At 69.9% G+C, this 54913-nt stretch carries 54 protein-coding genes and 3 pseudogenes (2 of these 57 only partly in view); 20 read left to right on the top strand and 37 right to left on the bottom strand.

Going from position 1 to position 54913, the window contains the following annotated elements; translation table 11 throughout:
- The 8 genes from IPG65_RS01760 to IPG65_RS01725 all read right to left on the bottom strand — a co-directional run.
- Positions 1-8 carry the start of an OsmC family protein gene (locus IPG65_RS01760; protein ID WP_293187582.1) on the bottom strand. It extends 445 nt beyond the left edge of the window, so the window shows 8 of its 453 coding nt (coding positions 1-8); its start codon is at positions 6-8; the stop codon falls past the left edge of the window.
- A gap of 285 nt (positions 9-293) precedes the next feature.
- Entirely contained in the window at positions 294-1214 is a 921-nt protein-coding gene (locus IPG65_RS01755) for a bestrophin family protein (protein ID WP_293187581.1), read from the bottom strand.
- Positions 1215-1283: 69 nt separating this feature from the next.
- Entirely contained in the window at positions 1284-2867 is a 1584-nt protein-coding gene (locus tag IPG65_RS01750) for a wax ester/triacylglycerol synthase family O-acyltransferase (RefSeq protein WP_293187580.1), read from the bottom strand.
- A gap of 34 nt (positions 2868-2901) precedes the next feature.
- Positions 2902-4908 carry an acyl CoA:acetate/3-ketoacid CoA transferase gene (locus IPG65_RS01745; protein ID WP_293187579.1) on the bottom strand — a complete coding sequence of 669 codons (2007 nt, stop codon included), beginning with the start codon at positions 4906-4908 and terminating at the stop codon, positions 2902-2904.
- Between the two features lie 183 nt (positions 4909-5091).
- Positions 5092-6393, bottom strand: coding sequence for an NAD(P)/FAD-dependent oxidoreductase (locus IPG65_RS01740; protein WP_293187931.1), 1302 nt, complete (start codon positions 6391-6393; stop codon positions 5092-5094).
- A 136-nt stretch (positions 6394-6529) separates the two neighbouring features.
- On the bottom strand, positions 6530-7708 hold the full coding sequence (locus IPG65_RS01735; RefSeq protein ID WP_293187578.1) for an acetyl-CoA C-acyltransferase: 1179 nt from the start codon (positions 7706-7708) through the stop codon (positions 6530-6532).
- A 23-nt stretch (positions 7709-7731) separates the two neighbouring features.
- Positions 7732-9822 (bottom strand): 3-hydroxyacyl-CoA dehydrogenase NAD-binding domain-containing protein, encoded by a 2091-nt coding sequence (locus IPG65_RS01730; protein ID WP_293187577.1) that lies wholly within the window; start codon positions 9820-9822, stop codon positions 7732-7734.
- A 60-nt stretch (positions 9823-9882) separates the two neighbouring features.
- Positions 9883-11886, bottom strand: coding sequence for an acyl CoA:acetate/3-ketoacid CoA transferase (locus IPG65_RS01725; RefSeq protein WP_293187576.1), 2004 nt, complete (start codon positions 11884-11886; stop codon positions 9883-9885).
- A 280-nt stretch (positions 11887-12166) separates the two neighbouring features.
- Here IPG65_RS01725 and IPG65_RS01720 point away from each other — a divergent pair, with 280 nt between their 5' ends.
- Positions 12167-13225 (top strand): AraC family transcriptional regulator, encoded by a 1059-nt coding sequence (locus IPG65_RS01720; protein WP_293187930.1) that lies wholly within the window; start codon positions 12167-12169, stop codon positions 13223-13225.
- A gap of 71 nt (positions 13226-13296) precedes the next feature.
- Positions 13297-14874 (top strand): threonine ammonia-lyase, biosynthetic, encoded by a 1578-nt coding sequence (gene ilvA, locus IPG65_RS01715; RefSeq protein WP_293187575.1) that lies wholly within the window; start codon positions 13297-13299, stop codon positions 14872-14874.
- A 177-nt stretch (positions 14875-15051) separates the two neighbouring features.
- Here ilvA and IPG65_RS01710 read toward each other — a convergent pair whose 3' ends face one another.
- Complete coding sequence (locus IPG65_RS01710; protein WP_293187574.1) at positions 15052-15612, bottom strand: general secretion pathway protein C; 561 nt, start codon at positions 15610-15612, stop codon at positions 15052-15054.
- A 22-nt stretch (positions 15613-15634) separates the two neighbouring features.
- On the opposite strand from IPG65_RS01710, the gene gspG reads away from it, so the two are divergent.
- The 10 genes from gspG (at position 15635) to IPG65_RS01660 (ending at position 25561) form a co-directional block, all read left to right on the top strand.
- Positions 15635-16078, top strand: a complete 444-nt coding sequence (gene gspG / locus IPG65_RS01705) for a type II secretion system major pseudopilin GspG (protein WP_293187573.1) — start codon at positions 15635-15637, stop codon at positions 16076-16078.
- Between the two features lie 87 nt (positions 16079-16165).
- Positions 16166-16594 carry a prepilin-type N-terminal cleavage/methylation domain-containing protein gene (locus IPG65_RS01700; protein ID WP_293187572.1) on the top strand — a complete coding sequence of 143 codons (429 nt, stop codon included), beginning with the start codon at positions 16166-16168 and terminating at the stop codon, positions 16592-16594.
- The gene (gene gspI / locus IPG65_RS01695; RefSeq protein ID WP_293187571.1) at positions 16591-16950 is read left to right on the top strand and encodes a type II secretion system minor pseudopilin GspI; all 360 of its coding nucleotides are present in this window, start codon (positions 16591-16593) and stop codon (positions 16948-16950) included. Before IPG65_RS01700 ends, gspI begins: the two co-directional genes overlap by 4 nt.
- Before the next feature lie 206 nt (positions 16951-17156).
- The gene (locus IPG65_RS01690) at positions 17157-17822 is read left to right on the top strand and encodes a type II secretion system protein J (RefSeq protein WP_293187570.1); all 666 of its coding nucleotides are present in this window, start codon (positions 17157-17159) and stop codon (positions 17820-17822) included.
- Complete coding sequence (gene gspK, locus IPG65_RS01685; RefSeq protein ID WP_293187569.1) at positions 17819-18790, top strand: type II secretion system minor pseudopilin GspK; 972 nt, start codon at positions 17819-17821, stop codon at positions 18788-18790. Before IPG65_RS01690 ends, gspK begins: the two co-directional genes overlap by 4 nt.
- Before the next feature lie 113 nt (positions 18791-18903).
- Positions 18904-20139, top strand: a complete 1236-nt coding sequence (gspL, locus tag IPG65_RS01680; protein WP_293187568.1) for a type II secretion system protein GspL — start codon at positions 18904-18906, stop codon at positions 20137-20139.
- A 55-nt stretch (positions 20140-20194) separates the two neighbouring features.
- Positions 20195-20704 carry a type II secretion system protein GspM gene (gene gspM, locus IPG65_RS01675; protein WP_293187567.1) on the top strand — a complete coding sequence of 170 codons (510 nt, stop codon included), beginning with the start codon at positions 20195-20197 and terminating at the stop codon, positions 20702-20704.
- 247 nt (positions 20705-20951) lie between these two features.
- Complete coding sequence (gene gspN / locus IPG65_RS01670; protein ID WP_293187566.1) at positions 20952-21767, top strand: type II secretion system protein N; 816 nt, start codon at positions 20952-20954, stop codon at positions 21765-21767.
- Between the two features lie 95 nt (positions 21768-21862).
- On the top strand, positions 21863-24151 hold the full coding sequence (gene gspD / locus IPG65_RS01665) for a type II secretion system secretin GspD (protein WP_293187565.1): 2289 nt from the start codon (positions 21863-21865) through the stop codon (positions 24149-24151).
- A gap of 9 nt (positions 24152-24160) precedes the next feature.
- Positions 24161-25561 (top strand): ATPase, T2SS/T4P/T4SS family, encoded by a 1401-nt coding sequence (locus IPG65_RS01660; RefSeq protein ID WP_293187564.1) that lies wholly within the window; start codon positions 24161-24163, stop codon positions 25559-25561.
- Positions 25562-25666: 105 nt separating this feature from the next.
- Here the strand turns inward: IPG65_RS01660 and IPG65_RS01655 are convergent.
- The 3 genes and pseudogenes from IPG65_RS01655 to IPG65_RS01645 all read right to left on the bottom strand — a co-directional run.
- Positions 25667-25813: pseudogene (locus IPG65_RS01655) on the bottom strand (type II toxin-antitoxin system YafQ family toxin); the annotation flags it as partial.
- Between the two features lie 16 nt (positions 25814-25829).
- A complete protein-coding gene (locus IPG65_RS01650) occupies positions 25830-27371 on the bottom strand; it encodes a transposase (RefSeq protein WP_293187563.1) in 1542 nt (513 codons plus the stop codon).
- A 17-nt stretch (positions 27372-27388) separates the two neighbouring features.
- Positions 27389-27703 carry a hypothetical protein gene (locus IPG65_RS01645; RefSeq protein WP_293187951.1) on the bottom strand — a complete coding sequence of 105 codons (315 nt, stop codon included), beginning with the start codon at positions 27701-27703 and terminating at the stop codon, positions 27389-27391.
- Here IPG65_RS01645 and IPG65_RS01640 point away from each other — a divergent pair.
- The 3 genes and pseudogenes from IPG65_RS01640 to IPG65_RS01630 all read left to right on the top strand — a co-directional run.
- Positions 27603-28101 (top strand): annotated as a pseudogene (locus IPG65_RS01640) (IS30 family transposase); the annotation flags it as partial. The gene IPG65_RS01645 and the pseudogene IPG65_RS01640 sit on opposite strands and share 101 nt — an antisense overlap.
- A 130-nt stretch (positions 28102-28231) precedes the next feature.
- The gene (locus IPG65_RS01635; protein ID WP_293187562.1) at positions 28232-28510 is read left to right on the top strand and encodes a BrnT family toxin; all 279 of its coding nucleotides are present in this window, start codon (positions 28232-28234) and stop codon (positions 28508-28510) included.
- Position 28511: 1 nt separating this feature from the next.
- Positions 28512-28736, top strand: a complete 225-nt coding sequence (locus tag IPG65_RS01630; protein ID WP_293187561.1) for a BrnA antitoxin family protein — start codon at positions 28512-28514, stop codon at positions 28734-28736.
- Between the two features lie 122 nt (positions 28737-28858).
- Here IPG65_RS01630 and soxB read toward each other — a convergent pair whose 3' ends face one another.
- From soxB to IPG65_RS01560, 14 genes are all read right to left on the bottom strand, one after another.
- Positions 28859-30595 carry a thiosulfohydrolase SoxB gene (gene soxB / locus IPG65_RS01625; protein ID WP_293187560.1) on the bottom strand — a complete coding sequence of 579 codons (1737 nt, stop codon included), beginning with the start codon at positions 30593-30595 and terminating at the stop codon, positions 28859-28861.
- Between the two features lie 61 nt (positions 30596-30656).
- Positions 30657-31334 carry a sulfur oxidation c-type cytochrome SoxX gene (soxX, locus tag IPG65_RS01620; RefSeq protein ID WP_293187559.1) on the bottom strand — a complete coding sequence of 226 codons (678 nt, stop codon included), beginning with the start codon at positions 31332-31334 and terminating at the stop codon, positions 30657-30659.
- Positions 31335-31350: 16 nt separating this feature from the next.
- Positions 31351-32154 (bottom strand): sulfur oxidation c-type cytochrome SoxA, encoded by an 804-nt coding sequence (soxA, locus tag IPG65_RS01615; protein ID WP_293187928.1) that lies wholly within the window; start codon positions 32152-32154, stop codon positions 31351-31353.
- A 46-nt stretch (positions 32155-32200) separates the two neighbouring features.
- Positions 32201-32512, bottom strand: coding sequence for a thiosulfate oxidation carrier complex protein SoxZ (gene soxZ / locus IPG65_RS01610; RefSeq protein WP_293187558.1), 312 nt, complete (start codon positions 32510-32512; stop codon positions 32201-32203).
- Positions 32513-32557: 45 nt separating this feature from the next.
- The gene (gene soxY, locus IPG65_RS01605; protein WP_293187557.1) at positions 32558-33016 is read right to left on the bottom strand and encodes a thiosulfate oxidation carrier protein SoxY; all 459 of its coding nucleotides are present in this window, start codon (positions 33014-33016) and stop codon (positions 32558-32560) included.
- Positions 33017-33107: 91 nt separating this feature from the next.
- A complete protein-coding gene (locus IPG65_RS01600; RefSeq protein WP_293187556.1) occupies positions 33108-34181 on the bottom strand; it encodes a c-type cytochrome in 1074 nt (357 codons plus the stop codon).
- On the bottom strand, positions 34165-35559 hold the full coding sequence (gene soxC / locus IPG65_RS01595; RefSeq protein ID WP_293187555.1) for a sulfite dehydrogenase: 1395 nt from the start codon (positions 35557-35559) through the stop codon (positions 34165-34167). The genes IPG65_RS01600 and soxC overlap by 17 nt, the downstream gene beginning before the upstream one ends.
- Positions 35560-35643: 84 nt before the next feature.
- Positions 35644-35967, bottom strand: a complete 324-nt coding sequence (locus tag IPG65_RS01590) for a hypothetical protein (RefSeq protein ID WP_293187554.1) — start codon at positions 35965-35967, stop codon at positions 35644-35646.
- Between the two features lie 103 nt (positions 35968-36070).
- Complete coding sequence (locus tag IPG65_RS01585; RefSeq protein ID WP_293187553.1) at positions 36071-36547, bottom strand: hypothetical protein; 477 nt, start codon at positions 36545-36547, stop codon at positions 36071-36073.
- The gene (locus IPG65_RS01580) at positions 36544-37407 is read right to left on the bottom strand and encodes an MBL fold metallo-hydrolase (protein WP_293187927.1); all 864 of its coding nucleotides are present in this window, start codon (positions 37405-37407) and stop codon (positions 36544-36546) included. The genes IPG65_RS01585 and IPG65_RS01580 overlap by 4 nt, the downstream gene beginning before the upstream one ends.
- 296 nt (positions 37408-37703) lie before the next feature.
- The gene (locus tag IPG65_RS01575; RefSeq protein WP_293187552.1) at positions 37704-38993 is read right to left on the bottom strand and encodes an NAD(P)/FAD-dependent oxidoreductase; all 1290 of its coding nucleotides are present in this window, start codon (positions 38991-38993) and stop codon (positions 37704-37706) included.
- A gap of 14 nt (positions 38994-39007) precedes the next feature.
- Positions 39008-39319 carry a c-type cytochrome gene (locus IPG65_RS01570; RefSeq protein WP_293187926.1) on the bottom strand — a complete coding sequence of 104 codons (312 nt, stop codon included), beginning with the start codon at positions 39317-39319 and terminating at the stop codon, positions 39008-39010.
- Between the two features lie 219 nt (positions 39320-39538).
- Positions 39539-39883, bottom strand: a complete 345-nt coding sequence (locus tag IPG65_RS01565; protein ID WP_293187551.1) for a metalloregulator ArsR/SmtB family transcription factor — start codon at positions 39881-39883, stop codon at positions 39539-39541.
- A 27-nt stretch (positions 39884-39910) separates the two neighbouring features.
- The gene (locus IPG65_RS01560; protein WP_293187925.1) at positions 39911-41566 is read right to left on the bottom strand and encodes an iron ABC transporter permease; all 1656 of its coding nucleotides are present in this window, start codon (positions 41564-41566) and stop codon (positions 39911-39913) included.
- Positions 41567-41645: 79 nt separating this feature from the next.
- Here IPG65_RS01560 and IPG65_RS01555 point away from each other — a divergent pair, with 79 nt between their 5' ends.
- Complete coding sequence (locus IPG65_RS01555; protein WP_293187550.1) at positions 41646-42722, top strand: ABC transporter ATP-binding protein; 1077 nt, start codon at positions 41646-41648, stop codon at positions 42720-42722.
- A 111-nt stretch (positions 42723-42833) separates the two neighbouring features.
- On the opposite strand, the gene IPG65_RS01550 is transcribed toward IPG65_RS01555, so the two are convergent.
- From IPG65_RS01550 to IPG65_RS01515, 8 genes and pseudogenes are all read right to left on the bottom strand, one after another.
- The gene (locus tag IPG65_RS01550; protein WP_293187549.1) at positions 42834-43586 is read right to left on the bottom strand and encodes a 1-acyl-sn-glycerol-3-phosphate acyltransferase; all 753 of its coding nucleotides are present in this window, start codon (positions 43584-43586) and stop codon (positions 42834-42836) included.
- 13 nt (positions 43587-43599) lie between these two features.
- Positions 43600-44913: a dihydroorotase gene (locus IPG65_RS01545; protein WP_293187548.1), complete on the bottom strand. Its 1314-nt coding sequence runs from the start codon at positions 44911-44913 to the stop codon at positions 43600-43602.
- Positions 44914-44926: 13 nt separating this feature from the next.
- On the bottom strand, positions 44927-46012 hold the full coding sequence (gene hisC, locus IPG65_RS01540; RefSeq protein WP_293187547.1) for a histidinol-phosphate transaminase: 1086 nt from the start codon (positions 46010-46012) through the stop codon (positions 44927-44929).
- A pseudogene (locus IPG65_RS01535) lies at positions 46009-46962 on the bottom strand (aspartate carbamoyltransferase catalytic subunit); the annotation flags it as partial. The pseudogene IPG65_RS01535 and the gene hisC, both read right to left, overlap by 4 nt.
- An 11-nt stretch (positions 46963-46973) precedes the next feature.
- Positions 46974-47474: a bifunctional pyr operon transcriptional regulator/uracil phosphoribosyltransferase PyrR gene (gene pyrR, locus IPG65_RS01530; protein ID WP_293187545.1), complete on the bottom strand. Its 501-nt coding sequence runs from the start codon at positions 47472-47474 to the stop codon at positions 46974-46976.
- The gene (ruvX, locus tag IPG65_RS01525; protein ID WP_293187544.1) at positions 47471-47899 is read right to left on the bottom strand and encodes a Holliday junction resolvase RuvX; all 429 of its coding nucleotides are present in this window, start codon (positions 47897-47899) and stop codon (positions 47471-47473) included. The genes pyrR and ruvX overlap by 4 nt, the downstream gene beginning before the upstream one ends.
- On the bottom strand, positions 47896-48495 hold the full coding sequence (locus IPG65_RS01520) for a YqgE/AlgH family protein (protein WP_293187543.1): 600 nt from the start codon (positions 48493-48495) through the stop codon (positions 47896-47898). The genes ruvX and IPG65_RS01520 overlap by 4 nt, the downstream gene beginning before the upstream one ends.
- A 194-nt stretch (positions 48496-48689) precedes the next feature.
- A complete protein-coding gene (locus tag IPG65_RS01515) occupies positions 48690-48860 on the bottom strand; it encodes a rubredoxin (RefSeq protein WP_293187542.1) in 171 nt (56 codons plus the stop codon).
- A gap of 99 nt (positions 48861-48959) precedes the next feature.
- Here IPG65_RS01515 and IPG65_RS01510 point away from each other — a divergent pair, with 99 nt between their 5' ends.
- The 3 genes from IPG65_RS01510 to IPG65_RS01500 all read left to right on the top strand — a co-directional run bounded on the left by IPG65_RS01510 (position 48960) and on the right by IPG65_RS01500 (position 51543).
- Positions 48960-49904, top strand: a complete 945-nt coding sequence (locus IPG65_RS01510) for a bifunctional hydroxymethylpyrimidine kinase/phosphomethylpyrimidine kinase (protein WP_293187541.1) — start codon at positions 48960-48962, stop codon at positions 49902-49904.
- The gene (gene hemL / locus IPG65_RS01505; RefSeq protein WP_293187540.1) at positions 49888-51204 is read left to right on the top strand and encodes a glutamate-1-semialdehyde 2,1-aminomutase; all 1317 of its coding nucleotides are present in this window, start codon (positions 49888-49890) and stop codon (positions 51202-51204) included. Before IPG65_RS01510 ends, hemL begins: the two co-directional genes overlap by 17 nt.
- A gap of 66 nt (positions 51205-51270) precedes the next feature.
- The gene (locus tag IPG65_RS01500; protein ID WP_293187539.1) at positions 51271-51543 is read left to right on the top strand and encodes a hypothetical protein; all 273 of its coding nucleotides are present in this window, start codon (positions 51271-51273) and stop codon (positions 51541-51543) included.
- A gap of 44 nt (positions 51544-51587) precedes the next feature.
- Here IPG65_RS01500 and purH read toward each other — a convergent pair whose 3' ends face one another.
- The 3 genes from purH to dusB all read right to left on the bottom strand — a co-directional run bounded on the left by purH (position 51588) and on the right by dusB (position 54567).
- Positions 51588-53192 (bottom strand): bifunctional phosphoribosylaminoimidazolecarboxamide formyltransferase/IMP cyclohydrolase, encoded by a 1605-nt coding sequence (gene purH, locus IPG65_RS01495; RefSeq protein ID WP_293187538.1) that lies wholly within the window; start codon positions 53190-53192, stop codon positions 51588-51590.
- A gap of 74 nt (positions 53193-53266) precedes the next feature.
- Positions 53267-53518 (bottom strand): Fis family transcriptional regulator, encoded by a 252-nt coding sequence (locus IPG65_RS01490; RefSeq protein ID WP_293187537.1) that lies wholly within the window; start codon positions 53516-53518, stop codon positions 53267-53269.
- A complete protein-coding gene (gene dusB, locus IPG65_RS01485; protein ID WP_293187536.1) occupies positions 53515-54567 on the bottom strand; it encodes a tRNA dihydrouridine synthase DusB in 1053 nt (350 codons plus the stop codon). The genes IPG65_RS01490 and dusB overlap by 4 nt, the downstream gene beginning before the upstream one ends.
- A 116-nt stretch (positions 54568-54683) precedes the next feature.
- Here dusB and IPG65_RS01480 point away from each other — a divergent pair, with 116 nt between their 5' ends.
- Positions 54684-54913 carry the 5' portion of a VTT domain-containing protein gene (locus IPG65_RS01480; RefSeq protein WP_293187924.1) on the top strand. It continues 265 nt past the right edge of the window, so only the first 230 of its 495 coding nucleotides appear in the window; its start codon is at positions 54684-54686; its stop codon lies off the right edge, out of view.

The following is a 54913-nucleotide window of genomic DNA, read 5'->3' as shown; positions in this document are numbered from 1 at the left end:
CATTCCATGATGTGCCTGTTCCCTTTTGACTGTGCCGCGGCGCCTAGCGTAGCGGATTCGGCGCCCCATCCCCTCCGAATGAGGATAAAAGTCTCACCCGGCCGCGCTATCTGTGTTGCATTGCAGCAAATATATTGCGAACGACCGTGCTTTTCGTGTACGCTACGTTCCATGCAAGTGAGAAATCACCTGCGCCGGTTGTCTCCTCCACCCCTTCCATAGGTGGATTCAAGCCCTGAACCGCGAGGTTCGGGGCTTTTTTTTGGTTCTTGACCCGATGGAAGGCTGCGGCGCTAAGTGAGGACGAAGTTCGTCGGCTTCAGCGGTTCGGGCAGCGTCTGCTCGCCCAGCGATTCGAGCACGTTGATCTCCACCACGCGCGCGGTGGCGTCGAGCGGCATGGTGTTCGAGGAGTCGCCGAAGGGCGATGCCAACTCGTCGCCGATCGCGTCGAGCCCGAAGAAGGTGTAGGCGACGATCGCGGCGACCAGGGGGGTCCAGTAGCCGCTGGAATCGGCCAGCCCGAACGGCAGCAGGAAGCAGAACAGGTACGCCGTGCGATGGATGAGCAGCGTGTAGACGAAGGGCATCGGCGTCACCTTCGTGCGCTCGACGGAAGCGAACGCCGCGGCCATGCTCTGGACCCGCTCCTCCATCGTCTGCGCGAGCTGCGGCAACAGGCGGCCGGCCGCCAGCAGCGCCGCGATGTCGGCGCTGAAGTAGTCGAGCAGCCGGTTCGGCGCGTTGCGGCTCGCCGCCAGCGCCGCGCGCTCCTCGGCGATGAGATAGCGCGCCGTGTCTTCGCTGATGGGCCGGCCGCGAAGATAGTCGCGCGTGGCGTACATGAGCGCGATGCAGCGCAGCGCGATGCGCCGCGGTGCGTCGTCGCCGGCCACCGGCGCGGGGTAGCTGCGCGCCTGCCGCGCCAGCGACCGCGCGTCGATGACCAGCATGCCGATGAGCTTGCGCGCTTCCCACCAGCGGTCGTAGGCCGCCGCGTTGCGGAGCGCCCCGAAGATGGCGAGCGCCGCGCCGATCACCGACAGCGCCAGCGGGGTGATCGGCGTGACGTGGATGAAGCCGCCGCGCTGCAGCACGACCACGATCGCCGACAGCACCGAGACGGCGAGGATGCGCGGGAAGATCTTGTGCACGACCGAGCCGCGCAGCACGAAGAACAGTTCCCACGAAGTCGGCGTGTCGCGGACGATCATGGCGATGCCTCCATGGCGGACGGGTGCCGAGGGATCACCGGGCGCCGCGGCGCAGGTTGGCCGCCGCGATCACGTCTTCTTGCTCCGTGCGCCGCGCCTGGCCGGGGCGGCGGCGCTCTTCCTGGGTGTGGCGGTGGCGATGGCGCGTGCCGTCTTGCGGGGCCGCGCGGTCCGTGCCGCGCTCCTGGCGGCGGGCACTTCGGCCGGGGCCGCGGCAGCAGCCCCCTCGCCCACCGGCGGCAAGGCTTCGATGGCCTTGAGCGCGGCCTTCAGGTGGCCGATCAGGGCATAGGACTCCTCCTGCGACAGGATGCGCCGGCAGGCGATGATGCCGAAGTCGAGCTGCCCGGCGTAGCTCTGCACCGTGATGTTCAGCGCGCTGCCGTGGTAGGGGATGGACACGGGGTAGAAGCTGCCCATGCGCGCGCCGCACACGTACAGCGGCATGGAGGGGCCGGGCACGTTGGAGATCAGCACGTTGGCCATCGCCGGCAACTGGCTCGCGAGCTTGGAGCGGCCGTACAGCGAGGCCAGGCTGGTCATCAGCCAGGGCGAGCCGGCGAAGGGCATGTCCACGCCGAGCACGGGCTTGAGTTCGCGCACCACGGCCTTGCCCGCCTCGGACGAGTTGTGGATGGCCTGGAAGCGCTCGGCCATGTCGGGGATGTCGGTGGCCAGGTCCACGCGCACCATCGACACCTGGTTGTTCTGGGCGCCGTCGCCTTCGGTGCGCAGGCTGACGGGGACCGCCGCGATGAGCGCCTGCGGGGGCAGCATGCCGCGCTCCTTGAGGAAGCGGGCCAGCGCCTCGCTGCACATGGCCATCACGACGGTGTTGACGGTGCCCCCGACGCGCTTGCCCAGCGCCTTGAGTTCGTCGAAGGGCAGCGTCAGCGTGCTGAAGGAGCGCTGGTTGGTGATGGAGTCGTTGAAGATCGTCCGGGGCGCCAGGCCCAGGGTCAGCGCGCGCTCGTCCTTGGTGGTGCGCTGGCTCGAAATCACGTTGCCGGCCGTCGTGATCGCCTTGGCCGCCGTGGGCAGCAGCTCGCCCAGTTTGCGGTATTGCGCGGCCGCGTTGGAGACTGCCGCCTGGATCAGCTCAGCCACCCCCAGCTGGTAGCCGCCGCTGCCGCCGCCACCGGTCTTGCGCCGAGGCGGCGTCACCTCGCGGATCTCCGGCGAGATGTCGTACATCACCTTGGTGACTTCCGTCCCGGCCTTGCCGTCGATGCCGCTGTGGTGCATCTTGGAATAGAGCGCGACGCGGCCGTCCTCCAGCCCCTCGATGATGTAGGTTTCCCACAGCGGACGGCTGCGGTCCAGCAGGGTCGAGTGCAGGCGTGCGACCAACTGGTGCAACTGATCCATGGTGCCGGGCCGGCGCAGCGTGAGGCTGCGCACGTGGAAGTCCAGGTCCACGTCGTCGTCGTCGATCCACACCGGCTCGGCCAGCTCGAAGGGCATGGGCGCGAGCTTGCGCGTGAACACCGAGGCCAGGTGCATGCGCTTGCCGATCATCGCCTTGAAGTCTTCGTAGTAGTCGCCCTTGTAGCCTTTTGGCAGGTCGAGCAGCAGCAGGCTGGCGACGTGCATCGGGGTCTCGGGCGTCTCGAAATGCAAGAACGAGGCGTCCATGCTGGTCAGGTGGTGCATGTTTTCTCCAGTGTTTCTTGGCTTTGGGAACGGCTCAGGCCGTGCGCGGCACGGTTTCGTGCACGGCCTGCTTGGCTTCTTCCTCGGACTCGAAGATGTGCGGTGCGACGCCCCGCGCGGCGAGTTGGTCGCCCAGCTTGGCGCGCATGAAGGCGCTGGTGGTGAATCGGGTGACACCGAGGAAGTATTGCTCGTTGATGCTGCGCACCGCGTCGAGATAGGCGTCCTCGACCGAGCGGTCGATCCCCCAGCCGTCGTAGTTGACGACCGCATACACCTTGTGGCCGAGCGGCTCGACGATGGAGCGGATCTTGTCGATGTATTGATCGATGGTGGCCTTCGTCTTGACGTGCACCTCGGAGAAGTTCAGGAACAGCGTGTTGCGGTCCTCGTCGTAGTTGAAGCGCGCATCGAAGGGCAGCCGCAGGATTTCGTCGCGCAGGCCCATCGGCTCGTGCGCGAAGATGCGGTCGTCCATCTGGCGCGGCGCGTGCACGATGGGCGCGAAGTCCATGCGGTCGAGGATGTCCTTCTGGATGTCGATGCCCGGCGCCACCTCGGTCAGCTCCAGTCCCTCCCGCGTCAGGCGGAAGACGCAGCGTTCGGTGATGTACAGCACGTCCTTGTCCAGCTCGGCGGCGTGCTTGCCGGAGAAGGTGCGCTCCTCGACCGCGTGGACGAACTTCTTCGCCCGGCCGTCGCGCTCGATCAGCAGCTTGCCCTGCACCACCGAGACGTCCAGGTCGCCGGCGGTGAAGGTGCCGCAGAAGACCACTTTCTTGGCGTTCTGGCTGATGTTGATGAAGCCGCCGGCACCGGCCAGCTTGGGGCCGAAGCGCGAGACGTTGAGGTTGCCCTCGCGGTCGGCCTGCGCCAGGCCGAGAAAGGTGATGTCCAGGCCGCCACCGTCGTAGAAGTCGAACTGGTAGGGCATGTCGATCACCGCCTGCGCGTTGACCCCGGCGCCAAAATTGAGCCCGCCGGCCGGAACGCCGCCGAAGAGGCCGCCCTCGCCGGTCAGGATCATCAGGTCGGAGGCCTTCTCCTCGGCCGCCACCACGGCGATGCCTTCGGGCATGCCGATGCCGAGGTTGACGATGGAATTGGGCCGCAGCTCCATCGCGGCGCGGCGCGCGATGATCTTGCGCGCGCTCATCGGCATCGGATCGATCGAGTTCAGCGGCACCCGCACCTCGGATGAATAGGCCGGGTTGTACATGGTCGTACCCGTCTGCTGATGCACTTCGGGCCGGCTCGCGACGACCACGCAGTCCACCAGCGCGCCGGGCACCTTCACGTGCCGCGGGTTGAGCGAGCCCATCTCGGCGATGCGCTCGACCTGCGCGATCACCAGCCCGCCGGAGTTGTGCGCCGCCATCGCCACCGACAGCGTGTCGGTCGTCAGCGCCTCGCGCTCCATCGTCAGGTTGCCGTTCACGTCGGCGGTGGTCGCGCGGATCAGCGCGACGTTGATCGGGAAGCTCTTGTAGAACAGGTATTCCTTGCCGCCGAGGGTGATCACCTCGACCAGGTCTTCGGTCGTGATCGCGTTCAGCTTGCCGCCGCCGTAGCGCGGATCGACGAAGGTGCCGAGGCCGACGCGCGACGCATGGCCGGGCTTGCCGGCGGCCGTGTCGCGGTACAGCTGCGTCAGCACCCCGAGCGGCAGGTTGTAGCCCTCCGCCTGGTTTGCCAGCACCAGTTGGTACAGCGCCGGCACGAAGGCCCAATGCCCGCCGATGATGCGCTTGACGAAGCCAGGGTGCCCGAACTGCTGGGCGCCGCGCTGCTGCCCATCGCCGGGACCGCCGGTGAACACGAAGGTCAGGTCGCCCGGCTTGCCGAAGGTCGCGGCCTCCTGGTCGCTGGCCCGATACCGCGCCGCCAGTTCGTTCATCAGTTCCTCCGGCAGGCCGATGCCGCCAAAACCGCCGATGGACACCGTGTCGCCGGTGCGGATCAGGCGCACCGCCTCGCGCGCCGTGACGATCTTGTTGGTGGAGCCCGAATGCGCGCTCGGGACGGTTCTTGGGGTATTCATGCTCCTGTCTCCTTTTGTTGTCGTGGCGCCATGCGGCGCTCGGGTTCACGCGAAAATTCCCGCGGCTCCATGCCGATGCACATCCAAACCAGTTTGTACTTGATCTCGGCGTCAAGCCATCGGCATCGGCATCGGCATCGCTCTCATGCAACCACGTCATCCGCTCCTGGTTCGCAGCCTTCGTCAGTGCAACTTGATGCGCGGCTCCGTACGCCGCGTCAGCATGTTCGCGATCGTGCCGAGCGCGACTTTGGTCGTGCCGTGGACAGCCTTCTGATGCATCAGGTACAGCGACCGGTACATCCAACGCGCGACCACGCCCTCGAGGTGGAGACCACGCTTGCCAATACCGACGAGATTGCCGACCGTTCCGTACTCGGAAAGATTCACGAGGCTTCCGAAATCACGGTACCTGAACTTCGGCAGCGCCTGCTTGGCCAACCGCGCATGCACCGCGCCAACCAAAAGCGACGCCATCTGATGGGCCGTCTGGGCGCGCGGCGGCGCGGGTTGCCCATCGCCCGGCAAAGCGAATGAAGCGCAATCGCCGATGGCGAAAACATCGTCGTCCAGGGTCGTCTGCAGCGTGTCGCGCACGATCAACCGGTTGATTCTGTCGGTCTCGAGTCCGTCGATGTTCTTCAGAAAACCCGGGGCCCTGATGCCGGCCGCCCACACGACCATTTCTGCCGCAATGAACTCTCCGCTGGCAAGACGTACGCCCTCCGGCGTAATTTCCGCGGCGTTCTGTCCAGTGAGCACACTCACGCCGAGGCCGCTGAGCATGTTCTGGGTCGAGGTGGCCAATTTCTCCGGGAGTGGGCCGAGGATGCGCGGGCCGGCTTCGATGACCGTCAGCTTGATCGATTTATCGAAATCGATGCTGTCGAGTCCATATGCGGCCAGCTCACGCATGGTTTTGTGCAACTCCGCCACCAACTCAATGCCCGTGGCGCCGCCGCCCACCACCACGACGTGCAATTGACCTGGCCGCAACGGTTCGTACTGGGCATTTGCCCTCACGCAGGCATTGATCATGCGACGATTGAAGCGGGCCGCCTCGTCCACGCTGTCGATCGCGATCGCATGCTCCTTGACGCCGGGCGTGCCGAAATCGTTGCTCACGCTGCCCACTGCCAGCACCAGGGTGTCATAACCCAGAACGCGGGGCGGAACGAGTGGCTTGCCCTCGTGGTCGAGCATCGAAGAAACGTAGACCTGCCGTGCCTTGCGGTTCAGCCCACACATTTCGCCGATACGGTAGCGATACCCGTGTGCATGAGCGTGGGCCAGATACTCCAGCGAATCGACATGGATATCCAGGGTACCGGAGGCAACCTCATGCAAATGCGGCTTCCACACGTGGACACTGCTCTTGTCCAGCAGCACAACAGAGGCCTTTCCCCGCTTTCCAAGCGCATCCCCCAACTGTGTTGCGAGTTCCAGTCCTCCGGCGCCGCCACCGACGATCAAGACCCGGTGCAGACCGGCATCGTCCTGGGATTTGCTTTCTGGAATGCTGGCGTAGTCAATGCCATTGGCTGTCATCGAGATCTGTCTCCGGTAACTTTTCTCGCGTCATGGCGGCGAACACCGGTCAACCGGCTTGCCGCCATCTTCATCAACAGACTTCAAACAGCCCCGCCGCGCCCTGCCCGCCGCCGATGCACATCGTGACCACCACATACTTCGCGCCGCGCCTTTTGCCTTCGATCAGCGCATGGCCGGTGCAGCGTGCACCGCTGACGCCGTACGGATGTCCGACGGCGATCGCGCCGCCATTGACGTTGAGCAACTCGTCGGGAATGCCGAGCTTGTCGCGGCAGTACAGCACCTGGCAGGCGAAGGCCTCGTTGAGCTCCCACAGCCCGATGTCGTCCACCTTCAGCCCGGCGCGCTGCAGCAGGCGCGGCACCGCGAACACCGGGCCGATGCCCATCTCGTCGGGCTCGCAGCCGGCGATCGCGAAGCCGCGGTAGATGCCCAGCGGATTCAGGCCGCGCTGCTCGGCGAGCTTGCCGTTCATCACCACGCAGGCCGCCGCGCCGTCGCTGAACTGGCTGGCGTTGCCGGCGCTGACGCAGCCGCCGGGGAACACCGAGCGGATCTTCTGCACCGCTTCGAGGGTGGTGCCGGCGCGGATGCCCTCGTCGGTGGAGATCGTGACCTCCTGCGTCGTGATGCGCCCGCTGGCCTTGTCGACGACGCCCATCCGCGTGGTCATCGGCACGATCTCGTCGTTGAACTTGCCGGCCTCCTGAGCGGCGAACGCGCGCTGCTGGCTGCGCGCGCCATACTCGTCCTGCGCCAGCCGGGTGATGCCATAGCGCTTGGCCACCGTCTCGGCGGTCTGCAGCATGTTCCAGTACAGCTCGGGCTTGTGCTCCACCAGCCAGGGGTCCAGCAGCATGTGCTGGTTGGACTCGTTCTGCACGCACGAGATGCTCTCGACGCCGCCGGCGACGATCGCCGGCGCGCCTTCGAGGATCACGCGCTGCGCGGCCATCGCGATGGTCTGCAGGCCCGACGAGCAGAAGCGGTTGACGGTGACGCCGCCCACCGTCACCGGCAGGCCGGCGCGCAGCGCGATGGCCCGCGCGATGTTGCCGCCGGTCGTGCCCTCGCCGAAGGTGCCGCCCATGATGCAGTCCTCGATCTCGGCCGGGTCGAGCCCCGAGCGCGCGACGGCGTGCTGCACCGCGTGGCCGCCGAGCGTGGCGCCATAGGTCATGTTGAAGGCGCCCTTCCAGCTCTTGGCCAGGCCGGTGCGGGCGGTGGAGACGATGACGGCGTCGGTCATGGCGATGTTCCTTGGAGTCGGGTTCAGTTGAAGCTGCCGCCTTCGGCGGCGAGCCTGGCGAGCAGCGGCGCGGGCGCCCACAGCGCCGGGTCGGCCCCTGGTTCGGCAGCGAAACGCTGCAGCGCGCGCACGACGTTCGGCAACCCGACCTCGTCGGCGTATTTCATCGGGCCTCCACGGTGCAGCGGGAAGCCATAGCCGTTCAGATAGACGACGTCGATGTCGGAGGCGCGCTGCGCGATGCCTTCTTCCAGGATGCGCGCGCCCTCGTTGACCAGCGCATAGATGCAGCGTTCGACGATCTCGGACGCCTCGATCTTGCGTGCCATGTGGCCGCGGTCGGCGCGCCACTGCTCGATGAGGCGCGTGACCTCGGGATCGGGCACCGGGTCGCGCCGGCCCGGCTCGTAGCGGTACCAGCCGGCGCCGGTCTTCTGGCCGAAGCGGCCGGCCTCGCACAGGCGGTCGCTCACGTCCGCGAAGTCCTTGGCGGGCTGCGCGGCGGCCTGCCGCTTGCGGATGGCCCAGCCGATGTCCAGGCCGGCCATGTCGCCCATTCGGAACGGCCCCATCGCCAGGCCGAAGGCCTCGATCGCCTTGTCCACCTGCTGCGGCAGCGCGCCCTGGTTGATCAGGCCGCTGGCCGCCTCGCCGTAGCGCGCGATCATGCGGTTGCCGATGAAGCCATCGCACACGCCCGAGACCACCGCCACCTTGCCGAGTTTGCGGGCCAGTTGCATCGCCGTGGCGAGCACGTCGGGCGCGGTGGCGGCGCCGCGCACGATCTCGAGCAGCCGCATCACGTTGGCCGGGCTGAAGAAGTGCAGGCCGATCACGTCCCGCGGGCGCTTGGTCAGGCGCGCGATCGCGTCGAGGTCGAGCGCCGAGGTGTTGGACGCGAGGATCGCCCCAGGCTTCATCACCGCGTCGAGCGCGCGGAACACCTTTTCCTTGACTTCCATGCTCTCGAACACCGCCTCGACCGCGAGGTCGGCGTCGCGCAGCGCGTCGTAGGAGAGTGTCGGCGTGATCAGGGCCAGGCGCTGCTCGAACTGCTCGGGGCTGAGTCGGCCCTTCTTCAGCGTCGCCTCGTAGTTGCCGCGGATCGTCGCCATGCCGCGGTCGAGCGCTTCCTGCTTGGCTTCGAGCAGCACCACCGGGATGCCGGCGTTGGCGCACACCATCGCGATGCCGGCGCCCATCGTGCCGGCGCCGACGATGCCGACCTGGCGCACCTCGCGCAGCGGCGTGCCGGCCGGCACGTCGAGCTTCGAGGCCGCGCGTTCGGCAAAGAACGCATGGCGCAGCGCGCGCGACTCGGGCGTGTTCATCAGGCCGATGAACAGCGCGCGCTCGGTGCGCAGGCCTTCGTCGAACGGCTGGCTCGCGCTGGCCGCGACCGCCTCCACGCATTGGGCCGGCGCGGGCAGGAACCGGTTGGCCGCCTTGACGTTGTTGCGCGCGAACTGCAGGAACGCGTCGGCGCCCGGCTCGTTGATCTTCACGTCGCGCAGCCGCTTGAGCGGCATCTTCTCGGCGGCGGCGCGCTCGGCGAAGGCGATGGCCGCGGGCAGCAGTTCGCCTTCCTTCACCACCGCGTCGAGCAGCGGGCTGCCCGCGAAGCGCGCGGCCGGCTGCGGCCGGCCAGAGACGATCATGTCGAGCGCGGCCTCGAGGCCGATCGCGCGCGGCAGGCGCTGCGTGCCGCCGGCGCCGGGCAGCAGGCCGAGCTTGACCTCGGGCAGGCCGAGCGAGGCGTCGGCCTTGGCGACGCGGAAGTGGCAGCCCAGCGCCAGCTCGAGGCCGCCGCCCAGGCAGACGCCGGCGATCGCGGCGACCACCGGCTTGGACGAGGCCTCGATGGCCGCGATCACGGCCAGCAAACCAGGCTCCTGCCCCGACTTGGGCGAGCCGAACTCGCGCACGTCGGCGCCGCCGCAGAACAGCTTCTCGCCGCCGGTGAGGACGATGGCGCGCACCTGCGCGTCGGCCAGCGCCTGGTCGAGCGCGGCGACGATGCCGCGGCGCAAATCGAACCCGAGCCCGTTGACGGGCGGGTTGGTCAGGGTCAGCACGGCACAGCCGCCGTGCATGGCGTAGTCAACGATTCTCATGGCTTGTCTCCGTCTCTTGATGTTCTTGCGGACTGTCCCCGGTCCGCCCTGGGCAAGGGCTCAGCGTTCGCGCGGCAAGGTGTCCCGCACGGCGGCCTTGGCCTCTTCCTCCGTGCCATACATGTGCGCCGCCAAGCCACGCTTTTCGAGCGTTTCGCCGAGCTTGGCGCGCGCGAACGCATTCGAGGTGAAGCGCGTCACGCCGAGGTAGTAGCGCTCGCTCAGCTCCTGGATGGTCTGGAGGTAGGTGTCCTCCAGTTCGCGGTTGATCTCGAAGCCATCGTAGTTGACGATCGCATAGACCTTGTGGCCCAGCGGCTCGCAGATGGCCCGGATGCGCTCGACCCCCGCGTTGATGTCCGCCACCGAGCGGACCGCGTGGTTCTCGAAATTCATGAACAGCACGTTGAGCTTTTCGTCGTACTGGAAACGCTCATCGAGCGGAATCCGCAGCAGTTCCTCGCGCAGGCCCATGGGCGCGGCATGGAAGATGCGCGCATCCATCAGCTTCGGTTCGCGCACGATGGGCGCGAAGTCCATCTTGTCCAGGATGTCGCGCTGCAGATCGACGCCCGGCGCGATCTCGGTCAGCTCCAGCCCGTCGGCGGTCAGCTTCATCACGCAGCGCTCGGTGATGAAGAGGACTTCCTTCTCGTTCTTGGCCGCATACGGCCCCGAGAAGGTGCGCTGCTCGACCGCGTCGATGAACTTGCGGTGCTGGCCGTCGCGCTCGATCAGGAGCTTGCCGCTGACCGCCGACACCTCCAGGGCACCGGCCGTGAAAGTGCCGCAGAAGACCACCTTCTTCGCGTTCTGGCTGATGTTGATGAAGCCGCCGCACCCGGCCAGCCTGGGGCCGAAGCGCGAGACGTTCAGGTTGCCCTCTTTGTCGACTTGCGCCAGGCCGAGGAAGGCGATGTCCAGGCCGCCGCCGTCGTAGAAGTCGAACTGGTTGCCCTGGTCGATGATGGCCTGCGCGTTGACGACGGCGCCGAAGTCCATGCCGCCCGCCGGCACCCCGCCGATCACGCCCGGCTCGGCCGTCAGCGTCAGCAGGTCGGCGATTTTCTCTTCGCTGGCGACGGCGGCCACGCCCTCGGGCATGCCGATGCCGAGGTTGACGACGACGTTGGGGCGCAGCTCCATCGCCGCGCGCCGCGCGATGATCTTGCGCTCGCTCATGCCCATGGGCTCGATCGAATCGAGTGGCTTGCGCAGCTCCGACGCATAGGCGGCGCTGTAGACGGTGCCGAAGGTCTGCGGATGGTGCTCCGGCTCCGCCACGACCACGCAATCCACCAGCACCCCGGGGATCTTGACCTGGCGCGGGTTCAGCGTGCCGGTTTCCGCGATGCGTTCGACCTGCACGATGACGATGCCGTCGGAGTTGCGCGCTGCGGTGGCCATCGCCAGGCCGTCCAGCGTCAGCGCCTCGCGCTCCATGGTGATGTTGCCGTCGCCGTCGGCCGTGGTGCCGCGCAGGATGGTCACGTCGATCGGGAACGCCTTGTAGAACAAGTATTCCCGGCCGTGCACGGTCATCAACTCGACCAGGTCTTCGGTCGTCCTGCCGTTGACCTTGCCGCCACCGAAGCGGGGATCGACGAAAGTGCCCAGGCCCACGCGCGACAGATGGCCGGGCTTGCCGCCGGCGATGTCGCGGAACAGGTGCGAGATGACGCCCTGGGGCAGGTTGTAGGCCTCGATCTGGCCGGACACGGCGAGCTGGCCGAGCAGCGGCGTCGCCCCGAAATGCCCGCCGATCACGCGCTTGACCAGACCGGGGTGCGCCAGGTGGTTCAGCCCGCGCGTCTCATAGTCGCCCTGGCCGGCGGCGAACACCAGCGTCAGGTTGCGCGGCGTGCCGATGTCCGGCAGCTCGGCGCCCTTGGCCAGGAAGGCTCGTTCCATCTCCACCGCCAGCGCCTCGGCGAAGCCGATGCCGGCGAAGCCGCCGGTGGCGATGGTGTCGCCGTCCCGGATGAGCTGGACGGCTTCCTGGGCGGTGACGAACTTGCCGCTGGTCCTGGAGCGGGTCGTGGGAACAATTCTCGAACTGGCCATCGTGCTTCACTTTCACATGGGGGAGGGTCGATCTCGCTCGAATGAGCGCAGCGTGGAAAGGCCGCACTGTGGCGGTCGGGCAGCGTACTGGAAATGATCGCACAGGCCAAATTGATGATCGGGACGGACAGATGTCAGGGAGAGTCCCGTGGCGTACCTGAGCGGGATCGCGCAGCATGGGCTATTTTCGGACAAGGAACATGGCATGCGGGGCAGTGCGCGGGTCAGGGTTTTCCCCGGGAGCCAGGCGGTTGAGCCGCTGGTGCACGTGGTCTCGCGGATGTCGCTCAGGCAACAGCGCTTCTCGCCCTCGAAGCTGGCCGTGCTGGTCGGGGTCCTCGCGGAGGCCGGTGTGCCGGCGGACGTGGTACTGGCAGGCACGGGCCTGGACGCGGCCGCGATCGCGGACCCCTTTGCCCTGACTTCCTCGCTGCAGTTCCTGACCGCGGCCCGCAACGCGGTACGCCACCTCAGCGCGACCGACCTCGGCGTGCGGGTGGGCCGCAGGCTGCATGCCTCGTGCTATGGCATGTACGGCTACGCGGTGCTGTGTTCCCAGTCCATCTCGCATTGCGCCGAGACGGCCGTCAAGTACCACCAATTGGCCAATGGCCTGCTTCAGATCCAGTGGGTCGAGGGCGAGGGCATGTCCTCCTGGGTGTTCCCCAGCCGTCTGGACGTGGCGCTGCCGGACGTGGACGCGCGGCTGTACCGCTTTCTCATCGACTTGCAGTTCGCCGCGCACGTGACGATCACCAAGGACACGATGGGTGCCTGGTGCGTGCCGGCGCGCGCCCAGTTCACGGAGCCGGAGCCGCCGCATGCGGCGGCGCTGTCCGAGGCGCTGGAGTGCCCGATCACGTTCGGCCAGCCGGAGAACGTGCTCAGCTACCCGTCTGCATGGCTCGACCGGGCACCCCAGTTGGCCAACCCGATCACCGCCGCCCAGATGTCCGCGCAATGCGCGCGGCTGCTCGAAGAGTGTTCGTGGCAGGCGGGCATCACCCGCCGGGTCTATCAGGAACTCACGCGCACGCCGGGGCATTTTCCCGAGATCGAGGAAATCGCGGAGAGCCTGTGCATGACCTCGCGCACGCTCAGGCGCAAGCTCGAAGCCGAGGACACGTCCTACGGCGAGCTGCTGACCAGCGTGCGCAAAACCCTGGCCATCGACTACCTCTGCACCACGACGCTCAGCACCGAGGACATCGCGCTGGCGCTGGGATTCAGCGATGCCGTGAGCTTTCGGCACGCCTTCAAACGCTGGACGGGGCGCGCGCCGACCGAGTACCGGCGTAATCGACAGGCGGGCGGCGTGTGGACGTCCGCACGACACTGAGCGGCCGTTGCGCGCCGGGGCGCGGCGGCGTCTCTTTATGATGCCGGGGCTCCACCGCCCCTGCCCACACCATGACCCCCGCTCCCGCCGACGGCCGCCGCGCGCCGCTGACCTCCACCGACTACCTCAAGCAGGTGCTGACCGCGCGCGTGTACGACGTGGCCATCGAGTCCGACCTGACCCCGGCGCGCGCGCTCGGCCGCCGGCTGCACAACAAGGTGCTGCTCAAGCGCGAGGACCAGCAGCCCGTGTTCAGCTTCAAACTGCGCGGCGCCTACAACAAGATGGCGCACCTGACGCCCGAACAACTGGCCAGCGGCGTGATCTGCGCCAGCGCCGGCAACCACGCGCAGGGCGTGGCGCTGGGCGCGCACAAGCTGGGCACGCGCGCGGTCATCGTGATGCCGGTGACCACGCCGCAGGTCAAGGTCGACGCCGTCCGGGCGCTGGGCGGCGAGGTGGTGCTGTCCGGCGACAGCTATTCCGACGCCTACGAGCACGCCGTCGGGCTGCAGGCCGCGCAGGGCCTGACCTTCATCCACCCCTTCGACGACCCGCTGGTCATCGCCGGCCAGGGCACCATCGCGATGGAGATCCTGCGCCAGCACCAGGGGCCGCTGCACGCGGTGTTCGTGGCCATCGGCGGCGGCGGGCTGATCAGCGGCGTGGCGGCGTACATCAAGGCGGTGCGGCCCGAGATCAAGGTGATCGGCGTGCAGATGGACGACTCCGACGCCATGGCCCGCTCGGTGGCCGCCGGTCGGCGCGTCACGCTGGCGGACGTGGGCCTGTTCGCCGACGGCACCGCCGTCAAGCTGGTGGGCGAGGAGACCTTCCGCATCGCCAGCGAGCTGGTGGACGAGTTCATCACCGTGGACACCGACGCCGTGTGCGCCGCCATCAAGGACGTGTTTGTTGACACGCGCAGCATCGTCGAGCCCTCGGGCGCCATGGCCGTGGCGGCGCTCAAGCAGTACGTGGCCACGCACAAGACCCGGGGCGAGACCTACGCCGCCATCCTGTGCGGCGCCAACATGAACTTCGACCGCCTGCGCTTCGTCGCCGAGCGCGCCGAGGTGGGCGAGGAGCGCGAAGCCCTGTTCGCCGTCACCGTGCCCGAGGAGCGCGGCAGCTTCCGGCGCTTCTGCGAAACCATCGGCCAGTTGCCCGGCGGCCCGCGCAACGTGACCGAGTTCAACTACCGCATCAGCGACGCCGCCCAGACCGGCCGGGCCCACGTCTTCGTCGGCCTGACCACGGCCGCCCGGGGCGAGTCGCCGCGCATCGCCGCCGCGTTCGAGCGCGCGGGCTTCGCCGCGCTCGACCTCACGCACGACGACCTGGCCAAGGAGCACGTGCGCTACATGATCGGCGGCCGCTCGCCGCTGGCGCACGACGAGCGGCTGCTGCGCTTCGTCTTCCCCGAGCGGCCCGGCGCGCTGATGAAGTTCCTCAACCTGATGCAGCCGAGCTGGAACATCTCGCTCTTCCACTACCGCCACCAGGGCGCCGACTACGGCCAGATCCTGGTGGGCCTGCAGGTGCCGGCCGCCGACGACGCGGCGTTTCAGCGCTTTCTGCATGAGTTGGGCTACCCGTGGGTGGAGGAGACGGCCAACCCGGCGTACCGGCTGTTCCTGCAGGGTTGAAAAAACCCCACGCTCCGCTGCTTCGCATGCTGCGCTGCCCCCCGAGGGGGCGTTCTCATCTTGGGGCGGCCCGGCGATGAGGAAGCCTCCGCTCGGCACGCCAGCCGCTCATCAATTCATAGCTGCAGGCGCATATCCAGCGCCGGCTTAGGGCACTTTTGGCTTGAATCCGGTCGGTCAACGCGATGGATAGGTCGTCGGCGCCGGCATGGCGGTCATCGGCAGCACCGCCGCAGGCGGCGCGCCCGGCGCCCGCACCGGCGCCACCGCGTCGCGCGCGCTGGAGCGGGCGGACAGCGGCGGCATCTCCAGCCGCGCCTCGCGCCCGCCGGCGGCGACCACCGCCGTGCGCGGCGTCACCGCGCGCAGCGTCCAGCCGCCCTCGACGCCCTCCACCGCCGCGCCCACGCGCACCGGCCTGGCCGGCTTGCCGTCCACCGCGATCAGCGCCGCGCCGCCGCCGCCGTGCGTCACCACGCCGCGCAGCGCCAGGCGGCCACTCACCTCGGCGGCGGGCGCCGCCGGCGCCGGCCCCGCCACGCCCAGGGCGCGCGCCACGTCGCGCGTGTCCACCGCCACCCCGCCCGGCGCCGGACCGCCGGCCACCGGCGCGCCCACCAACGGCCCGCCGCCGCCCAGGCGCAGCGCCCAGAAGGCCACGCTGCCGGCCGCCAGCGCCCAAACCAGCAGCGTGGCCAGGCCCACGTTCAGGCGGGGAGACAGGCGCGGTTGCATCATGCGGACGATTATCATTGAACCCATGTCCGCTTCGCTCTCCCTCGCCGGCCGCCTGCGCCGCGCCGCCGGCTTCACCCTGATCGAGCTGATGGTGGTGCTGGTCATCATCGGCGTGCTGGCGGCGCTGATCGTGCCCAACGTGCTGGACCGCACCGACGACGCGCGCGCCACCGCCGCCCGCACCGACGTGCACAACCTGATGCAGGCGCTCAAGCTCTACAAGCTCGACAACCAGCGCTTCCCCACCGCCGAGCAGGGCCTGCTCGCGCTGGTGCAGCGCCCCGCCACCGCGCCGGCACCGACCAACTGGAAGCCTTACCTCGAAAAGCTGCCCAATGACCCCTGGGGCCGGCCCTACCAGTACCTCAACCCCGGCATCCAGGGCGAAGTGGACGTGATGAGCTTCGGCGCCGACGGCGCCAGCGGCGGCGAGGGCAAGAACGCCGACATCGGCAGTTGGCAATAAGCCGTCCGCGCACCGCGGCACTGGCGTCCGACTATTGATTTGATAGCTGTCAGCGTAAATCTGACGCGGGCTGGAGCCCCATTTCCTTTGAAAACCGGACGCGGCTTCACCCTGATCGAGCTGATGGTGGTCGTGGCCCTCATCGCCCTCGGGACCGGGCTGGCCAGCTTGGCGCTGCGCGACAGCGAAGGCAGCGCGCTGGCGCGCGACGCCGAGCGGCTGGCGGCGCTGCTGGAGTCGGCCCGCGCGCAATCGCGCGCCGCCGGCGTGCCGGTGCGCTGGCGCGCCACGGCGGGCGGCTTCGCCTTCGACGGCCTGCCGGCCAATGCCAGACCGCTGCCCACCCACTGGCTCGATGCACGCACCGCCGCGCTGGGCAACGCGCCGCTGCTGCTCGGTCCCGACCCGGTGATCGGCCCGCAGGCCGTGGTGCTGCACCGGACCGGCAGCAGCCGGCCGCTGATGCAGGTCGCCACGGATGGGCTGCGCCCCTTCAGCATGGCGCAGATGCCATGAGCCCGCGCGCCGGCGGCTTCACCCTGATCGAGGTGATGGTGGCCCTGGCCATCACCGCCATCGCCCTGGTCGCCGGCCTGAAGGCCACCGCCGCCCTGACCGACAACGCCCAGCGCCAGGGCACGCTGCTGCTGGCCCAGGTGTGCGCCGAGAACCAGTTGATCTCGCTGCGCCTGGCGCGCCAGTTGCCCGGCGTGGGCGACACCACCGGCGACTGCGTGCAGGCCGGGCGAGCGCTGCAGGTGACGCAGAGCGTGCGGCCCACGCCCAACCCCAACTTCCGGCGCGTCGAGGCGTCGGTCAGCGAGAACAGCGTATTCATCGTGCGCGTCTCCACCATCGTCGGCCGGAACTGAGATGAAACCACCGGCCACGCGCCACACGCTGGTAGCCCCTCCCCCCTCGCGGGGGAGGGGTTGGGGAGAGGGGGCGCTGGCGATAGGCGCTGCGCTGAAAGCAAGCGTTGCCCCCTCTCCCCAGCCCTCTCCCACGAGGGGAGAGGGAGAAATACCTGCACCGTTTCATCGACTGCGGGTGGCGCGCAGCGCCATGGAAAACTGACATGCCGCGCCCTCCACGCCAGCCCGGCTTTACCCTCATCGAGGTGCTGGTCGCCTTGGCCATCCTGTCGGTGATGGCGGTGCTGACCTGGCGTGGCATCGACGGCATGGCGCGGGCGCAGCAGGCCACGCAGCGCTACACCGACGACGTGCTGGCGCTGCAGGCCGGACTGGCGCAGTGGCGCGCCGACCTGGACGCCATGATGGTCTGGCCCGCCGCCCAGGGCGCGCCGCCCACGGCGCAGCGCAGCCTGGCCTGGGACGGCCGCGTGCTGCGCATCACCCGCACGGCCGCTGACGACCCGGCCGCCGGCCTGCGCGTGGTGGCCTGGACGCGCGCCGGCGGCGGCCAGTGGCTGCGCTGGCAGTCGGCGCCGGTGCTGTCGCAGGCGGCCTGGCTGGCCGCTTGGGAAGCGGCGGCGGGCTGGGCCCAGGCCCCCGCGCCCGGCGCGCAGGCGGTGGCCATCGCCGCCGTGCTGGACTGGCAGTTGCACTACTTCCGCGCCAACGCCTGGACCAACCCGCTGTCCAGCCCGTCCGAAGGCGCCGCCAACACCCAGGCCCTGCCCGACGGCGTGCGCCTGCTGATCACCCTGGCGCCGGGCCATGGGCTGAGCGGGCCGCTGGCGATCGACTGGATACGGCCTGATTTCGGGGGCGGGCAATGAAGCCCCCACGCCACCAATCCGGGGCGGCTCTGCTGGCCGCCATGATCACCGTCACCCTGGTCGCCACCATCGCCGCCGCCGCGCTGTGGCGCCAGTGGCGCGGCGTCGAGGTCGAGGCGGCCGAGCGCGCGCGCGTGCAGTCGGCCTGGATTCTGACCGGCGCGCTCGACTGGGGGCGGCTGATCCTGGCCGGCGACCAGCGTGAATCCACCACCGACCACCTGGCCGAGCCCTGGGCCGTGCCGCTGGCCGAGGCGCGCTTGTCCACCTTCCTGGCGGCGGGCGAATCCAGCGCCGACACCGAGCGCGACGCCTTTCTCTCCGGCCAGATCACCGACCTGCAGTCGCGCCTGAACCTGATGAACCTGGTGGCGGGCGACCCGGCCGACCCCGTCGATGCCCTGGCCCGCTTCGGCCGCCTGTTCGACCTGCTGGGCCTGCCCGCCAGCGAACTCGCCGTGCTGCAGCGCAGCCTGGTGCGCGCGCAGGCTGCCCTGGCCGGCACCGCCACCGGCGGCGACGCCCCGCTGATGCCGCGCCGCTTCGAGCAACTGGCGTGGCTGGGCGTGTCCCCGGCCACGCTGGCGGCGCTGCGCCCCTACGCCACCCTGCTGCCGCTGCAGAACCACCAGCCGACGCCCGTCAACCTGAACACCGCCAGCGCCCAGGTCATCCAGGCCGCCGTGCCGGGGCTGGACCTGGCGCAAGCGCAGCGCCTGGTCACGCAGCGCGAGCAGGGCCATTTCAAGTCCGTGCAAGAGGCGATGAGCGCGCTGGGCATCACGGGCGCCAACCCGAACTGGACCGCCGTGGCCTCCAGCTTCTTCGAGATCCGCGGCCGCCTGCGCCTGGACGACGTGGCGCTGGAAGAAGTGTCGGTGGTGCAGCGCCTGGGACGGGTGCGCGGCGTGGTCACGCTGTGGCGCGAGCGCGCCGCGCTGAGCCTGCCGGCCGCGGGGGCGCGCTGAGCGTCCCGAGACGCCGCCCGGCCGCCCGAAGGCGGCGAGCGCCCCCGGGGGGCAGCGGACCACGCACAGCGGGGGAGCGTGGGGGGTCTTTCCCTACAATTCGCGACTTCCCTATGAGCCTGCTCGTCCTCGCCCTGCCGCCCGGCCCCCCTGGCCCGTCGGGCAGCTACGCCTTCGCCACCTCCCACGACGGCCAGACCCTGGCCGCGCACGGCGGCGCGGCGGCGGCGCTGCTGCCGCCGGCCGGCCGCGGCGTGGAGGTGGTCGCCGTGGTGCCAGCGGCGCAACTGTCCTGGCACCGCGTCGATCTGCCGCGCGGCGTCGGCCCGCGCTCGCCGCGCCTGCGCGCCACGCTCGCGGGGCTGCTGGAGGACCGGCTGCTCGACGAGCCCGAGCAGCTCCACTTCGCCCTCGACCCCGACGCCCGCGGCGGCGGCCCGGCCTGGGTCGCCGTCTGCCGGCGCGACTGGCTGGCCGCGCACCTGCGGGCGCTGGACGCCGCGCGGCGCCCGGCCGGACGCATCGTGCCCGAGCTGAGCCCGCACGCCGGCACGCTGCGCCTGCTGGTCACCGGCGAGCCCGAACGCGCCCAGGTGCTGATGAGCGGCACCGCCGTGCCCGGCGGCGCCCAGGCCCTGCCCCTGGGCCCCGGCACGCTGGCGCTGCTGCGCGCCGCCACCGCCCACGACGGCGAGGCGCCCGAGGCCGAGCTGCTGGCCGAGCCCGCCGTCGCCGCCCTGGCCGAGCAGACGCTGGACCGGCCCGTCACCTTGGTGCCGCCGGCGGCGCGCCTGCTGGCGGCCAGCCGATCGCCGTGGAACCTGGCGCAGTTCGAGCTGGCGCGCACCGGCACCGCCTGGGCCGGCCGGCGCGCCGGAGCGGCCTGGCGCGAGTTCCTGCACGCCCCGCGCTGGCGCCCCGCGCGCTGGGGCGTGGCGCTGCTGCTGCTGGCCCATCTGGTGGGGCTCAACCTGTGGGCCTGGCGCACGCAGGACGAGCTGGCGGCGCGGCGCGCCCAGGTCCAGGCCGCACTGACCCAGACCTTCCCCCAGGTCAAGGTGGTGGTGGACGCGCCCGTGCAGATGGCGCGCGAGGTGGCCGCGCTGCGCCGGAGCACCGGCGCCGCGTCGGGCCGCGACCTGGAGCCGATGTTGAGTGCGTTTGCGCAGTCGGCCGGCGACCAGCCTGCGCCGGCAGCTATCGAATTCACAGCAGGCGAGCTGCGCCTGAAGGGCGTGCAACTGCTCGCCACCGGGCTGACGGACATGCAGACGCAGCTGCGTCCGCTGGGCTACCGGCTGCAGGCCGAGGCCGACGGCGCCGTGCTGCGCGAAGGGGTGGCGCCATGAGCCGCGGGGCCGCTCCCAAGGCGAACACCGCAACGCGCAGCGTGGAGGTTGCCCGATGAGCCGCCAGGCGGACGCGCCGGACAAGCTGGCCAGCGCCTGGACTGGGCTGCAGGCGCGCGAGCGCCGGCTGGTGGCGCTGGCCGCGGCCGTCATCGGGCTGGCCCTGCTGTGGTGGCTGGGCCTGTCGCCGGCCCTGGCCACGCTGCGCGCGGCGCCCGCTCAGCGCGCGGCGCTGCAGGCGCAGGCGCAGCAGATGCAGCGGTTGCAGCGCGAGGCCGAGGCGCTGCAGGCCCTGCCCCGCCTGGGCCGCGACGAGGCGCTGCGTGCGCTCGAATCCGCCGCGCGGCAGCGGCTGGGCGCGACGGGCCAGCTCAGCGTGGTCGGCGACCGCGCCAACGTCGCGCTGAAGGCCACACCCGCGCAGGACCTGGCCGACTGGCTGGCCGACGCGCGCGCCAACGCCCGCGCCGCCCCGGTGGAAGCGCGCCTGACCCGCGCGGGCGACCGCGCGCCCGGCGCGCCGGTGCTGTGGAGCGGCACGCTGTCGCTCGGCCTGCCGCCATGAGGGCGCGCCGGTTTGGGGTCAAATCTGGTTGGGACCCGCATGGATGTTGCGGGATAAGCTATTGTTTTCGTAGTTTCCTTCGAGTGGATGGAAACGCCGTCGGCCGGGACTCGCCCCGGCCAACAGCGTCTCCAACCCACAAAAACATCGAATTTGATAGCACCATGCTCAGTATCCATACTGGATACTGCCAAATTTTCCTCAAAAACAAGAAGCCGCAAACCCTCCCCCCAGGAGCCCCCCGCCAATGAAGAAGCCCAGGCATCCAGCCCCGGCGGCGGCGCTCGACACGCCGGCCCTGCCTTGGCGCTGGGCGCTCGCTGGCGCGCTGCTGGGCGTGCTGCTGGTGGTGCTGGTCGGCGCCCCGGCACGCTGGCTGACGGCCGGGCTGGCGCGCGCCAGCGGCGGCATGGTGCTGCTGGCCGAGCCGCAGGGCAGCCTGTGGTCCGGCTCGGCGCGCCTGGTGCTGGCCGGCGGCGTGGGCAGCCACGACAGCACCGCCCTGCCCGGCCGCGTGCACTGGCGCCTGGCACCCGCGCCGCTGGGGCTGACGGCCCGCGTCACCGCTGACTGCTGCACCCCGCAGGGACCGCTGGCGCTGCGGGTGGCGCCGCGCTGGGGCGGCGCGCGGGTGAGCGTGGCCGACGGCCAGTCGCTCTGGCCGGCCGCGCTGCTGGCGGGGCTGGGCACGCCCTGGAACACCGTCCAGCCGCAGGGCGAGCTGGCGCTGGCCACGCAGGGCCTGGCCGCCGAATGGCTGGCCGGGCGGCTGGCGCTGAGCGGCGGCGCGGAGCTGACGGCGCGCCGCCTGTCGTCGCGCCTGTCCACCCTGCGGCCGCTGGGCTCGTACCGGCTTCGACTGCGCGGCGGCGACGCCGTCGGCCTGGAGCTGTCCACCCTGGAGGGCGGCCTGCTGCTCTCGGGCAGCGGCCAGTGGGTGGGCGCGCGCCTGCGCTTCCGGGGCGAGGCCCGCGCCGCGCCGGGACTGGAGGCACCGCTGGCCAACCTGCTCAACATCATCGGCCGGCGCCAGGGCGACCGGGCCATCATCTCCCTGGGTTGATCTCCGCCATGGCCTCACCGCACCACCCCCTCACCCGGACGGCGCCGCGCGGCGCTTTTGCTACAGTGCAGACCGCTGACCGAACCGCCTGCCCCATGGCCCGCGCCCCCCAGATCCTCCCCCGCCCCCTCCTCGCCGCCGCGCTGCTGGCGCTGGCCGCCGGCGCCCACGGCGCCGGCCCGGCGCCGGGCGCGCCTGCCACCGACGAACCCGTCCAGCGCGCGGGCGGCAGCGTCACGCTCGACTTCGCCAACGCCGAGATCGACGCCGTGGCCCGCACCATGGCCACCCTCACCGGCCGCAACGTGGTGGTGGACCCGCGCGTCAAGGGCACGATGACGCTGACCAGCACCACGCCGGTGTCGCCGGCGCAGGCGCTGCGCCTGTTCGCGGCGCAGTTGCGCACGCAAGGCTTCGCGCTGGTCGAGTCCAGCGGCCTGGTGCTGGTGCTGCCCGAGGCCGAGGCCAAGCTGCAGAGCGGCGCGGTGTCGGCCGGCAGCGTGCGCGCGGGCGGCCAGATCCAGACGCAGATCTTCCGGCTGACGCACGAGAACGCGCACAACCTGGTGCCCGTGCTGCGCCCGCTGATCAGCCCCAACAACACCATCAACGTGAATCCCGGCACCAACGCGCTGGTGATCACCGACTACGGCGACAACCTGCAGCGGCTGGCGCGCATCATCGCCGCGCTCGACGTTTCCAACGCCACCGGCGTGGAGGTGGTGCGCCTGAACCACGCCGTGGCCTCCGACTTGGCGCCGCTGGTGGCCCGCCTGCTGGAGTCCGGCGGCGGCGCCCTCGCGATGCCGCAGGCGGCGCCCGGCCAGCCCGGCGCCGTGGCCGCGTCGCTGGCCGCGGCCGGCGGCAGCGGCGACGGCTACCGCACCACGCTGCTGCCCGAGCCGCGCAGCAATGCCATCATCCTGCGCGCCGCCAACCCGGCACGGCTGGCGCTGGCCCGCACGCTGATCCAGCAGCTCGACCAGCCGCCCTCGCGCGGCGGCGAGAGCGGCGGCAGCGGCAACATCCACGTCGTCTACCTGAAGAACGCCGACGCCGCCAAGCTGGCCGTCACCCTGCGCGCGGCCCTGGCGGCCCTGCCCGGCCAGTCCGCCACGCCCGGCGGCATCGGCGGCGCGGCGGCGGCGAGCACCGTCGTCACGGCGCAGTCGGGGCAAGGCCTGTCGGGCATGGGCCAGGCCGGCGCCGGCGGCGGCCTGGCCAGCGGCCCGACGATCAACGCCACGGGCAACAACCAACCGTCCACGGGCGGGCAGATCCAGGCCGACCCGTCGACCAATTCGCTCATCATCAGCGCGCCCGAGCCGGTGTACCGCGAGTTGCGCGCGGTGATCGACAAGCTGGACCAGCGCCGCGCCCAGGTCTTCGTCGAGAGCCTGATCGCCGAGGTGCGCGCCGACAAGGCGGCCGATTTCGGCATCCAGTGGCAGGCCCTGCTGGGCCGGCGCGACGGCAGCAACGTCGGCATCATCGGCACCAACTACGGCGAGGGCGGCAGCAACATCGTCAACCTGGTGGGGCAATTCCTCAACGGCACGCCCACGGCGCAGAACCTGGTTCGGCCTCCGCAGGGCTTCAACCTGGGCCTGGCGCACCGCGTCAACGGCCTGTTCACGCTGGGCGCGCTGGCCAATTTCCTGCAGAGCACGGGCACGGGCAACGTGCTGTCCACGCCCACGCTGCTGACGCTGGACAACGAGGAGGCCAAGATCATCGTTGGCCAGAACGTGCCCTTCGTCACCGGCAGCTTCACCAACACCGGCGCCAGCGGCGGCACCAGCGTCAACCCGTTCCAGACCATCGAGCGCAAGGACGTGGGCCTGACGCTGCGGGTGCGGCCGCAGATCAGCGAGAACGGCACGGTCAAGATGGTGATCTACCAGGAGACCTCCAGTGTCGTGCCCAGCTCGGTCGGCGCGGCGCAGGGCCTGATCACCAACAAGCGCGCCATCGAGTCCAGCGTGCTGGTGGACGACGGCGCCATCGTGGTGCTGGGCGGCCTGATGGAAGACCAATTCACCACCAACGAGGACAAGGTGCCCGGCCTGGGCGACATCCCGGTGGTGGGCAACCTGTTCAAAAGCCGCAGCCGGGGCATCACCAAGACCAACCTGATGGTGTTCCTGCGCCCGGTGGTGGTGCGCGACGCCGCGGCGTCCGAGCAGTTCTCGCTGGACCGCTACGACCTGATGCGCGGCGCCCAGATGGGCAACCAGCCGCAGCCCAGCAGCGTGCTGCAGATCAACCAGGCGCCGGTGATGCCCCCGGTGGCGCCGGTGCGGCCCGACGCCTGGACGCGCCCGGCCCCGCCGCCGCCGCTCATCAACCCGGCCAGCGGCGAAGCCAACTACGAAGGCGGCTGAGTCCCCGCCATGCGCTACCCCCTGCCCTACGCCTTCGCCCGCGCGGCGCGGCTGCTGCTGGAAGACGACGGCCACGCGCTGGTGCTGTGGCACGACGGCCACCCCGACCCCGGCCACCTGAGCGAGGTGATGCGCCGCCACGGCACCGGCGAGCAGCCGCTGGCGCTGCAGCAGGCCGACGCCCACACGCTGGCGCAGCGCATCAGCCACGCCTATTCGCAGAGCGAATCCAGCGCCGCCGCCGTGGTCAGCGAGGTCGAGAGCGACGCCGACCTCTCGCGCATCATGCAGGAGCTGCCGGCGGTCGAAGACCTGCTCGAATCCGCCGACGACGCGCCCATCATCCGCATGCTCAACGCCCTGCTCACGCAGGCCGCGCGCGACGGCGCCAGCGACATCCACATCGAGCCCTACGAGCGCCACAGCAGCGTGCGCTTTCGCGTCGATGGCGCGCTGCGCGAGGTGGTGCAGCCCAACCGCGCGCTGCACGCGGCGCTGATCAGCCGCCTGAAGATCATGGCCGACCTCGACATCGCCGAGAAGCGCCTGCCGCAGGACGGCCGCATCAGCCTGCGGCTGGGCACGCGCGCCATCGACGTGCGCGTGTCCACCCTCCCCAGCGCGCACGGCGAGCGCGCGGTGCTGCGCCTGCTGGACAAGTCCGAGAGCAAATTGAGCCTGGAGTCGGTGGGAATGCTGGGCGAGGTGCTACAGAAATTCGAGCACCTGATCGCCCAGCCGCACGGCATCATCCTGGTCACCGGCCCCACCGGCAGCGGCAAGACCACCACGCTGTACGCCAGCCTGGCGCGCCTGGACGCGCAGCGCAACAACATCATGACGGTGGAGGACCCGATCGAGTACGAGCTGCCCGGCGTCGGCCAGACGCAGGTCAACCCGCGCATCGACCTCACGTTTGCCCGCGCGCTGCGCGCCATCCTGCGGCAGGACCCGGACATCGTGATGATCGGCGAGATCCGCGACATCGAGACCGCGCAGATCGCCATCCAGGCCAGCCTGACCGGCCACCTGGTGCTGGCCACGCTGCACACCAACGACGCCGCCAGCGCCGTCACGCGCCTGACCGACATGGGGGTGGAGCCCTTCTTGCTCAGCTCGTCGCTGCTGGGCGTGCTGGCGCAGCGGCTGGTGCGCAAGTACTGCCTGGACTGCGCTGGCCAGGGCTGCGACGCCTGCGGCCACACCGGCTACGCCGGCCGCACCGGCGTGTTCGAGCTGCTGATGGTCGACGACGGCATCCGCGCGCAGATCCACGCCCGGGCAGCCGAGGCCGACATCCGCGCCGCCGCGCTGGCCAAGGGGATGCAGCTGATGCGTGAGGACGGCGAGCGGCTGATCGAGCGCGGCATCACCAGCCGCGAAGAAGTGCTGCGCGTGACGCGCGATTGAGAACCCGAATCAAATCGGCCTGTGACCAGCGCCAGGAAAGCGCTGGCAGCTATCGAAAAAGAAGCTGCGCTGGTTCCGTGCGACCTGGGTTCGTCTCGTTCTGCCTCATTCCTCGAACAGGTCGGCGTGCGTCCCGGCGCGCACGAAGACCAGGGTGTCGCCGTCCCGGCGGTAGACCAGCAGGAAGTCGCCGCCAATGTGGCATTCGCGGTGATCGGCCCAGCGGCCCTTGAGAGGCTGGTCCAGCCATTCACCCTAAATCCGGCAGTTACCCCGCCCCTACCAGCCCTGTTGGAGGCCTGAACGGGCCGATCACGGGGGCGATGCGGTCACTGACGTAGTGCAGCAGCAGGCTCCAGGGATCGGCTGCCTTGAGCTGCTCCGCAGTTGCCTTGACGTGCTTCAAGGCCGCACGGATGTTGGCGATCAGCGATTTGAGCAGCGTGGCCTTGCCGTGCAGCGGCGTCAGGTACAGCATGGTCTGCCCGCCGCTGTGTGCAGCCCGGCCCACCGCGGCGAGCAACAGCGGGCGACTGGTGATCGCCTCCATGCGCTGCGTTGGGTTGGCTGAGCGGCAGTACCAACTCCACCAGTTGTAGACCAGCGCGCAAGCGCGTGCCGTACTCTGGCAGCGGTTGATGTCCTGCGTGGTGAAGCCCGACAGGCCCCACTGGTTCTTCAACTCGTCGAAGCCGTTTTCGCAGTCAGCCCGGTCGCGATAGAGCTGGCCGATGGCCTCGATTGGATGGGCCACATCGGTGACCAGCACCGCGTACTCCCACAGCCGCTCGCCCTCGCAGACGCTGGCCTGCGGATCCAGACGCAATTGCCCATCCTCCATGCGCCGCTCGCGCGCAACGCCTCCTCGCACACGCTGGCGCACGATAACCATCCGGCGCTTTTTGCTCCAGCCGTGCAGCTGCAGCCAGTCCTCGGTCATCTGGCAGCCGTGGCTGTCGGCGCGGCTCCAGTCCTGGCGCTCGAACTGGCGTGCCACCAGGCGCTGCACGTTGGCCGTCTGGCGCAGGCGCAAGAGGTAGGGTTGATTGCGCTGCTCCAGCTCCAGCAGGATGCCTTCGTTGCCGTAGCCCGAGTCGCCGCGCACCAGCGTCGGGCGTTGCGCCTCCAACTCGTCGAGCAGGCGGCCCAGGGCCGCCTTGGCATGCAAGCTGGTGTGCTGCTTGCCCGCGCTGACCTGCACGTCCAGCACCAGGCGCAGGTTGCCCACCCAGAAGGTGTGCAGCACGTGGCCGGGACGCCCCGGCTTGGCCGGGTTGTCGCCCAGTTGGGCGCCTTCCTGGCGCCCGTACAGGGGCTTGATGCTGGCGTCGATGTCCAGCACCCAGGGCTTGTTCAGCGCCGGGCGCACCGAGTGCATGAGCGCCGCTCGCATCCAGCTCGTACTTGATGGCTCGTCGATGCGCGCGAGCGCCCGGCGCAGGGCATCTTCGCTGACGATTTTGTGCATGCCCAGGGTCTGGGCAGCCAGCGCATCGCCTCTCAGTGCCGTGATGTGCGCGTAGCGCCGGTGGCCGGCCAGCAGCCCGAGCATCAGGGTGCCCAGCACGTCGCGCTTGTGGGGAGCGTTGCCGCTGCGGTATTCCAAAGGGCACGTCGACACCCAGCGATCGAACACACCGGTGGCGGCAAGAAATTCGGCAAAGAACACCAACTGGCCGTGTGGCGTGGCCGCCGCACCTTCTTCCCAGCGCACGTGCATGCGCCCGCCCAGTGTGTCCACCACCTGTGGCTGTGTCATCTGCTCGCCGCCCATCTCGGCCACTCGGGCCTTGTTTGTCGATTCACCCATGGAGTGAGTCTGCCAAATCACCGCAAGACCTCACCAGTGATGGTTCTGCGGGCTATTCGGACGGGGGAACTGCTGGATTTAGGTTCAGGGGCCAGTGGGCCGTCGTTGGCGATGAGCAGCCGCATCGCCTCCTTCAAGCGCTTGAGGTCGTGGCGGCCCGAGCGGGTGAGGCGTTCCCAGTCCTTGAGGAAGACCTTGGTGTGATCGCACGCCTTGGGCGGCAGCGTCCGGTTGCCCGGCCACTGGGAAGGCGATCTCATCAAGGGCACCCATAACGCCAGCGCCATCGGCACTTTGGTCGAGCGCACCACGCGCCTGGTGGTACTGGTCAAGCTGCCCCATCCCAACCCGGCCACGGCCGCGCATGTGCTGCAGTGCCTTCACCGACAAGCTGCACAGCATCGACAAGCCCATGCGCAAGAGCCTGACCTACGACCGCGGCCGGGAGATGGCCGAACATGCCAAGCTCACCCAGAGCACGGGGGTGAAGGTGTACTTCTGCGATCCCTACAGCCCTTGGCAGCGCGGCAGCAACGAGAACACCAACGGGCTGCTGCGCCAGTACTTGCCCAAAGGCACCGATCTGAGCGGCTACACCCAGGCGCAACTCGATGCCATCGCTGATGAGCTCAATGGCCGACCCAGGATGACCTTAGGGTGGCGCAAACCCCTTGAGGTCTATGCCGAGCATCTGGCTCGCTTGACTCAACAGCCTGATTCGGTGCATTGAACTTCCCGTGCACGTGGACTTGAAACCGCCAGAACAGAAGCGATCTGACCGCCTCTCTTGCGATCCCGCGTTGGGCGGACCAGCGAGACAGTGAACAGCACAGGCTGCTCGCAAGCCATACAATGTATGTATGAATTTCGAGTGGGATTCCACCAAGGCGGCGGCCAATGTCAAGAAGCACCGGGTCTCGTTTGAGGAGGCCCGCTCGGTCTTCTACGACGACCGCGCGATTCAGTTCTTCGACGAAGAGCACTCCTCGGTGGAAGACCGATTCATCATGCTTGGCATGAGTTCGAGCGCCAGGCTTCTGGTGGTCGTGCATTGCGAGCGGGATGCAGGTGACACGGTGCGCATCATCTCCGCAAGAAGGGCCACCCGGAAGGAGGCCGCGTTTTATCCAGGTGGCTGATATGAAAACAGAGTACGATTTTTCCAGGATGAAGTCCCGCCGCAACCCTTATGCGTCCAAGTTGAAGAAGTCGGTGACGATGCGCCTGTCGGAGGACGTGGTGGAGTATTTCAAGGCGATGGCCAGCGAGGCCGGAGTTCCTTACCAGAGCCTGATCAATCTGTACCTGCGGGATTGCTTGGCACAGAACCGACGCATCCAGGTCAAGTGGTCGAGCCCCGTGTGACGCGTGTCAGTCCGACGCCGTGGAGCACGCGTCGGCGGGTGGGTTCTGATTGCTGGATAAATCGGCCTACAGCGCCCGCCCAGCAAGCGCCGGCAGCTATCAGAACAGAAGCGATCAGACCCTCAACCCGCGTACCCCGGGTTCGGCAGCACGCCGCCCACCAGCCTCGGGTTGTTGAGCTGGCGCGGCGCCACCTTGCCGCCGCGCGCCTTCAGCCATTCCTCGGCGACTTCCCACACCATCCTGTTGCCGGCCTTGGCGGCGTCCTCGGCCACCGGCGCCCAGCCGGCCACCTTGTAGGTCTTCCCGGCGTCGATGGGCTGGCCTTTCAGGCGCATGTCGGTGATGCGCTGGCCCATCGCGGCCAGCGGGTCGCAGGTGTAGCTGAGGCCGCCCACGCGCACCATGTCGCCGCCCTGCTGGTAGTACGGGTCGGGGTTGAACAGATTATCGGCCACGTCCTCCAGCACGGTCTTGATCATCTCGCCCTTCATCTCGGTGAGCGTGGCGTAGCTGTAGGTGGTGGCGGTCATGTCCATCAGCCACTCGCGCGTGATGGGCTGGCCGGGCAGCAGCGTGGTGCCCCAGCGGAAGCCGGGCGAGAAGGCGAGGTCGGCGCCCTGCACGTCCATCAGCGCGTCCAGCAGGAGCTGGTCGCCGGTGCCGTTGAAGTTGCCTCGGCGGTAGAGCAGCCCCTCGGTGACGGCCAGCACCTCGCCCAGTCTGGCCTCGTGCGGGGCACGGACCTGGGTGATGAGCGCGTCCATCTCGGGGTCGGCGGGCAGCATGTGGGCGAACACGGGCAGCAGCTTGTAGCGGTAGTCGCTCACCTTGCCGTTCTTCACGTCGAGGTCGAGCACGCCGACGAACTTGCCGTTGCTGCCGGCGTTGGTCACCAGGGTCTGGCCGCCGGCGTTGCGGACGATGCTGGCCACGGGCATGCCGTCGTGCGTGTGGCCGCCCAGGATGGCGTCCACGCCGCGCACGCGGGTGGCCATCTTCAGGTCGGTGTCCATGCCGTTGTGGCTGAGCACGACGACGACCTGCGCGCCCTTGCCGCGCGCTTCGTCCACCATCTTCTGCAGGTGCTCATCCTGGATGCCGAACTCCCAGTCGGCCACCATGTAGCGCGGGTTGGCGATGGGCGTGTACGGAAATGCCTGGCCGATGATGGCGCAGGGCACGCCGTTGAGGGACTTGATGACGTAGGGTGAGAAGACCGGGTCGCCGAAGTCGGTGGTCTTGACGTTCTGCGCCACGAAGTCGATGGTGCCCTTGAAGTCCTTCTCGACGATGTGCCGGACGCGCTCCATGCCCAGGGTGAATTCCCAGTGGCCGGTCATCACGTCCACGCCGAGCAGCTTGCAGGCGTCCACCATGTCCTGGCCCTTCGTCCACAGCGCGGTGGCGCTGCCCTGCCAGGTGTCGCCGCCGTCCAGCAACAGCGCGCCGGGGCGGTTGGCTTTCAGGCGCTTGATGAGCGTGGCCAGGTGCGCGAAGCCGCCCACCTTGCCGTAGCGCCGGGCGGCCTGCTCGAAATCGAGGTAGGTCAGCGCGTGCGCCTGGGCCGTGCCGGGCGGCAGGCCGGCGGCCTTCAGCAACCGCTCGCCCACCAGGTGGGGCAGCCGGCCGCGCATGTCGCCCACGCCCAGGTTGACGCTGGGCTCGCGGAAGTGGATGGGCCTCAACTGCGCGTGGCAGTCAGTCATGTGCAGGAAGGACACGTTGCCGAAGCGGGGGATGTCGTACAGCCCCTCGGCCGCGCTCTGCGCGCTCGCCTCGGCATGGCGCGCCAGCCCCATGCCCGCCGCGCTGGCGGCGCCTAGCACCTGCAGGAATTCGCGTTTGGTGAGGTTCATAGTTCAGCGCTCGCTGAAGTATTTGGAACAAAAAGGCCCGGCAACGCCGGGCCCTTGAAGGTCACTGATTGACGGGAGACTTGGGGTCGAGCAGCAGCGCCACGATATGGCGCACCTGATCCTCGGTCAGGATGCCCTTGTGGCCGGCGCGCGGCATGTTGGAGCAAGCGTTGTAGGCCTTGCTGTTCCAGATCTTGCCCCAGGTGTATTCGACGACGGCCTTGGATGCCGGGCTGGCCGGGTCGGCCACGCCGCGCAGCTTGCCGTAGTTGTAGAGGCTGGGGCCGATGGTGCCGAAGGAGATTTCCTTCTTGTCGATCTGGTGGCAGTTGTAGCAGTTGCCGCCGTTGGCCGCGCCGGCCTGGTCGGTCCAGGTCATGCCGCGGCCGCTCTGGGCGATCTTCTCGCCCTCCTTCCAGTCGCCCAGGAACTGGCCGTTGGCGGGCCACTTGATGGTCTTCAGGTTGGCCTCTTCCAGGCGCTTGGCCACCTCGGGCGCCAGCGGCTTGCCGGCCACGTCGGCGGCGTTGCAGGCCTGGATGGTCTCGTCGCCGTTGTCGAACGCGGCGGCGACCTTGACGATGCCCTTGTCGTGGAACGAGGTCTTGACGATCTGCTGCGTCAGCGCGTCCGCCTGGGCCGCGGAGGGGCCGGGCGCCGTCGTGGCGCAGCCGACCGCCAGCGCGCCCGCGCCCAGGACCAGCGCCGCGGTCAGGGTGGTGAGCTTGAGATGTTTCATGGATCGTGTCTCCTTCTCAGCGCTTGATGGTCGGCACCGCGGACTTGGCGCCCTTGGCGTTCACGCCCATGTAGACGCCCAACGCGACCGTGGCGTCGCTGATGTAGTCGGGCTCGGGAAAGCGCTGCTGGCGGTAGCAGTCGTTCAGGCGGTGCTGCATGGTCCACATCTGCCCGCTGGAGACGTGGTAGGCCGGCCAGGCAGCGAAACCGATGCCGTCGCCGGGGTTGCCCGTCAGGCGCGGCAGGTCCTGCAGGCGCACGCGCTTGCCGTCCTCGCCGTGGCAGGAGGCGCACGCGAAGTCGTGCGCGCCGCCGCGCTGGAAGAACAGGCGCTTGCCGACCTCGTACATCGTGCGCTCCTGCGCATGCGACTGCGGCAAGTTGAAGGCCAAGCCCTTGGACTGCGCCGCGACCCAGGTCGCCAGCGCGGTGGCGTTGGCGCGCTCGCCCCGGCCCCAGGCGGCCTCGGTCACGGCCTTGGGGTCGATGCCCTGCAGGCTGCTCATGCAGGTCACCAGGCGCGACTCCACGTCCTGCACCTTGCCGGTGTCGGCAAAGTAGCGCGGCAGCTCGACGAACACGCCCTTGACCACGCCCGGACCCTTGCCCAGATCGCACTGCTCCAGCGAGGCGTTGCGGGGGCCGCGCTTTTGCTTCCACAAGTCCTCGCCCTTGGCCTCGAACAGGTCCGCCGGGTTGCCGTCCTGCAGCATCTCACGGTATTCCTCGATCGCCTGCGTGCTGGTGTTCTGCGCCAGGGCGGCGCCGGTGGCCAGCAGCAACCCCATGGCGGCCACGGCCGCCGCGTTGAGCGTCATCCTCATCGTGCTTGTCTCCTTGTCAGGCAATGGGGCGCGCGGTTCTTCAGGATACCGTGGCTTCGTCGGTGCGGGTGTCGCCCTTGTTGTCCTTCCAGGTCACGCTGATCTTGTCGCCGGCCTTGGCGCCCTTGACGGTGAACTGCAGGAACGGGTTCTTCGACACCGCCGGCCCCCATTCGCAGGAAAACACCGGCTTGCCGTTGAGGCTGGCGGTGACGTCCTGGATGTGCCAGGCGGGCACGATCTTGCCGGACGCGTCCTTGCGCTGGCCGGACTCCATCTCGTGGCTCATGAGCACGCGCACGGTGGCCTTGTCGCCGCTGGCCTGGGCGCGGATTCGCATTGGATCTGCCATGTTTCTTACTCCTGATGTTCTGTTCAAAAGGCGTGCCGGACCACGTCAGCCGCCACAGCCGCCGAGGGTGACCTTGACCTCTTTCTTGGCGTAGTGCGCCTTGCCGTCGGCGGTGATGGCCACGGCGTACACGTCGGAGGACTGGCCCATCTTGGTGCGGGTGGCGAAGCTGGGCTCGACCGATTCGTTGACGTTGAACACCGACACCAGCACGTTGGGGTTCTTCTCGACCAGCAGCAGCAACTGCTTGACGTTGGGCAGCGTGCTGGCCAACGCCAGCGGCACCACGGCGCCGTTCTCGGCGATGTCGGGGGCGGTCAGCGTGACGGCCGAGCTCTGGGCCGGCGCGCCGGCGGCACCCAGCGCCTTGACGGCGTCGGCGATGCTCTTGGCGTCGAACGCGCCCTGGTTGAAGGCCAGGGCGTACCGCGGAAACAGGCCGGTGCCGGCCAGCAGGCCGGCCACGACGGCGCTGTGCTTGAGGGTTTGCCTGCGGGTTTGCATGGGGCGTTTCTCCTTGAAAGTTGCGAAATGCTACTGGGTTCGATCCGGGCGCGTCAGCGGGATTCCCCGAAACCTGTCACGCATGAAGGCTTCACGGCCGAGCGCCGGCCGCCAGCCAGGCGGCCAAGGCCTGCAGGTCGGCATCGGGCAGGTTCTGCGGCGGCATGGGGATCTCGCCCCACGCGCCGGCGCCGCCGGACTGGATCTTGCCGGCCAGGTAGGCGGCCTGGCCGGCGTGCTTGCGGGCGATGTCGGCGAAGCTGGGGCCGACCAGCTTGCCGCTCATCGCGTGGCAGGCCGTGCAAGCATGCTTCTGGGCCAGAGCCCGCGCCGATGTTGCGCTATCAGCTTCTGATTTCGTAGCAACGGCAGCGTTGGCCGGTGCCGCCGCGGCGTCGCCCAGCTGGCCCTCGGCGTGCATGGTGTCGGCGCCGCGCTGCGGCCCGACGCCGCGGTTTTGCTCGCGCAGGTTGCCGTGCGCATCGCGCGCGTGGGCCGGCAGCATGGAGGCGACCTGGGCCTCGGCCGGGCAGCGGCTCATGCAGGCGCTGGCCCGCACGTCGGGCCTGGGCAGGCCGCCCAGTTCGGGGCCGGGCCAGAGGGCGTGCCGGGTGCTCATGCCGTTGCGGTTGGGCATGCGGCGCTGCACCTCGGCGATGTTGCGCTCGGACAGGGTGAAGTCCGCGGGCACCACGTCGGCCAGGTTGAGCAGGAAGGCGGTGACGGCGTAGACCTCGTCGGGCTGGAGCGACTTGGGCTCGTTCCAGGGCATGGCGCGGTTGATGTAGTCCCACAGCGTGGAGACGTGGGGCACCTTCATCAGGGTGGTGCGGCCGGGGTAGTCGGGCCGGGTGAGGCTGGCGACGCGGCCGGTCCTGATGTCGTCCTGCGTGGTGCCGCCGACGAGCGGGTTGAACACCGAGTTGGATTCGCCGAACACGCCGTGGCAACTGGCACACTTGGCTTCCCAGATGTCCTGCCCCCGGGCCACGCTGCCCGAGCCTGGCGGCAGGCCCTTGAAGTCGGGCCGCACGTCGATGTCCCAGGCCGCCACCTCCTTCGGCGTGGCGGCGCGGCCGATGCCATGGTATGTGCCATCAGCCAGCGCGGATACTGCGCAGGCAGCTATCAATAATGAAGCAACGACGTCACGAGAGCTGAACATTCTTCACCTCGCCGTTGTCCTGCACCAGCCACGACTGGATGGCGTTGTTGTGGTAGATCGAGCGCGTGCCGCGCACCTCGCGCAACCGCCGGTAAGTGGGCTGCACGTAGCCCGTCTCGTCCATGGCGCGGCTCTGGATGAGGGCGGGCCGGCCGTCCCACGCCCAGTCGAGGTTGAAGCGGGTGAGGCACTTGTCCTGCACGGGCGATTCGAGCCGCGCCGTGCGCCAGTTGCGCCCGCCATCGACCGACACGTCCACCCGCTTGATGCGCCCGCGCCCGGACCAGGCCAGCCCGGTCACGTTGTAGAAGCCCTTGTCCAGCAGCACCTGCCCGCCCGAGGGCGTGGTGACCACGCTCTTGCATTCCTGGATGCTGCTGTACTGGCGGTGCATGCCGTCGGGCATCAGGTCGATGTAGTGCACGGCCTCGTCCTTGGTGGCCCAGGGCTGGTCGCCGACCTCGACGCGGCGCAGGTACTTCACCCAGCTCACGCCCTGCACGCCGGGCACCACCAGGCGCAGGGGGTAGCCGTTCTCGGGCCGCAGCATCTCGCCGTTCTGGCCGTAGGCCACCAGCACCTGGCCGCTGGCGACCAGGCCCATGGGGATGGTGCGGGTCATCGACGAGCCATCCGCTCCTTCAGCCAGCACGAACTTGCCGGCCTGGAGGTCGGCGCCGGCCATCTCCAGCAGCGTGATCAAGGGCACGCCGGTGAATTCGCTGCACGAGAGCATGCCGTGCGAGTACTGCACCGTCGGCACGGCGACATTGCCCCACTCCATGCCGGTGTTGGCGCCGCACTCGATGAAATGAAAGCGTGACACGCTGGGCAGGCGCATCAGTTCGTCCATGGTGAAGACCATGGGCTTTTTGACCAGACCATTGACCATGAAGCGGTGCCTGGACGGGTCCACGTCCCACCAGCCCTGGTGATGCCGCTCGAAGTGCAGGCCGCTGGGCGTGACGATGCCGAACAGCGATTGCAGCGGCGCGAAGGACACGGACGACTGCGCCGTCTGCGTGAGCCCCGGGCTCTGGCGGCGCTGGACGTTGGCCTCGTAGCGCGAGGGCTTGCCGTAGCCGTCGGTCGCCACCGGCTGGCCCAGGCCCCGGGAATGGGCCGGCAGGTTCAGGATGTTCGGGTCGCCCCCTTCGGCCGGCACGGGGTTGGCCTGCCCGCTCGCCCGCGTGGCGGCGGTGCCGGCCAGGGCGGCGGCGAAGGCGCCGCGGATGAAGTCGCGCCGGCCGTGCCGGCCCTCGGCGAACACGGCGCGCACGCCCGCGCGGTCGATGAATCCCTCCGGTGCCTTGCGCAGTCGGCCGCGCGCGACGCCCTCGGGCGCCTCGGATGGTGGGAGTGCGTGCTCTGCGGCCATGGCATTAAATTCTTTATATGCGCAACTGCTTATGTTATAGCCGCCGGATGGATCGGGGCATGGGGTTTGTCCGGGGAAATCGGCCTATTTGGCGAAGCGGTAGTGGTCGCGGTTGAGCACGGCGGCCACCGCCGTCACGTCCTCGGGGAACAGGCCCAGGTTCATCTCGGTGTTGCAGTGCTCGACCATGCTCTGCAGCGCGCTGGGCGTGTTGATGCGGCCCTTGGGCCGGTAGACGGCCTTGCCGCCGTCGACCCACTGGCGGGCGTGGCAGTCGTTGCACTTGTGCTGGGCGATGAGGCGCTCGCCCAGCTTCAGGTCCACGCCCTTGAACAGTGCCGGCACTTCGGCGCGGGCGGCGCCGAACAGCAGCAACATCGACAACGCGGTGATGGGCAGGGGGTTCATGCGGGTCTCCTCGTCACAGGGTTCATGGTGCTTTTTAGCTATATTTTAGATAGCTAATGGCGCAATATCCATGCGGACTGAAGGCCAAAATGGCTTGAAACCATCACGCCACCGCCCGCCGCGCCCGCGCCAGCCGCTGGTCGAGGTAGGCGCCGTAGAAGTCGGGCGATCCACCCACCAGGCGCTCGGCGACTTCCCGGCCATCCGGCCCCAGGAACAGCACCGTCGGCGCCAGCTTCACGCCCCAGGCGCGCACCAGCGCGCCGTGCGTGGTGCGCTCGCCGGCCACGGTGCGCGTGGCGTGCGTGCCGCCCATGCCGATCTGCACCACGGGCAGGCCCTCCTGCGCGTGCATCGGCGCCAGGTAATGCTCGCGCACCAGCTTGCACCAGGGGCAGCCGTGCAGGCTGACCATCACCACCAGCGGCTGGCGCGCGGCCAGCGCGCGCGCCAGTTCGCCCTGCAGCGACTGCGACGGCGGCAGGCTCGGGGCCGCCGCCCGAACGCCGTCCGCGGCACCGCCGGCCGCCAGCGCCAGCAGGGCACGGCGGCGCGTCCACGCGGTGCGCTGCAGCGTCATGGCCCTGCGTGCTCCATCAGCAGGTAGGTGTTGTAGGCGTTCATGCGGTTGGCGGCGCCGAACAGCGGCAGGTGGGCGAAGGCGCTCCAGTCGGTGGCCTGGTAGGCCTCGTCGAACGGCGTCATGTCGCGCGCGGCGGCGCCCATGGCCTGGCGCAGGTAGGCCAGGTAGTCGCGCGTGAGCTGGATGTCCTGCCGCGCCTCGGTGGACGCGGGGCCGTGGCCAGGCACGATCACCTTCGCGTCGAAGGCCAGCAGCCGGTCGAGCGCGGCGATCCAGTGGCGGCTGTCGGCCTGGCCGACGAAGGGGATGCGTCCGCGGAACACCAGGTCGCCCGTGTACAGCACCCGGGCGCGCGGCACGAACAGGGCCAGGTCCTCGGGCGTGTGCGCCGGCCCCACGGGCTGCAGCACCAGGCGTTCGCCGCCGACCTCCAGCTCGCGCGCGCCGCCGACCCAGTCGGTGGCGGGGACCAGGCGCGTGCGCGCGTCGATCCACGGCGCCAGTTCCACGCGCGAGGCCTGCAGCCGCAGGCGCGCCGTGTCGGCGTGCAGGTACTCGCGCCCGGCCTGGTGGGCGATGATGCGCGCGCCCGCCTGCTCGAACACCTGCAGGCCGTACACGTGGTCGGCGTGGTAGTGCGTGAGGACGACGTGTGTCACCTTCCGCGATGTGATCTTGCCGATCTCGGCCAGCAGCCGCTCGGCCAGCGCCGGCGAGCCCAGCGCGTCGATCACCACCACGCCGGCCGGCGTGACGACGAAGCCGGCGTTGGAGATGAAGTTGCGGTTGGCCGGCGAGCCCATGGCCGACAGGCCCTCGACGACCCAGCAGCCGGGCGCCACCTCGCGCGGCACCATCGGCGGCGCCTCGGCCGGATCGCCGGCGCCTTCGGCATCGCGCGCCCACGCGGCGCCCCAGCCGGCCAGCGCCGCGCAGCCGCAGCGCCGCAGCAGTTGGCGGCGGTCCATCACCGAGGGCTGGAGGCGCCCGACCGGTGCCATCCCGGTGGCTCCATCGCGCGTTCGGGGCAACGCCTCAGGCCCCAAGAGTCCAAGGGCCGCAGCGCAGGCCATGCCAGCGGCCGCTGGCGGCGCCCTCTCGAGGGAGGAGGCGCCACATCGCGCAACGGATGCAGCCACGGGGTTGGGCCATTTCAAGCGAGACTGTCGGCCCAGATGTTGCGGGCCCAGGCCATGGCGTACTGGCCTTCCAGCTCGCTGGCGGCGGTGGACACGCCGCCCGAGCCGGGCACCGTCACCATGGTCTTCTGCGCGGCGTCGTAGCGGTGCACGCTGGCCACGTGCACCACGTCGGTGTCGCTCACGAAGCTGTAGCAGGTGTTGTTGTAGAGGGGCAGCGGGTTGGGCTCGCGGCCGGCCAGCAGCGCCACGATGGCGGCGGCCGCCACCTTGCCGTGCTGGTTGGCCATGTGGCCGGACTTGGGCATGGCCGGGGCGATCTGCAGCGCGTCGCCCAGCACGTGGACGTTCTTGGCGGCCTTGGATTCCATGGTCAGCCAGTCCACCTCGCACCAGCGCTTGTTGGCCGTGGTCAGGCCGGCGTTGTGGGCGATGTCGCCGGCGCGCATGGGCGGCAGCACGTTCAGCACCTGGGCCTTGACGTCGTCGTTGAAGTCGAACTTCAGCGTGCCAGTGGCGGCATCGACGTCCACCGTGTTGTGCTTGGGCCGGTATTCGATGATGCCCTTGTAGCGGTCGGCCCAGGCCTTCTTGAACAGCGGGCCCTTGGAGGTCACGTCGTCGTTGGCGTCCAGCACCAGCACCTTGGACTTGGGCTTGGCCTTGCTGAAGTAGTGCGCCACCTGGCAGGCGCGCTCGTACGGCCCGGGCGGGCAGCGGTACGGCGCCAGCGGGATGGTGATGGCGTATACGCCGCCATCGGGCATGGCCTCCAGTTGGCGGCGCAGGGCCACGGTCTGCGGGCCGGCCTTCCACGCGTGCAACACCTTGTCCCGCGCGCCGGGCTTGCCCAGGCCGGGCAGCGCGTCCCACATGAAATCGACGCCGGGCGAGAGCACGAGGCGGTCGTAGGGCAGCGTGGCGCCGCCGGCCAGGCGCACCTGGCGCTTGTCGGCGTCGATGGCGACCGCGCGGTCGCGCACGATCTTCACGCCGTGGCGCTTGGCCAGGTTGTCGTAGGGCGTGGTGATGTCAGCCATCTGCTTGCTGCCGCCGATGACCAGGTTGGAGATGGGGCAGGAGATGAAGGCCTCGTTCGGCTCCACCAGCGTGACCTCGATGCGGCCCTCGGACCACAGGCGCAGGTACTTGGCGGCCGTGGCGCCGCCGTAGCCACCCCCGACGACGACGACCTTGCCGCCGGAGCCGGCGCCGGTGGACGCGCAGCCCGCGGCCAGCCCCAGCACCGATGCGGCCGAGCTGGCCTGGATGAATCGACGGCGATTGAATTGAACATGGTTCATGGCGAGTCCTCCCCTCATTTCTTCTGCGCCGCGAACCAGCCGGCGATGGCGGCGAGCTGCTCGTCGGTGTAGCCCTTGCTGAGCTGGTGCATGATGGTCGCGGGCCGGGCGCCGCTCTTGAATTCCATCAGCTTCTTCAGCATCTCGCTCTGGCTGGCGCCGGCCAGCGGCTGGTTGCCCGCTTGGGCCTGCCCATTGGTGCCGTGGCAGTTGGCGCAAGCGGCGGCCCAGCTGCGCACCTGCAGCGGGTCGGTCTGGGCCTGCGCGGCACTGGCGGCGGCCAGCAGCGCCGCGGCAGCGAGCCCGGCGGTCGAGGAAGGTTTCATCACGTGGGGTCCTCCTGGATAGGATGATGGCGTGGCACACGCAAAAAAATCCGTGGCCGCTTATATGTCGTGTGCATGATAGGACGCGCGCCGATATGGCGGCACCGGGGATTTACCCCCACGCGCTGGGCGGCCCTGCGGCGAGTGTAGGCCGCGCGGGGCGATTCTGAACGACGGTTGCATCGAATGCTCATGCGCCCGGGCGCCGGCACCGCGGCGTCAGCCCGGTTCGTCTCCCGTCCCGATGGCGATCTGCGTGCACACGGCGCGGCACAGGGTGACGACGCGGTCGTTGACGATGCGGTAGTAGATCTGCACGCCCTCGCGACGCTTGCCCAGCACGCCGGCCTTGTACAAGGTGTTGAGGTGCTGGCTCATGTTGGGCTGGGTCGTGGGCACATGGGCCAGCAACTCGCCCACGTTCTTCTCGCCCTGGCACAGCGCGCTGATGATCTTCAGGCGCATGGGCGCCGACATGACGCGGAACACTTCGGCCGCCAACTCGAACACCTGGTCGGACTGGAAGTCTGTATCTGGTGCGAAGGCCGTTGCTTTGAGGTCCATGGCGGCGAAGGCGGGCGTGGAATGGAACTATACGCCCAAGTCGCCCTCCGCCGGACGCCGCTCGGCCCGCAGCGTGCGGCTGAGCAGGATCACCGGCAGCAGCCCCACCACCACCAGCGCCAGCGAAGGCAGCGCCGCCTCGCCCAGGCGCTCGTCGCGCGCCAGTTGGTTGGCCACCACGGCCAGTGTGTCGGTGTTGAAGGGGCGCAGCACGATGGTGGCCGGCAGCTCCTTCATCACGTCCACGAACACCAGCAGCGCGGCCGCGAAGCCGGCGCGGCGCAGCAGCGGCGCGTGCACGCGCGCGGCCAGCTCCAGCCCGCCGGCGCCCAGCATGCGCGCCGACTCGTCCAGGCTGCGCGGCACGCGCGCATAGCCGGCCTGCATCGACTGCAGCGCCACCGACACGAAGCGCACCAGGTACGCCCACAGCAGGCCCAGCACCGTGGCGGTGACGAGGCCACCCGCGCCGGCCTGCGGCCAGCGCGCCTGCAGCCAGCCCACCGGCAGCAGCAGGCCGACCACCACCACCGCGCCCGGCACCGCGTAGCCCAGCGACACGGTCTGCACCGCCAGCCGCCGCGGCCAGCTCGGCTGCCGGCGCAGGCAGTAGGCCAGGAACCAGGCCGCCAGCACCGCCAGCACGGCTGTCATGGCGCCCAGGCGCACGCTGTTCCAGGCCCAGCCCAGGAAGCGGTCCCAGGGCAGCACCGACCAGTCCGCCGCCAGCGGCCGCAGCATGAAGGCCACCGGAAGCACGAAGCCCATCAGCACCGGCATCAGGCACAGCACCCAGGCGACGAGGCTGCGGGCACCGCGCAAGGCGATGGGCCGCGCCTCGCTGGAGCTGGCGCGCGCCGTGCCACCGGCAAAGCGCAGGCGCCGCCGCGCATGTTGTTCCAGCCACAGCAGCAGCACGACCAGCCCCAGCATCACCGTGGCCAGTTGCGCGGCGGCCACGCGGTCGCCCATGGACAGCCAGGCCTTGTAGATGCCGACGGTGAAAGTCTGGATGCCGAAGTAGGCCGACACGCCGTAGTCGGCCAGCACTTCCATCAGCGCCAGGGCCGTGCCCGCCGCCACCGCCGGGCGGGCCATGGGCAGCGCCACCTCGCCCAAGCGGCGCGGCAGGCCGGCGCCCAGCAGGCGAGCGGCTTCCATCAGCTGCGGCGCGCGCTCGGCCAGCGCGGTGCGCGCCAGCAGGTAGACATAGGGGTAGAGCGAGAACGAGAACACCCAGGCCGCGCCCCCGAGGCTGCGCACCTCGGGCAGCAGGCGCCCTTCCAGCCCGAAGCTGGCGCGCATCCAGGTCTGCAGCGGCCCGGCGAACTGCAGGAAGTCGGTGTAGGCGTACGCCGTGACGTAGGCCGGCATGGCCAGCGGCAGCAGCAGCAGCCATTCGAAGCTGCGCCGGCCCGGAAAGTCGAACACCGTCACCAGCACCGCCGCCGGCACGCCCATGGCAACGACGCCCAGGCCCACCAGCACCGACAGCTGCACCGTGACCGCCAGGTACTCGGGCAGCACCGTGGCCGCCATCTCCCGCAGGATCTGCGCCGACACCCCGTTCCACTGCAGCCACGAGCCGACCACCGCCAGCACCGGCAGGGCCAACACGGCGGCGACGAGCACGAGGATCAGCGTGGGCAGGGCGCGCAAGATGCGGGGTGAGAGAGTGGACAGGAGACGGTGACGGCGCGCCGAGGAGGCTGGCCGGATTGGGTCGGCGCAAATGAGAATTGTACGTATCTACAATCCCACCATGTTCCTCCAGATTGACCAGGTTGACGTGCGCTACTCCGGCCAGCCGCGCCCCGCCGTGCAGCAGGTCGCGCTGGGCCTCGCCGCGGGCGACATCGGCGTGCTGATCGGTCCCTCCGGCTGCGGCAAGACCACGCTGCTGCGCGCCGTGGCCGGGTTGGAGCGCGTGACTGCCGGCACCATCCACCTGAGCGGCGAGCTGGTCAGCGGCGCGCGCCTGCACGTGCCGCCCGAGGCGCGGCGCATCGGCATGGTGTTCCAGGACTACGCGCTGTTCCCGCACCTGGACGTGGGCCGCAACGTGGCCTTCGGCCTGAAGCACCTGCCCGCGCGCGAGCGCGCGCGGCGCGTGACCGAGGTGCTGGCGCTGGTCGACCTGGCCGGCAGCGAGCGGCGGTACCCGCACGAGCTGTCCGGCGGCCAGCAGCAGCGCGTGGCGCTGGCGCGCGCCATGGCCCCCAGCCCGCGTCTGCTGCTGCTGGACGAGCCGTTCTCCAACCTCGACGTCGACCTGCGCGAGCGCCTGGCGCACGAGCTGCGCGCCATCCTCAAGGCCGCCCGCGCCACCGCCCTGTTCGTCACGCACGACCAACTGGAGGCGTTCGCCATCGGCGACCAGATCGGCGTCATGCACGACGGCCGCCTGCACCAGTGGGACGATGCCTACACGCTCTACCACCGACCGGCCACGCGCTTCGTGGCCGACTTCATCGGCCATGGCGTGTTCGTGCCCGCGCGCATCCTGCGCAACGGCGTCGGCTCCCGCCTGGAAACACCCATCGGCCCGCTGAGGGATGGCACCGAATGTCCCCTGCCGGACGCCTACGCCGAAGGCCGCTGCGACCTGCTGCTGCGCGCCGACGACATCGTGCACGACGACGACGCGCCGGTGAAGGCGCGCATCCTGCGCAAGGCGTTCCGCGGCTCGGAATTCCTCTACACCCTGCAACTGGCCAGCGGCGAAACCGTGCTGGCCCACGTGCCCAGCCACCACGACCACCGCGTGGGCGAATGGATCGGCATCCGCCCGCAGGTCGATCACGTGGTGACGTTCGCGCCGGCGGCGCCGGACGGCTGACCGAAGCAACTGAAGTCGCACCTGACGCTGTGCCCGAGTCGGCTCGCCAACCCGGCTGTGGTTTGAACGATTTTGGCCGAATTCCAGCGTGGATAATGCGCCTGAAGCTATCTATTCAGTAGCAGTCGGCGACTCGCGCAGCATCGCCACGGCGCCGCGCAGCTCGGCCGCCCAAGCGCGCCGCTCACGCCCCTCGGCCGGCTGGGGCGCGCCATAGCGCACCACCGCGCACAGGCCGGGCGTGGTGAGGGTGCGCCAGACCGAGGCGATGAGCGAGTCGTCGCCCACGTAGATGGGCGCCAGGCTGAGGCGGCCGCTTCGGCCATCGACGAAGCTCAGGCCCACCGGCTGCACCGGTGCCCGCGCCGAGATCGCCGCCTGCAGCAGGTTGGCATGGAACGGCAGCAGCGCGGCGCCGTCGCTGGTCGTGCCCTCGGGAAACACCGCCACCACCTCGCCGCGCGCCAGCGCCTCGCGCATGTGGTGCACCACGCGCAGGGCGTCGCGGCGCGATTCGCGTTCGATGTAGAGCGTGCCGGCACCGGTGGCCAGCATGCCGATCACCGGCCAGCGCTTGACGTCGGCCTTGGACACGAAGCGGCAGAAGCCCGCCGCGTGCAGCACCAGGATGTCGAGCCAGGAGATGTGGTTGGCCGCCAGCAGCACCGGCCCCCGCGCCGGCGGCTGGCCGTGCACCTGCAGGTCGATGCGCCAGATTTCGAGGAAGCGCCGCGCCCACTGCTGCACGCGGGCCTCGCGCTCGGCCGCGGGCAGCGCCGGAAAGCGCGTGCGGATGGTCCACCAGCCGCCGGCCAGGTGCGCCCCGCCGCGCGCCATCAGCCAGAGCGCGGTCAGCGCCTTCATGCGGCGGCGGACCTCACCGCGCCGAATGCGCCAGGTGGCCGCCCACCAGCGTGCAGCGCACGCGGCCCGCCATTTCGAGGCCGGCGAACGGCGTGTGCTTGCCCTGGCTGCGCAGCGCCCCGGGCGCCACCTGCCAGCGCGCCTCGGGGTCGAACAGGCACAGGTCGGCCACGCCGCCCTCGACCAGCCGGCCGCAACTGGCCTGCAGCGTGCCCAAGGCGCCGCCCAACACCTGCGCCGGCCCGTGGGTGACGGCGCCCAGGGCGCGCATGACGCCCGCGGCGGACGTCTCCAGGCCCCATTTCAGCGCCAGGGGCAGCAGCAGCTCCAGCCCGGTGGCGCCGGGCTCGGCCTCGGCGAAGGGCAACTGCTTGGCGTCGGCCTCGACCGGCGTGTGGTCGGACACCAGCGCGTCGATGGTGCCGTCGGCCAGCGCGGCGCGCAGCGCGGCGCGGTCGCGCTGCTGGCGCAGCGGCGGGTTCAGGCGCGCGCTGCTGTCGTAGTAACCGATGTCGTGGTCGATCAAGTGCAACGAGTTGATGCTGACGTCGGCCGTGACACGCAGGCCCTCGGCCTTGGCCTGCCGCAGCAGGGCGGCGCCGACCGCGCTGGACAGCCGGCAGACGTGCACGCGCGGAGCGCGCTCGCCGCCGGGCATGGCGCACAGCAGCTCGAAGAGGGTGTGCAGCGCGATCGTCTCGGCCGCCGCCGGCACGCCCGACAGGCCCATGCGCATGGCCAGCGGGCCGCTGGCGGCCACGCCGGCGCCCAGCCACGGGTCCTGCGGGCGCAGCCACACGGCATAGCCGAATGTGCTGGCGTACTGCAGCGCGCGCTGCAGCACCTGGGTGTTGACCAGCGGCACGTCGGCCTGGCCGAAGGCAACGCAGCCGGCGTCGGTGAGCTGGCCCATCTCGGTCAGCACCTCGCCCTTGAGGCCGCGCGTGAGCGCGCCCTGCGGGAACACGCGGGCCTGGTGCAGCTTCTCGGCGCGGGTCCTGAGCATCTCGACCAGGCCGGGCTCGTCGAGCACCGGGTCGGTGTCGGGCGGGCAGACCAGGCTGGTGACGCCGCCGGCGACGGCGGCGGCCATCTCGCTCTCGAGCATGCGGGCGTGTTCGTGGCCGGGCTCGCGCAGGCGCGCGGCCAGGTCCACCAGGCCGGGCAGCACCCAGCAGTCGCGCGCGTCGATGGTGCGGCTGGGCGCGAAGTCGGCGGGCAGCCTGCCGATGCCGACGATGCGGCCGGCGGCCACCGCCACGTCGGCCGCCTCGTCGCGGCCCGAGGCGGGGTCGATCACGCGGCCATGTTCGATGAGAAGCTTCATGTGCGGGAGGAATCTAGGAAGGACTCGAAGCGCTCGCGCCCAGAATGCCCTGCAGGGCCCGGACCAGGACTTCGCATTCTGCTTGCGAACCGATGGAAATGCGCAGGTGGTTGGCGATGCGCGCCTGCTTGAAATGGCGCACCAGGATCTTGCGTTCGCGCAGCGCCTGCTGCAGTTGCGCCGCGGCCCAGCGCGGGTGCGTGACCAGCAGGAAGTTGGCCGACGAGGGCGGCCCTTCGAACCCGAGCGCGTGCAACTGTTCCGCCAGCCATTCGCGGCTGCGAACGATGCGCTCGGTGATCGCCTCGAAATATGCCTGGTCCTGCAGCGCGCCCAGCGCTCCGGCCTGCGCCAGACGGTCGAGGGGGTAGGAGTTGAAGCTGTCCTTCACCGTCTCCATCGCCTGGACCAGGTCCGCGTGCCCCAGCGCGAAGCCCACGCGCAGCCCCGCCAGCGCGCGCGACTTCGAGAAGGTCTGCACCACCAGCAGGTTCGGAAACTCGTCCACCAGCGCGGCCGCGCTCTGGGCGCCAAAGTCCACGTAGGCTTCATCGACCACGACCACCGATCCGATGTTGCGCTCCAGCAGCCCACGGATGTCCTGCAGCGGCAAGGCCACGCCTGTGGGCGCGTTGGGGTTGGGCAGCACGATGCCGCCGTTGGGCCGCAGGTAATCGGCCACCCTGATCCGGAACGCCTCGTCCAGCGCGACGGGCTGGCATTCGATGCCGTACAGCGCGCAGTACACCGGGTAGAAGGAGTAGCTGATGTCCGGCACCAGCACCGGCCGCCCGTGCCGCAGCAGCGCCATGAAGGCGTGAGCCAGCACCTCGTCCGAACCATTGCCGACGAACACCTGCCCCGGCCGCAGGCCCATCCGGGCGGCGATCTCGGCACGCAACTCGGTGCCCTGCGGATCGGGGTACAGGCGCAGGCGCTCGTCGGCCGCCTCGGCGATGCGCTGCAGGGCCCGTGGCGACGGCGGGTACGGGCACTCGTTGGTGTTGAGCTTGATCCAGCCTGCCTCCCGCGGCTTCTCGCCGGGCGTGTAGGCCGCCAGCCCGCGGATGGCGGGGCTCCAGAACCGCTGATCGCTCATGCCTCGTTGCCGGCCACGATGCTCATCACCGCCATGCGCACCGCGATGCCGAAGGTCACCTGCGGCAGGATCACGCTCTGGCGGCCATCGACCACCTGCGAGTCGATCTCGACGCCGCGGTTGATCGGCCCAGGGTGCATGACGATGGCGTCGGGCCTGGCCCAGCGCAACTTTTCGGGCGTGAGGCCGAAGCTCTTGAAGAACTCCTGGCTGGAGGGCAGCAGCGCGCCGCTCATGCGCTCGTTCTGCAGGCGCAGCATGATGATCACGTCGGCATCCGTGATGCCCTCCTCCAGCGTGTGGCACACGCGCACGCCCATGGGCGCCAGGTCGCCCGGCACGAGGGTGCGGGGGCCGACCACGCGCACCTCGGCCGCGCCCAGGGTGGTGAGGGCGTGGATGTCCGAGCGCGCCACGCGCGAGTGCAGCACGTCGCCGACGATGGCCACCACGAGGTTGCTGAAATCCTTCTTGTAGTGCCGGATGGTGTACATGTCCAGCAGGCCCTGCGTGGGGTGCGCGTGGCGCCCGTCGCCGGCGTTGATGACGTGCACGTGCGGCGCCACGTGCTGCGCCAGCAGGTAGGGCGCGCCGCTCTCGCTGTGGCGCACGACGAAGATGTCGGCGGCCATGGCGCTGAGGTTGGCCACGGTGTCCAGCAGCGACTCGCCCTTGGCGGTGGAAGAGCGCGCGATGTCCAGCGTGTACACGTCGGCCGACAGGCGCGTGGCGGCGATGTCGAAGGTGGTGCGGGTGCGCGTGGAGTTCTCGAAGAACAGGTTGAACACGCTCTTGCCGCGCAGCAGGGGCACCTTCTTGACCTCGCGGTCGCTCACGCTGACGAACTGCGCGGCGGTGTCGAGGATGTGGATGAGCAAATCGCGCGGCAGGCCCTCGGTGGAGAGCAGGTGCACCAGTTCGCCATGCCGATTGAGTTGCGGGTTGCGTCGGGCCAGCACGGTCATCCCCTGTTCTGGATGCGGAAGCTGAAGGCGCCGCCCTCGCCGCGCGCCAGCTCCAGTGACTGCGTGGCCGGCAGCGCGACGCGGACGGCGGCGAACTCGGCCGCCACCGGCAACTGGCGTTCGCCACGATCGACCAGCACCGCCAGCCGCACGCGCGCCGGTCGGCCGTAGTCGAACAGTTCGTTGAGCACCGCGCGGACGGTGCGGCCGGTGTGCAGCACGTCGTCGAGCAGCAGGATGTCGGCCCCCTCGGCGTCGAAGGGCAGCACGGTCTGGCCGCTGGCGGCCAGACCGCGCTTGGCGAAGTCGTCGCGGTGCATGGCCGACGACAGCGCGCCCGTCGCGCCGGGCAGGCCCAGGTCGGCTTGCAGACGCTCGGCCAGCCACTGCCCGCCCGAAACGATGCCGGCCAGGCGCGTGTCGGGCTCCAGCAACGCGCGCACGCCGCGCACCAGCTCGGCGTACAGGGCCTCGGCATCAAGCGCCAGTGAACTCATGGAAGACTCCTCAGAAACTGCTCCAGAATGATGGCCGCCGCCGCCGCGTCGGCATCGCGCGCGCCAGCGGCGTGCGCCTCGGTGGTGCTGTAGCGCTCGTCCACCTCGTACACGGGCAGGCCGAAGCGCGCGCGCAACTGACGCGCGAAGCGCTGGGCGCGGCGCGTGTTCTCGTGCGCGGCGCCGTCGGGATGGAAAGGCACACCCACGACCAAGGCGTCGGGCTGCCATTCCTGCACGCGGGCGGTGATCGGCGCCCAGCGCGCATCGCCCTCGGCGCGGATGGTGGCCTGCGGCGTGGCGCTGCGCGTGAGCCGGTTGCCGCTGGCCACGCCCGTGCGCTTGAGCCCGAAGTCGAAGGCCAGGAAGCTGCCCAGCCGCGCGGGGATTTCTTCGCTCTCAGCCGCGAGTGCGCGGAGATTCATGCATGCCCCGCGTCGGGCGCCAGCATCCAGGCCTCGAGCCCCAGCAGGCGCAGGGCCTGGTCGTAGCGCAGTTCGACGGGCGCGTCGAAAATCAGGCGGGCGTCGGCGTCCACGGTGAGCCAGCTGTTGCCGGCGATCTCGGATTCGAGCTGGCCCTCGCCCCAGGCCGAATAGCCCAGCATCACCAGCACGCGCCGCGGCCCGCCGCCGTTGGACAGGGCTTCGAGCACGTCCTTGGAGGTGGTCATCTCCAGCCCGCCGGGCACGGCGAGCGTGGACGCGTAGATCGATTCGTCGGGCGGCAGCCCCTCGGCCGTGACCGGGTCGTGCAGCACGAAGCCGCGCTCGGTCTGCACCGGCCCGCCGTGGAACACGGGCTGCACGCCCAGGTCCTTGCGCGCCAGCGGCAGATCGACCTTCTCGAACAGGTCGGCCATGCTGATGCCGCCCGGCTTGTTGATGATGAGGCCCAGCGCGCCGCGCTCGCTGTGCTCGCAGACGTAGACCACGCTCCGGGCGAAGGTGCTGTCCTCCATGCCCGGCATGGCGATGAGGAAGTGGTTCGTCAGATTGATGAGCGGGACAGCATCGGCCATGGCCCGATTTTACCGGGCGCCCCTGCCGACGCGCCCGGCTTCACGCCACGAGGCTGGCCGATGGCGCGCGGGCGTGGCTGCTGATCAGGCCCCGCGGTTCGATCAACAGCAACTCTCCTGCCTCGGCCTGAAGTGCCAGCAAATTCACGTCCGACGCATCATCAGCCGGCCGCGGGCAAGCGACCCGGGCCGGGTCAGATCTCCACCATCTCGAAGTCTTCCTTCCTCGCCCCGCACTCGGGGCAGGTCCAGTTCATCGGCACCTGCTCCCAGGGGGTGCCAGGCGCGATACCATGGTCGGGCGCTCCTTCGGCTTCGTCGTAGAGCCACCCACAGATCAGACACATCCAGGTTTTCGTTTCCATTACAGCTTAAGTTGCAACTCTCTAAAATGCAATTGATTGTATCCATGGTCACCGCATGAGCGGGGCGCCCGGGCTCACCAAACTGCCTCCATACGTCAAATGACACGATCCAGCGCGTCCGAGGCGTCGCGAGATAACGACACTCCCGACCTGCCACCCGGCGATGATGCCTTGCCTTGCGTGCTGAGCTTCAACGCCAGCGATCCCGTGGGCGCCGGCGGGCTGTCCAGCGACGCGCTGGTCATCGCCTCGGTCGGTGCCCATGCCCTGCCGGTGGCCACCGGCGTCTACCTGCGCGACACGCGCGAGGCGGTCGGCCACGTCGCCCTGGACGACGCGGCGGTGGCCGAGCAGGCCCGCCTGGTGGCGGAGGACGTGCCGCTGCAGGTCATCAAGGTCGGCTTCGTCGGCAGCCCCGAAGCGGTCGCGGCCATCGCCGCGTTCGCGTCCGACTACCCGAGCGTACCCGTGATCGCGTACATGCCCGACCTGTCGTGGTGGGACGAGGCCGAGATCGACGCCTACCTGGATGCTTTCCGCGAGCTGCTGCTGCCGCAGACCGCCGTGCTGGTGGGCAACAACACCACGCTGCGCCACTGGCTGCTGCCCGAATCCGCGTCGCACCGCCACGCGGGCAGCACCGACCTGGCGCGCGCCGCGGCCGAGCTGGGCGTGTCCTACGTGCTGGTCACCGGCCTGCCGCAGCCGGGTGAGCAGGTCGCCAGCGTGCTGGCCTCGCCCCAGGCCGAGCTGTGCCGCCAGAGCTTCGAGCGCATCGACGCGGCCTTTCTGGGCGCCGGCGACATCCTGTCGGCGGCGCTGGCGGCGCTGCTGGCGATGGGCTCGGAGCTGACCGAGGCCGCCACCGAGGCGCTGCAGTACCTCGACCAGGCGCTGGACCACGGCTTCCGCCCCGGCATGGGCCGGGCCGTGGCCGACCGGCTGTTCTGGGCCGAGACCGACGATCCGCAGGACGCCCCGGACGACGGCGACGAGCCACCCTCCATCGACATTCCCTACCCCTTCAATGAAACCAAGCACTGACCTCGACCTCAACGACGCCCTGATGGCGCGCGCGCGCCGGGTCATCCCCGGCGGCGTCAACTCGCCCGTGCGGGCCTTCCGCGCCGTGGGCGGCACGCCACGCTTCATCGCCCGCGCGCAGGGCGCCTACATGTGGGATGCCGAGGGGCGTCGCTACATCGACTACATCGGCTCCTGGGGTCCGATGATCCTCGGCCACGGCCACCCGGCCGTGCTCGAGGCCGTACAGCGCGCGGTGGCCGACGGCCTGAGCTTCGGTGCGCCGACCGAGCGCGAGATCGAGTTGGCCGAGGAGATCCTCAAGCTGGCACCCGGGGCCGAACAGGTTCGCCTGGTGAGTTCGGGCACCGAGGCCGGCATGAGCGCCATCCGCCTGGCGCGCGGCGCCACCGGGCGCAGCAGGATCATCAAGTTCGAAGGCTGCTACCACGGCCACGCCGACGCGCTGCTGGTCAAGGCCGGCTCGGGCCTGGCCACCTTCGGCAACCCCACCAGCGCGGGCGTGCCGGCCGAGGTGGTGCAGCACACCCTGGTGCTCGAGTACAACAACCTCGCGCAACTGGAAGAAGCCTTCGCCCTGCACGGCGACGACATCGCCGCGCTCATCATGGAGCCGATCGCCGGCAACATGAACTTCGTGCGCGCCACGGTCGAGTTCACCCGCCGCTGCCGCGAGCTGTGCACCCGGCACGGCGCGCTGCTGATCTACGACGAGGTCATGACCGGCTGCCGCGTCGCCCTGGGCAGCGCGCAGAGCGTGTACGCGCGGCACATCCCCGGCTTCGCGCCCGACCTCACCGTCATGGGCAAGGTCATCGGCGGCGGCATGCCGCTGGCGGCCTTCGGCGGCCGGCGCGACGTGATGGAGCAGCTCGCCCCGCTGGGCCCTGTCTACCAGGCCGGCACGCTGTCGGGCAACCCCGTGGCCACCGCTTGCGGGCTGGCCACGCTGCGCGAGATCCGAAAGCCCGGCTTCTTCGACGCCCTGGCGCACCAGACCCGGCGCCTGGCCGAGGGCCTGTCGGCCGCCGCCGCGGCCGAGGGCGTGCCCTTCAGCGCCGACTGCGAGGGCGGCATGTTCGGCTTCTTCCTGCTGCCCGAGCTGCCGCGGAACTACGCCCAAGTGATGAAAAGCGACGGCGCGCGCTTCAACCAGCTCTTCCACGGCCTGCTGGCGCGCGGCGTGTACATCGCGCCGGCGCTGTACGAGGCCGGCTTCGTCAGCGGCGCGCACAGCGACGAGGACATCGACGCCACCCTCGCGGCGGCGCGCGAGGTCTTCCGATCACTCTCTATTTGATAGCTGTTCGCGCATGTTCCATGCGGGCTTCAGGCCGATTTGACTTGAAAAACGGAGGAAGCCACCATGAAACCCGCCGCCCTCGTCCTGGCCCTGCTGTTGGGCCCGCTGTCCGCCCAGGCCGCCGATCCCACGCCGCGCCCGCGGCGCCCGGCGGCGCAGGCCCCCCAGGTGCCCGAGCCCCCAGCCGCGGCGGGGCAGCCCGCGCGGCAACCCGAGGTCGATCTTTCCACGCTGGTGCCCAAGGACTCGGCCCGGCAGGACACCGAGACCAGGAACAGCTTCGACCGCCACAACAGCCGCGGCGTGAACTGCTCCCGCTACCCCACGCGCTGCTGAAACTCCGCCTCCCGAGAGGGCTTTCGCCGCCTCCGGCCGGCGGGTCAGTGCCTGAAGTGCCGCACCCCGGTGAACACCATCGCCACGCCGCGCTCGTCGGCGGCGGCGATCACCTCCGGGTCGCGCATCGAGCCGCCGGGCTGGATGACGCAGGTGGCGCCGTGGTCGATCACCACGTCCAGCCCGTCGCGGAAGGGGAAGAAGGCGTCGCTGGCCACCGCGCTGCCGGCCAACGGCAGCCCGGCATGCTGCGCCTTGATGCTGGCGATGCGCGCCGAATCCAGCCGGCTCATCTGCCCGGCGCCCACGCCCATGGTCATGCCGTCCTTGCAGAACACGATGGCGTTGCTCTTGACGAACTTGGCCACCTTCCAGGCGAACAGCAGGTCGTCGATCTGCTGCGCCGTGGGTTGCACCTTGGTCACCACGCGCAGGTCGGCGCGCGCCAGCTCGTGGTTGTCGGCGGTCTGCATCAGCAGGCCGGAGCCGACGCGCTTGACGTCCATGAAGTTCTGGCCGCGCTCCCACGGCGTGGCGGCGCCGGGCTTGACGCCGTCCAGCGGGATGCGCAGCACGCGCACGTTGGCCTTGGCCTTGAAGACGGCCAGCGCCTCGGGCGTGAAGCCGGGCGCCATCAGCACCTCGACGAACTGCCTGGCCACCTGCTCGGCCGTGGCGCCGTCCACCGGCGTGTTGAAGGCGATGATGCCGCCGAAGGCGCTGGTGGGGTCGGTCTGGAAGGCCTTGCCGTACGCCTGCAGCGCGCTGGCGCCCACGGCCACGCCGCAGGGGTTGGCGTGCTTGACGATGACGCAGGCGGGCGTGGCGGCGTCGAAGCTCTTGACGCATTCCCAGGCCGCGTCGGCGTCGGCGATGTTGTTGTAGCTCAGCTCCTTGCCCTGCAGCTGCTCGGCCGTCACCAGCGAGCCGGGCGCGGGGTACAGGTCGCGGTAGAAGGCGGCCTGCTGGTGCGGGTTCTCGCCGTAGCGCAGGTCCTGCAGCTTGACGAAGCGGCCGTTGCTTTGTGAAGAAAAAAGGCTTCTGTCCGGCACGGCGCTTGTGCCACCAGCTTCGAAATCAATAGCGGACAGGTAGTCGCTGATGGCCGCGTCGTAGTTGCTGATGCGGTTGAAGGCGGCCACCGACAGCGCGAACTTCGTCTTCAGGCCGATGCCGCCGGCCCGCAGCTCGGCCAGCACGCCGGCGTACTGCGCGGCGTCGGTCAGCACCGCCACGTCGCGCCAGTTCTTGGCCGCGCTGCGCACCATGGCGGGGCCGCCGATGTCGATGTTCTCGATGGCGTCCTCCAGCGTGCAGCCGGGCCGCGCGACGGTGGCCTCGAAGGGGTAGAGGTTGACCACCAGCAGGTCGATGGTGGCGATGCCGTGCGCTTGCAGCGCGGCCATGTGCCCAGGCACGTCGCGGCGCGCCAGCAAGCCGCCGTGGATGGTGGGGTGCAGCGTCTTGACGCGGCCATCCAGCACCTCGGGGAAGCCGGTGTGGTCGGCCACCTCGGTCACGGGCAGGCCGGCGTCCTGCAGCAGTTTGGCGGTGCCGCCGGTGGACAGCAGGCGCACGCCCAGCGCGTGCAGCCCCTGGGCGAAGTCGAGGATGCCGGTCTTGTCGGATACGGAAATCAGGGCGTTCATCATGGACGGGGTCGGGGATATCAAATAAAAAAATGGCTGCAGCCCGCATGCAGTCTGCGCTGCCAGCTATCAAATCAGGACTTGTCGGAGGCGATCAGCCGATGCTCCACCAGCTTCTTGCGCAAGGTGTTGCGGTTCAGGCCCAGCCATTCGGCGGCGCGGCTCTGGTTGTGGCCGGCCTGCTGCATGACGACGTCGAGCAGGGGCTTTTCGACCGCGCGGATCAGCATGTCGTACAGGCCGCCGGGCTCGGTGCCGTCGAGGTCGTGGAAGTACGCCTGGAGGCTGTCGCGGACGCAGGCGTCGATGGTGTTGTTCTTGCTCATGGCTTGGTGGGGGCCTCCACCGCCCCGCCTGCGGCGCGCGCGCACGCGGGCGCTTCGGGCAAGCGCTCGTGCGTGTCGGCCAGTTCCTCGAAGAAGTCCGCCACCACCTGCCACTGCACGGCGGCATTGTCGATGGCGTTCATGCGGGCGCGGAAGGCTTCGCCGCCCGGCAGCGCGCGCACCATCCAGCCGATGTGCTTGCGCGCCGAGCGCACGCCGGTGAATTCGCCGTACAGCGCGTAATGGTCCTGCAGGTGCGTCAGCAGGGCGCGGCGCACCTCCAGCACCAGCGGCGGCACCAGGTGCCCGCCGGTGGCCAGGTGGTGCAGGGTCTCGCGGAAGATCCAGGGCCGGCCCTGGGCGGCGCGGCCGATCATCAGCGCGTCGGCGCCAGTGGCGGCCAGCACGGCGCGCGCCCTGGCAGGCGAGTCGATGTCGCCGTTGGCGACCACGGGGATGCGCAGGGCGGCCTTGACGGCGGCCACGGTGTCGTGTTCGGCCGCGCCCTTGTAGCCCTGCTCGCGCGTGCGGCCATGCACGGTGACCATCCGCACGCCGGCGCTCTCGGCGGCGCGGGCGATCCGCAGCGCGTTCTTTTCGCGCGCGCACCAGCCGGTGCGCATCTTCAGCGTCACGGGCACGCCACGCGGCGCGCAGGCGGCGACCACGGCCTCGACGATGGCCAGGGCCAGCGCCTCGTCCTGCATCAGCGCCGAGCCGGCCCACTGGCTGCACACTTTCTTGGCCGGGCAGCCCATGTTGATGTCGATGATCTGCGCGCCGCGGTCGATGTTGTAGCGGGCGGCCTCGGCCATCATGGCCGGCTCGGTGCCGGCGATCTGCACCGCCACCGGCCCCGGCTCGCCCGCGTGGTCGGCGCGACGCGAGGTCTTGAGCGTGTGCCACAGCTCCTTGCGCGAGGTCACCATCTCGCTGACCGCGTAGCCGGCGCCGAACGACCGGCAGAGCTGGCGGAACGGCCGGTCCGTCACCCCCGCCATGGGGGCGACGAACAAGTCGTTGGGAAGGAGGTAGGGGCCGATCCGCATGGCGTGCAAGGGGCCGCCGGCGCGTGGTGCGGTAGCGGGAGGCGGATTCTACCTGCTCAAAATTTCAGCAATCGAAACGGCCGGGGTGCCGCGCCCTGCCTACACTGCCGGCCATGATGGACGCATGGATCCCCTCCCTTCTGCAGGCGCTGGCGCTGCCCGAATTCGGGCTGTCCACGGTCGCCGTCGTCGCCTTCCTGTCGGCCACGCTGCTGCCCATGGGGTCGGAGCCGGCGGTGTTCGGGCTGGTCAAGCTCAACCCCGGCCTGTTCTGGCCCGCCATCGGGGTGGCCACGGCGGCCAACACGCTGGGCGGGCTGCTGAGCTGGTGGATGGGCCTGGGCGC

Source organism: Ottowia sp. (assembly GCF_016703145.1).
Taxonomy (GTDB): domain Bacteria; phylum Pseudomonadota; class Gammaproteobacteria; order Burkholderiales; family Burkholderiaceae_C; genus Ottowia.
The sequence above is the reverse complement of the archived record's forward strand: the minus strand, read 5'-3'. Positions and strand labels throughout refer to the sequence as shown.

Excerpts from the sequence above, each read along its gene's own strand:
- IPG65_RS01755 (WP_293187581.1), bottom strand. The coding sequence starts at position 1,214 with ATGATCGTCCGCGACACGCCGACTTCGTGGGAACTGTTCTTCGTGCTG.
- IPG65_RS01570 (WP_293187926.1), bottom strand. The coding sequence starts at position 39,319 with ATGAAACCTTCCTCGACCGCCGGGCTCGCTGCCGCGGCGCTGCTGGCC.
- gspM (WP_293187567.1), top strand. The coding sequence starts at position 20,195 with ATGAGCCGCCAGGCGGACGCGCCGGACAAGCTGGCCAGCGCCTGGACT.
- IPG65_RS01650 (WP_293187563.1), bottom strand. The coding sequence starts at position 27,371 with ATGGGTGAATCGACAAACAAGGCCCGAGTGGCCGAGATGGGCGGCGAG.
- IPG65_RS01735 (WP_293187578.1), bottom strand. The coding sequence starts at position 7,708 with ATGACCGACGCCGTCATCGTCTCCACCGCCCGCACCGGCCTGGCCAAG.
- IPG65_RS01725 (WP_293187576.1), bottom strand. The coding sequence starts at position 11,886 with ATGGCCAGTTCGAGAATTGTTCCCACGACCCGCTCCAGGACCAGCGGC.
- IPG65_RS01500 (WP_293187539.1), top strand. The coding sequence starts at position 51,271 with ATGAAACCCGCCGCCCTCGTCCTGGCCCTGCTGTTGGGCCCGCTGTCC.
- dusB (WP_293187536.1), bottom strand. The coding sequence starts at position 54,567 with ATGCGGATCGGCCCCTACCTCCTTCCCAACGACTTGTTCGTCGCCCCC.
- IPG65_RS01585 (WP_293187553.1), bottom strand. The coding sequence starts at position 36,547 with ATGACGCTGCAGCGCACCGCGTGGACGCGCCGCCGTGCCCTGCTGGCG.
- IPG65_RS01510 (WP_293187541.1), top strand. The coding sequence starts at position 48,960 with ATGACACGATCCAGCGCGTCCGAGGCGTCGCGAGATAACGACACTCCC.
- IPG65_RS01555 (WP_293187550.1), top strand. The coding sequence starts at position 41,646 with ATGTTCCTCCAGATTGACCAGGTTGACGTGCGCTACTCCGGCCAGCCG.
- gspI (WP_293187571.1), top strand. The coding sequence starts at position 16,591 with ATGAGCCCGCGCGCCGGCGGCTTCACCCTGATCGAGGTGATGGTGGCC.
- pyrR (WP_293187545.1), bottom strand. The coding sequence starts at position 47,474 with ATGAGTTCACTGGCGCTTGATGCCGAGGCCCTGTACGCCGAGCTGGTG.
- soxY (WP_293187557.1), bottom strand. The coding sequence starts at position 33,016 with ATGCAAACCCGCAGGCAAACCCTCAAGCACAGCGCCGTCGTGGCCGGC.
- IPG65_RS01490 (WP_293187537.1), bottom strand. The coding sequence starts at position 53,518 with ATGAGCAAGAACAACACCATCGACGCCTGCGTCCGCGACAGCCTCCAG.
- soxC (WP_293187555.1), bottom strand. The coding sequence starts at position 35,559 with ATGGCCGCAGAGCACGCACTCCCACCATCCGAGGCGCCCGAGGGCGTC.
- IPG65_RS01730 (WP_293187577.1), bottom strand. The coding sequence starts at position 9,822 with ATGAGAATCGTTGACTACGCCATGCACGGCGGCTGTGCCGTGCTGACC.
- ilvA (WP_293187575.1), top strand. The coding sequence starts at position 13,297 with ATGACCCCCGCTCCCGCCGACGGCCGCCGCGCGCCGCTGACCTCCACC.
- gspK (WP_293187569.1), top strand. The coding sequence starts at position 17,819 with ATGAAGCCCCCACGCCACCAATCCGGGGCGGCTCTGCTGGCCGCCATG.
- IPG65_RS01660 (WP_293187564.1), top strand. The coding sequence starts at position 24,161 with ATGCGCTACCCCCTGCCCTACGCCTTCGCCCGCGCGGCGCGGCTGCTG.
- gspG (WP_293187573.1), top strand. The coding sequence starts at position 15,635 with ATGTCCGCTTCGCTCTCCCTCGCCGGCCGCCTGCGCCGCGCCGCCGGC.
- IPG65_RS01635 (WP_293187562.1), top strand. The coding sequence starts at position 28,232 with ATGAATTTCGAGTGGGATTCCACCAAGGCGGCGGCCAATGTCAAGAAG.
- IPG65_RS01565 (WP_293187551.1), bottom strand. The coding sequence starts at position 39,883 with ATGGACCTCAAAGCAACGGCCTTCGCACCAGATACAGACTTCCAGTCC.
- ruvX (WP_293187544.1), bottom strand. The coding sequence starts at position 47,899 with ATGAATCTCCGCGCACTCGCGGCTGAGAGCGAAGAAATCCCCGCGCGG.
- IPG65_RS01545 (WP_293187548.1), bottom strand. The coding sequence starts at position 44,913 with ATGAAGCTTCTCATCGAACATGGCCGCGTGATCGACCCCGCCTCGGGC.
- gspL (WP_293187568.1), top strand. The coding sequence starts at position 18,904 with ATGAGCCTGCTCGTCCTCGCCCTGCCGCCCGGCCCCCCTGGCCCGTCG.
- soxA (WP_293187928.1), bottom strand. The coding sequence starts at position 32,154 with ATGACGCTCAACGCGGCGGCCGTGGCCGCCATGGGGTTGCTGCTGGCC.
- IPG65_RS01745 (WP_293187579.1), bottom strand. The coding sequence starts at position 4,908 with ATGAATACCCCAAGAACCGTCCCGAGCGCGCATTCGGGCTCCACCAAC.
- IPG65_RS01720 (WP_293187930.1), top strand. The coding sequence starts at position 12,167 with ATGTCGCTCAGGCAACAGCGCTTCTCGCCCTCGAAGCTGGCCGTGCTG.
- hemL (WP_293187540.1), top strand. The coding sequence starts at position 49,888 with ATGAAACCAAGCACTGACCTCGACCTCAACGACGCCCTGATGGCGCGC.
- gspD (WP_293187565.1), top strand. The coding sequence starts at position 21,863 with ATGGCCCGCGCCCCCCAGATCCTCCCCCGCCCCCTCCTCGCCGCCGCG.
- IPG65_RS01515 (WP_293187542.1), bottom strand. The coding sequence starts at position 48,860 with ATGGAAACGAAAACCTGGATGTGTCTGATCTGTGGGTGGCTCTACGAC.
- soxB (WP_293187560.1), bottom strand. The coding sequence starts at position 30,595 with ATGAACCTCACCAAACGCGAATTCCTGCAGGTGCTAGGCGCCGCCAGC.
- gspN (WP_293187566.1), top strand. The coding sequence starts at position 20,952 with ATGAAGAAGCCCAGGCATCCAGCCCCGGCGGCGGCGCTCGACACGCCG.
- IPG65_RS01590 (WP_293187554.1), bottom strand. The coding sequence starts at position 35,967 with ATGAACCCCCTGCCCATCACCGCGTTGTCGATGTTGCTGCTGTTCGGC.
- purH (WP_293187538.1), bottom strand. The coding sequence starts at position 53,192 with ATGAACGCCCTGATTTCCGTATCCGACAAGACCGGCATCCTCGACTTC.
- hisC (WP_293187547.1), bottom strand. The coding sequence starts at position 46,012 with ATGAGCGATCAGCGGTTCTGGAGCCCCGCCATCCGCGGGCTGGCGGCC.
- IPG65_RS01690 (WP_293187570.1), top strand. The coding sequence starts at position 17,157 with ATGCCGCGCCCTCCACGCCAGCCCGGCTTTACCCTCATCGAGGTGCTG.
- IPG65_RS01580 (WP_293187927.1), bottom strand. The coding sequence starts at position 37,407 with ATGGTGCCGCGCGAGGTGGCGCCCGGCTGCTGGGTCGTCGAGGGCCTG.
- IPG65_RS01575 (WP_293187552.1), bottom strand. The coding sequence starts at position 38,993 with ATGAACCATGTTCAATTCAATCGCCGTCGATTCATCCAGGCCAGCTCG.
- soxX (WP_293187559.1), bottom strand. The coding sequence starts at position 31,334 with ATGAAACATCTCAAGCTCACCACCCTGACCGCGGCGCTGGTCCTGGGC.
- IPG65_RS01710 (WP_293187574.1), bottom strand. The coding sequence starts at position 15,612 with ATGATGCAACCGCGCCTGTCTCCCCGCCTGAACGTGGGCCTGGCCACG.
- IPG65_RS01520 (WP_293187543.1), bottom strand. The coding sequence starts at position 48,495 with ATGGCCGATGCTGTCCCGCTCATCAATCTGACGAACCACTTCCTCATC.
- IPG65_RS01600 (WP_293187556.1), bottom strand. The coding sequence starts at position 34,181 with ATGTTCAGCTCTCGTGACGTCGTTGCTTCATTATTGATAGCTGCCTGC.
- IPG65_RS01630 (WP_293187561.1), top strand. The coding sequence starts at position 28,512 with ATGAAAACAGAGTACGATTTTTCCAGGATGAAGTCCCGCCGCAACCCT.
- soxZ (WP_293187558.1), bottom strand. The coding sequence starts at position 32,512 with ATGGCAGATCCAATGCGAATCCGCGCCCAGGCCAGCGGCGACAAGGCC.
- IPG65_RS01750 (WP_293187580.1), bottom strand. The coding sequence starts at position 2,867 with ATGCACCACCTGACCAGCATGGACGCCTCGTTCTTGCATTTCGAGACG.
- IPG65_RS01550 (WP_293187549.1), bottom strand. The coding sequence starts at position 43,586 with ATGAAGGCGCTGACCGCGCTCTGGCTGATGGCGCGCGGCGGGGCGCAC.